Origin of the sequence: Aeromonas sp. s13 (genome assembly GCF_040907905.1) — a bacterium.
Lineage (GTDB): Bacteria > Pseudomonadota > Gammaproteobacteria > Enterobacterales > Aeromonadaceae > Aeromonas > Aeromonas veronii.
This window is the reverse complement of sequence record NZ_JBFOCS010000040.1, coordinates 1-55,460: the sequence shown is the minus strand read 5'-3', so window position 1 is coordinate 55,460 and position 55,460 is coordinate 1. Positions and strand designations below refer to the sequence as shown.

Genomic DNA, 55,460 nt, shown 5'->3' with positions numbered 1-55,460 from the left:
ACGGAGATCGGCTGTTGTACGACGGGATCAACCTGACCATTCCTCGTGGCAAGGTAACCGCCGTCATGGGCCCGAGCGGCATCGGTAAAACCACCCTGCTGCGGCTGATCGGTGGCCAGCTCAAGCCGGAGTCCGGTCACATTCTGTTTGACGGGGAAGATATCCCCACCCTCTCCCGTTCGCGCCTCTATGAAGTGCGCAAACAGATGAGCATGCTGTTCCAGAGCGGCGCCCTGTTTACCGGCATGACGGTCTACGACAACGTGGCCTTCCCGCTACGGGAACACTCCGGCCTGCCGGAGGAGCTGATCCACACCATCGTCATGATGAAGCTGCAGGCAGTGGGCTTGCGCGGCGCAGCGAAACTGATGCCCTCCGAGCTCTCCGGCGGCATGGCGCGCCGGGCGGCGCTGGCACGGGCAATTGCGCTGGATCCCGACCTCATCATGTATGACGAACCGTTCGTCGGGCAGGACCCCATCACCATGGCGGTGCTGGTCAAACTGATCAAGGAGCTGAACGATGCCCTAGGTATCACCTCCGTCATCGTCACCCACGACGTGAAAGAGGTGCTGAGCATCGCCGATTACGCCTACATCATCGCCAATCGCAAGGTGGTGGCGCACGGTACGCCGGATCAGCTGCGCGAGGAGCACAATCCCGAAGTCGAGCAGTTCCTCAAAGGATTGCCCGATGGTCCTGTTCCGTTTCATTTTCCGGCAGGCGATCTGCTACAGGATCTCTGATGTTGATAAGTCAAATAAGCAAGCTGGGGCGGGTCGGAGTGCGGTTTATCAGCTCCGTCGGTCGCGCCACCATCATGTTGTTCCATGCGCTGGCGGGCAAACCCGAGCCGCGCAAGCACTTCCCGCTGCTTGTCCAGCAGCTCTATGTGGTGGGTGTGCAGTCGGTGGCCATCATACTGGTCTCCGGCCTGTTCATCGGCATGGTGCTCTCGCTGCAGGGTTACAACGTATTGAAGGATTTCGGCGCCGAGCAGAGCCTGGGACCGCTGGTCTCCCTCTCCCTGCTGCGGGAGCTGGGTCCTGTGGTCACGGCACTGCTGTTTGCCGGCCGAGCCGGTTCGGCCCTGACCGCTGAAATTGGCCTGATGAAGGCCACCGAGCAGCTTTCAAGCCTCGAGATGATGGCGGTCGACCCGCTGCGCCGGGTGGTTGCCCCCCGCTTCTGGGCTGGCGTCATCAGCATGCCGCTGCTGGCCTTTATGTTCAGCCTGATCGGCATCTTCGGCGGCAAGCTGGTCGGCGTGGACTGGCTCGGCGTGGACGAAGGGGGCTTCTGGTCTGCCATGCAGGCCTCCGTCGACTGGCATGAAGACATCATGCAGGGCGCCATCAAGAGCCTGATTTTCGCCCTGGTAGTCACCTGGATTGCGCTCTTTAACGGCTATGATGCCAAGCCGACCTCGGCCGGGATCAGTCAGGCCACGACCCGTACCGTGGTCCACTCATCCCTCGCCGTGCTCGGCCTGGATTTTATACTCACTGCAGTCATGTTTGGATAAGGTAAAGATGAAGTTCAGCAAAGTAGAATTCCTGGTCGGCACCTTCATGCTGGCTGGCATCGGTGCCATTCTGGCACTGGCCCTGCAAGTGGCCGGTTTGAGCTTCAAACCGGAAGGAGAAACCTATACCCTGCGCGCGCATTTCGATAATATCGGCGGCCTGAAAGTCCGTTCGCCGATCAAGGTCGGTGGCGTGGTGGTTGGTCGGGTCAGCGACATCGTACTGGACCCGAAAACCCAGGTGCCCGAAGTGACCCTGATGATGCAAAAGAGCGCTGGCGAGTTTGCCGATACCAGTTCCCTCTCCATCCTCACCTCCGGTCTGCTCGGCGAGCAGTACATCGGTCTGGCCCCCGGCTTCAGCGATGAGGAGATGGGCACCGAGATGCTCAAGGATGGCGACCTGATTGAAGACACTAAATCCGCCATCGTGCTGGAAGATCTGATTGGCAAGTTCCTCTACAGCCAATCCTCCGACAGCAAATCAGACAGCAAGAAGGAGTAACCATGTTCAAGAAAATCGCCCTGCTGCTGGGCCTGATGACCAGCATGCTCTTTTCCCTGTCTGCCCAGGCCGCAGTCGATGCCACCGACCCCAACGCGCTGGTGGATCAGGCTGCCAAGCAGACCTTTGCCCGCCTGAAAGCCGATCAAGCACAGGTGAAAAGCAATCCGGATCACCTGCGGGTGATCATCCGCGAAGAGCTGCTGCCCTATGTGGACAACCGCTTCGCCGCCTACAAGGTGCTTGGCAACCAGATTAAAGAGACCACCGAAGCGCAGCGCAATGCCTTCGTCGAGGTGTTCACCGAGTACATGGTGAGCTCCTACGCCGATGCGCTGGCCCATTTTGACAAGCAGACCGTCAAGGTCGAGCCGGGCAAAGCTCCCAGCGGTAACATCACCGCCGTCAACGTCAGCGTGAAAGAGGCCGGCAAGCCGGACATCTTCCTCGAGTTCAAGCTGCGCAAGAACAACAAGACCGGCGAATGGAAAGCCTTCGACATGGTGGCAGAGGGGATCAGCCTGCTCTCCGCCAAACAGAGCGAGCTCGGCGGTTTGATCCGCCAGAACGGCATCGATGCGGTGATCGCCCAGTTGCGCGAACACAACGCCAAGCCGCTGGTACTCAAACCATGACCCTCAGCGGTGAGCTGCAGGCGCCACAGGTCAATGACCTGTGGCAACGCCGCGCCGAATGGTGGCAGGACGACCAGCTCGAGCTCGGCGGCGTCACCACTCTCGACTCCGCCGGACTGGCCCTGCTGGTCAAATGGGCCAAAGCCGTATTAGCGCGAGGCGCCACACCGCAACTGGTGGGCGCCTCCAGTGATTTCTATACCCTGGCCAACCTCTACGGGGTGGCCGGGCTGTTTCAGTCAACCCCGCTCACAACTGAGGACGCATAATGCAAGTCTCTGAAATTGAAGCGATACTCCTTGAGGCTCTGCCATTGTCCGAAGTCCATGTCAAAGGGGACGGTAGTCACTACCAAGTGATCGCCGTCGGTGACATGTTTGACGGCATGAGCCGGGTCAAGAAGCAGCAGGCCATCTATGCCCCGCTGATGGACAAGATCGCCAGCAACGCCATTCACGCCCTCTCCATCAAGGCGTTCACCGACGCCGAGTGGAAACGCGAACGTAAATTCCTATTGCCCTCCTGATTTGGTAACGAAGTAAAAATGGACAAATTCAAAATCGATGGTCGTTGTACTCTCAACGGCGAAGTGACCATCTCCGGCGCCAAAAACGCCGCGCTGCCGATCCTGTTCGCGACCCTGCTCTGTGATGAAGAGGTACACCTCTCCAACGTGCCGCGCCTGAAAGATGTGGGCACCACCATCAAGCTGCTGGAGATGCTGGGCGCCACCACCAAGGTCAACGGCAACGTCACCGTGCTGACAGGTGCGGTGAACAACCATGTCGCCCCCTACGAGCTGGTGAAAACCATGCGCGCCTCCATTCTGGCGCTGGGCCCGCTGGCTGCCCGTTTCGGCGCCGCTGATGTCTCCCTGCCAGGCGGTTGCGCCATCGGTGCCCGTCCGGTCAACCTGCACGTCCACGGCCTGGAGCTGATGGGTGCCAAGATCACCATCGAAGATGGTTACATCAAGGCCCGTGTCGATGGCCGCCTGAAAGGCGCTCACATCCTGATGGATATGGTCTCCGTGACTGGTACCGAAAACCTGATGATGGCTGCGACCCTGGCTGATGGCCGCACCGTGATCGAAAACGCCGCGCGCGAGCCGGAAGTGGTCGATCTGGCCAACTTCCTCAATACTCTGGGCGCCAAGATCCAGGGCGCGGGCACCGATACCCTGACCATCGACGGTGTCGAGCGTCTGCACGGCGGCAACTACAGCGTGCAGCCTGACCGCATCGAAACCGGGACCTTCCTGGTGGGCGCAGCGGTCACTGGCGGCAAGATCACCTGCCGCAAGACCGACCCGACCCTGCTGGAAGCGGTACTGGTCAAGCTGGAAGAGGCTGGCGCCCTGATTGAGAAGGGTCAAGACTGGATCACCCTCGACATGACTGGCCGCACCCTCAAGCCGGTCACCATCAAGACTGCCCCCTACCCGGCCTTCCCGACCGACATGCAGGCACAGTTCACCGTGCTGAACGCCGTCGCCAAAGGCACCGGCATGGTCACCGAGACCATCTTCGAGAACCGCTTCATGCACGTTCCCGAGCTGGTACGGATGGGCGCAGACATCGAACTGCAGGGCAACGTAGCCATCTGCCGTGACACCGAGCAACTCAAGGGTGCTCAGGTGATGGCGACCGATCTGCGCGCCTCCGCCAGTCTGGTACTGGCCGGCTTCGTGGCCGAAGGCTCCACCATCGTCGACCGTATCTATCACATCGACCGTGGCTACGAAGACATCGAGCAGAAGCTGCAGGGTCTGGGTGGCCGCATCGAACGCATCAAGGGCTGATAGCCCCCTGATCGCTGGCCGATAAAAAGGCCCCCTCGCGTTGGCGAGGGGGCCTTTTTCATGGTTTCGGTTCTGTTGAAACCGGGATCAGTGGCCCGCCAGCTTCATATTCTCTACCAGCACCGAGCCGGTCTTGAGACTGGAGCGCTCATCCTCGTCACGACCCACCGCCACGATATGGCTGAACATCTCGGCCAGATTGCCGGCGATGGTGATCTCTTCGACCGGATAGGCTATTTCGCCATTCTCGACCCAGAAACCGGCAGCGCCGCGGGAGTAGTCTCCATTGACGATATTGACCCCCTGCCCCATCAGCTCGGTCACCAGCAGACCGGTGCCCATCTCTTTAAGCATGCCCTGAAAATCCTGGCCAGTATTGGAGACCTGCCAGTTGTGGATGCCACCGGCATGACCCGTAGTAGTCAGCCCCAGCTTGCGAGCGGAGTAGGAAGTCAGCAGCCAGCTCATCAGCTCGCCGTTACGGATGATATCCATGTCGCGGGTACGCACCCCTTCGCCATCGAACGGGGTACTGGCAAGCCCGCCCAGCAGGTGGGGGAACTCCTGAATGGTGAGCCACTCTGGCAGGATCTGCTTGCCCAATTTGTCGAGCAGGAAGCTCGACTTGCGATAGAGGTTGCCACCGCTGATGGCCATCACCAGATGGCCCCACAGACCGGAGGCTGTGTCCGGGTGGAACAGCACAGGCGCGTGACGGGTAGAGATCTTGCGGGCGCCGAGGCGGGAGACGGTACGCTCAACGGCTTCGTCGGCAATGCGCTGCGGACTCCAGAGCCCGTCGAGGGTACGGCTGGAGGAGTAGCCGTAATCCCGCTGCATATCGCCATCCTGCTCGCCGATCAGCACGCAGCTCAGGGAGTTGCGCGACGCCGCGTAGCCTTTGACGAAGCCATGGCTGTTGCCGTAGACCTTGATGCCAAGATGGCTGGAGAAACCGGCACCGTCGGAGTGTTTGATGCGGGCATCGCGGCCCAGAGCGAATCGCTCGCACTCGATGGCCAGTTCGATCCCGCGCTGGGGATCCAGTTCGATTTGGTGGCACAGTTGCAGATCAGGGGCATCCCAGGCCAGCAGCTCGGCGTCCGCCAGACCGGCGCAATCATCGGCCGAGGTATGGCGAGCAATCTCGATGGCCGCTTCAACGGCGGCACGAATGGCGGGTTTGCTCAGATCGGTGGTCGAGGAGGATCCCTTGCAACCATCGCGATAGACGGCGATACCGAGGGCGCCATCCTTATTGAATTCAATGCTTTCCAGTTCACAACCCCGGGTGTTCACCGACAACCCGGTCTGCTTGCTGATGGAGACTTCGGCCAGCGAGGCGCCCAGTCCTTTGGCTATCTCCAGGGCTTCGGCAACCACGGCCTCGAGATGGGCTTGATCCTGGCGGATTTGGTCTTGCTGATCCATAACTCACATCTGTATGAAAGAAGGAAAGGGGGGTAAGCATATCAGACCCCTGCGCCCAGCGGGAGAAGCTGGTAACATATCCGCCAAACGTGAATGACAGGAATCAAGAGACCGATGAGTCAATATCAAGACGACAACGAGTTCGAAGACTGGGGCCCCAGCAAGAGCCAGCTCAAGCGCGATGCCGAAGCATTGCAGAAAATGGGGGAAGAGATCGTCTCCCTCAGCCACAGCGAGCTGGAAAAAATCCCGTTGGATGAAGAGCTTGCAGAAGCTGTCGAGCTGGGTCGCAAACTCAAGCCGAAGAAGGATGAGTCCTTCCGTCGCCATCTGCAGTTCATCGGCCGCCTGATGCGCAGCCGCGATATCGAGCCGATTGCCGAAGCGCTCTCCATCATCAAGAACCGTCACTCCACCGTGAATGCACGCCTGCATCGCCTGGAGCAGTGGCGCGAGCGCCTGATCACCGAAGGTGACAGCGCCCTCAATGAGCTGATGTCCCAGTTCCACGAGCTGGATCGCCAGAAGCTGCGCCAGCTGATCCGCTCCGCCAACAAGGAGCGGGAGCTGAACAAGCCGCCGGTCGCCTACCGCGAGATGTATCAGTATCTGCGCGGCGAGATCGAAGACCTGCTGTGATCCCCGAAACACGCCTCCCCTCGGGGAGGCGTGCTTCTATTGATGCCTTTTCCTCTCCCCATACCCCGCCATCCCTGCACGTTTAATATATCCACCATTTTGCTACCCCAGCCATAACGGCCCATCTCAACAACCCCGTTAAATCGCCGCTTCAGAGCAGTTCAAGACAAATCCGTTAACAACTTGGTATCATTTTGTTTGACATATTGAACGGCCTTGGCAGACTGAAGAGAGGATCCATGCCGTCGCTGCCCAGACTGACCAACGATTCTGCCACCAGGCCCGACGCGGGATCCCATGACCATGCCTTGAGGCATGCCCTTGCCCTGTCGGTTTGCAAGGGCCTGCCCAAGGCGCAGGATGAGACTTCAACGCCAAGGATAATCAAGGTGCCCTATGCCAAATCCCCAGCCTCCCGCCACCCGTAAACCTGTCGTGCTGATGACCATGGGCGCCCAGCCCCGCAACGGCCACGCCTATCAGGTGATGACCCACAAATACATCATGCCGCTGGTGGAGATAAGCGACTGCGTCCCGCTGCTGGTTCCCACCTGCTGCGGCACCGCCGATCTGGAGCAGTATCTGGATCTGGCTGACGGCATCTATCTGAGCGGCGCCGGCTCCAATATCGATCCAGCCCTTTACGGCCAGGAGAACCTCACGCCGGAAAAACAGCAAGACAGGGATCGCGACCTGTTCGATCTGCCCCTCATCAAGGGGGCGCTCGCCCGTGGCTTGCCGATCCTCGGGATCTGCCGCGGCATGCAGGAGATCAACGTAGCGCTGGGGGGAGACATCCATCAGAAGGTCTACAGCGAGCCGGGTTATGACGATCACCGGGAGGATGCCGACGATCCGGTCGACGAGCAGTATGGGCCGAGCCATCAGATCAAACTGCTGCCAGGCAGCTGGTTTGCCAAGCTGATGGGGGAAGAACAGATTCAGGTCAACTCCCTGCATGGACAGGGTATCAACCGGTTGGGGAAGGGTCTGGAGCCGTTGGCCCACGCCGAAGATGGGCTGATCGAGGCGCTTCATGCTCCCGCACTGTCACCCTTTTTGCTGGCAGTGCAGTGGCATCCGGAGTGGAAGGCCAATGAAAACCCCCACTCCATCAAGATCTTTCAAGCCTTTGGCGATGCCTGCCGCCAACGCAGTGCATTGATGGCGGCTAGTTAATCCCTCATCGATTCAGTCGCCAAACCCGCGCGCCTTGAGCTTGGGCAGTCCGCCCCGCTCGGGGCGCAGGGTACGGCAGATATCCATCCCCTTGAGCCCACGCTGGATATGGTCAGGCGAATGGCCAAACACCATGCCGTTGCTACGGTAGAGGTTGTTGTCATCCAGCTCGAACTTCTCGCCACCGATCAGCAACTGCTCGCGGCCATTGACCGTGTCACCCCGCTTGATGGGCACCTTCATGTCACTCAGCACCTCGCCGGTGGCACACCCCTCACGCCAGCGCGCCTCGCTGGAGAAGGGGGTAATGGCTATTTCACGCCAGGAGCCATCCCGGAATTCGACCCGATACTTCTCGGTCAGCAGGTCGCAGCCAGCTAATGGAAACAGGGCCATCAAACAGATGATTTTCTTTGAAAATTTCACTCAATCGCACTCCTTTGCCCGGTTCTGTACAGGATAAATAAATTGCCGCCCCAACGCACCATTTCCCCGCGCCGCAGCAGCTATGCTGGAAATAAAACCACAATAAGGTGCTGCTATGGCTGGCGAAAACCTCACCGCGCTACCGACGCTGATCTGGATTGGCGAACACCCGTTCTGGACCCTGCTCACCCTCTCCCTGATGCTGATCCACTTCTGGCGCCGTCCGGGACAGCGACGGGAGCTGCTCTCCGAGCTCAGTTTCGTGATGATTAGCGCGGTGGTGATCCTGCTGATCCAGCTGGAAGGGGGCTGGTTCAAACTGCCGCTGCCCCATCAATTGCTGATCGAGATCTCCACCCTCTTGGCCGGCCTGATACTGGTCAAGATATGGGGGATCCTGCTGTTCGAGTTTCTGCTCCCCCTCTGCCATGTGCGGATCCCGCGGATCATCGCCGATATCGTCATCACCATCGGCTATATCGGCTGGGGTCTGTTTCGCCTCTACGCCTCCGGCATGGCGCTCGGGGAGATAGTCACCACCTCGGCGGTGATCACTGCAGTCATCGCCTTCGCCATGCAGGACACCCTGGGCAACCTGCTGGCCGGGGTCTCCATTCAGCTCGACAACTCCATCGCCATCGGTGACTGGCTGCAAGTGGATACCACCCAGGGCCGGGTGGTGGAGATCAACTGGCGTGCCACCACCATCGAAACCCGCAACTGGGAGACTGTGGTCATCCCCAACAGCCACCTGCTTAAACAGCGCTTCACCGTGCTCGGGCGTCGCCGTGGCGAACCCTTGCAGTGGCGGCGCTGGGTCTGGTTCGATCTGACGCTGGATACCCTGCCGACCCAGATCATCGCGCTGATCGAGAAATCCCTGCGGGAGACCAAGCTCCCCTGTGTCGCCAAGCACCCGCAACCGGACTGCCTGTTGATGAACGTCGAAGGAGGGATTGCCCGCTATGCGGTGCGCTACTGGCTGACCGATCTGGCTCGCGACGATCCGACCGACTCCATGGTGCGCAGCCTGATCGATGCCGCCCTGCGCCGCAACGATCGCCGCCTCACCCCGCCGATCTTCAACGTCTTTATGGCCAAGGAGAAGCAGCATCTGGATGCTCGCCACAAGCGCCACACTGCCGAACGAACCGATACCCTGCGCAAGCTGCCGCTGTTTGCCATGTTGCAGGAGAACGAGCTGCTCCAGCTGGCCGATCAGGTGAAGTTCGCCCCCTTCGTCAGCGGCGACATCATGCTGGAGCAGGGAGATGTCTCCAGCTGGCTGTTCGTGCTGGTCAAAGGGGAAGCCGAGATGGTGGTCAATGTCGAGGGACGAGAGCTGAAGCTTGGTACGCTCAACGCGGGAGACTTTTTTGGCGAACTGAGCCTGCTCACCGGCGAGCCCAGCTCCTTCACGGTACGGGCGGTGGCCACCGTCGAAACCTATCGCATCAATCAGGGAATGTTTCAGGAGCTGGTGATGCAGCGCGAGGCGCTGGTCGAGCCCCTCTACCGGGTGCTGAGCGACCGCCAGCAGGAGCAGCGGGCGCTGCTGGAGCGGGAGGCGGAAGCCATGAAACAGCCACCACAACCGCTTGATCTGCTTGATAAACTGATGAAGCTGTTCGGCGGAAGATGACGTAGCATGACATCGTATTGAGGACATGAAGAGAGAACCGCAGCCATGTTACTGACCACCCTGGCCCTTGCCGCCAGCCTGCAATTTGATTGTCCCGCCACCATCGAGACTCGACAGCAGCTGCTGACCCCGCAGCAGGGCTGGCAGGCGTTCACCCGCAATGACGATGGCAAACCGAACGAAACCCTCAGCCACCGGCTCGATAATCTGGCCCTGTTCGATGGAGATCCTGCCGAACTGGCCCAACTCAAACCGGATAATGGCGACAGCGACGAGATCCACTACTGGAGCCAGCTCGATAGCAGCCTGCGCCCGCTCTATCTGGTCTGCCGCTATCAGAACAGCGCCATCACCCTGCAGCAGGCGCTGCCCGTCGGCATCAGTTACTGCCGCGTCAACCAGCGCGACCGCTACACCCTGCTCGGGCTGGTTTGTCGCAAATAGCGGGCGTAGCCCCTTGCCATATATCGCTATTCGATGACAGCCATTACCGCCTGAGCCGGGCCACCCGCCAGCGCCATCAGAGCAGCAGCTCGGCCAGCTCCTCCAGTGCCGTCAGCTCCACGTCCGGCAACAGTTGCAGCTGTTGCCACGGTTGCTGCCGCTCGTTGAGCCAGGCGGCGCGAAAGCCGTGCAAACGGGCACCCAGCACATCGGTCTCGGGATTATCCCCCACATGGAGGATCCGCTCCGCTGGCAGCTTGAGGGCGCTGCGGGTCTGCTCAAACATATCCGGTGCCGGTTTCATCCTGGCGCCCGCCCCCGCCTTGCAGACCAGCGAGAAGTAGCGATCCAGCCCAGCCTGAACCAGATCCAGATTACCGTTGGTGATCACCACCAGCGGATAGCGTTCAGCCAGTCTGGCCAGCAGCTGATGAGTGGACTCGCTCACCTCGATCTTCGAGCGCTCTGCCAGAAACGCAGCAAACACCTGCTCCGCCTCGCGACTGGCCTGCTGGTCGGCCATCCCCCCCTCGACCATCGCGGTACGGATGGTCTGCTGGCGCGCCAGGCTGACATCGTGGCGCAGCTCGGGGTTGGCCAGCAACACGGCGCGTTTTAACTCCAGCCAGCGTGGCTTGTCGAGCATGGCGGTGGCCAGATATTCGCTGCGTAGATGGCTCAGCATCCACTGCTCGGCACGCACGATGGCAGGGCCGTTGTCATAGAGGGTGTCATCGAGGTCAAACGAGATGGCAGCAACCGGCTGCCAGCGGCGATAGAAGTGCATGGACTCTCCTCTGCAACGGGGGCTCATGGCCCGTTATTCATCGTCCTGCGCATCCGGGTCACGCTTGGCCCTGGGGTGGGCGCTGTCGTAAACCTTGGCCAGATGCTGGAAGTCGAGGTGGGTATAGATCTGGGTGGTAGAGAGGTCGGCATGACCCAGCAGCTCCTGCACTGCCCGCAGATCGCCGGAGGACTCCAGCATATGGGTGGCGAAGCTGTGGCGCAGCTTGTGGGGATGGACGTGGGCGTTGAGCGCCTGCTTGTTGCCCCAGCCATCAAGGCGGGCCTGCACCGAGCGGGCCGACAGCCGCTGCTTGCGGCTGGAGACAAACAGCGCCTCGCTCTCATCACCGGCCAGCAGCGGGCGCACCTTGAGCCACTTCTGCAGCCACTCGACCGCCATCCGGCCGATGGGCAGCACCCGCTCCCGCGAGCCCTTGCCAGTCACCTTGAGCTGGCGGTCGTCGAGCTTCAGATCCACCAGATTGATCCCCACCAGCTCGGCCAGACGCAGCCCTGAAGAGTACATCAGCTCCATGATGGCGCGATCCCGCACCGCCAGCGGATCCTGCTCGTCGGTGATGTTGAGCAGCTGGTGCATCTCGTCCACATCGAGGTTTTTCGGCAGCGGCCGCCCCTGTTTGGGGGTGACGATGCCGCGGGCCGGATTGGCGGTCAGCCGCCCCTGCCGCACCTGCCAGTCGCAAAAGCTGCGCAGGGCCGAGACCTTGGTGGAAAGGGAACGAGGAGCAAGGCCCGCCTTGTGCATCCGGGTCACCAGAGTGCGCACCTGACTCGCCTCGAGCCGACCCCAATCAGTGAGCCCCAGGGCCACCAGCTCGGCGGTCATCGCCTCCAGATGGGCTTGATAGTTATTGCGAGTATGAGGGCTGAGCTGACGCTCGACCCTCAGGTATTCGATAAAGGCCGCCAGCTCGTCCGCCAGTGCCGCAGGCAGTGGCGGTGCGACGACGGGAGCTTTGGCGGGCGCCCTGGCCGGTGTTCTAGCCATGAGTCAACTCGGGCAGACGCAGTTGCAGCAGGCGCCCCAGTTGGCCCAGCAGCAGGGTGTCGTTGTGGGGAGTAAAGTGGCCGGGATCCGAGCTGGCGAAGGCCAGCACACCGAGATCGCCGAGCCGCATCAGGGCCACCGAGTTGACCAGCACATCGTGGCCAAACAGCGCCTGCTTCTCGCTCTGGCTCAGGCGGCCAAAGTAGTAATCCTGCCCCGGCAAACGCTGACCCAGCAGGGATTCGAGCTGCTTGCCCTGTGCCAAAAAACGCTGCTCGGGCCCGCTCAGGGTAAACTTCTTGGGATTGAGCCAGAGTCGCAACCCGGTCAGGCGCAGTCGCTGGACAAAGGCCTTGCCCATCACGGCACTCACCTCGAACAGGGTCTGGCAGCCGTACAGCTCGCCGTAGAGATCGGCATAGACCCGAAAGATCCGCTCGTTCTCGCTGGCGATCCCCATCAATTCGGTGATCTCCTGCTCCAGCTGTTCGATCCGCTCGCGCTGGCGCTCCAGCTGGCGCTCGACCAGCGAGACCGACCCTTTGCGTTCATGGGGAATGCGGATCCGGTCCAGCACGGCGGCATGGCGTTGGAAAAACTCGGGATAACGGGCCAGGTACTCCAGCACAGTGGCTTCATCCACCGATTGCTCCTGCCGTTTGAGTTCGCTCATAAATTGGTTGATCCATCAGAGAAATGGGGCTCGCTGCCCCGACATCATGGGCAAAGGGGGCCAACGCCCCCCGTACCTGAACCTTTATCGGCTAAACCTCTATCTGGCCGTCAAACACATGCTCGGCGGGACCTGTCATATAGACCGGCTGGCCCGGCCCCTTCCAGGCGATGGTCAGCTTGCCGCCCGGCAGACTGACGGTGACCCGCTCCTTGAGCTTGCCCTGACTGATGCCAATCACCGCCGCAGCACAGGCACCGGTGCCGCAGGCCAGGGTCTCGCCACAGCCCCGCTCGAACACCCGCAGCTTGATCTCGGTGGCATTGACCATCTCCATGAAACCGACGTTGACCCGCTCGGGAAAACGCTCGTGGCGCTCCATGATGGCACCGAGCGTCTCGACCGGCGCATCGGCGACCGAAGGCACCTCGATGACGCAGTGGGGATTGCCCATGGAGACCACGCCACACATCACGGTATGCTCCTGCGCCCGCAACAGATAGGTTTTCTCTGCCTTCTGGGCCCGGAACGGGATCTTGCCCGGCTCAAACTGGGGAACACCCATGTTGACCGTGACCTGATTCTCCCCCTCCAGCTGCAACACGATGCGACCCCGGGCGGTACTGACCGCGATGCGATCCCGGTTGATCAGCCCCTTGAGACGCACGAAACGGGCAAAACAGCGGGCACCATTGCCACACTGCTCCACTTCGCTGCCATCGGCATTGAAAATGCGATAGTGAAAGTCGAGTTCAGGGTCATAGGGCGGCTCCACCAGCAGCAGCTGGTCAAAGCCGATCCCGAAGTGGCGATCTGCCAGCTTCTTGATGACGTCATTGCTGAAAAATACCTTCTGGGTGACGCCATCCACCACCATGAAGTCGTTGCCCAAGCCATGCATCTTGGAAAAATCTATCAACATCGTGCATTCCTGTGCTGTTAGGGCTGTAAAATTCTGTCATCTCTATCTACTGCATCAGGGCAGCAGGTGCTCACCGCGCCAGAGATCGGCCAACTGCTCACGCTCGCGGATCAGGTGCGCCTCGGCACCATCCACCAGCACTTCGGCTGCGCGCGGACGGGTGTTGTAGTTGGATGACATGGTAAAGCCGTAGGCTCCGGCCGAACGCACTGCCAGCAGGGAGCCCTCGGCAATGGCCAGGGTGCGCTCCTTGCCGAGGAAGTCGCCGGTCTCGCACACCGGGCCCACCACGTCATAGATCGCGGGAGCATGGCCGGCACGACTATCCACTTCGATGATGTTCATCCAGGCGCCGTAGAGCGAGGGGCGCAGCATGTCGTTCATGCCGGCATCGATCAGCGCGAAGTTGCGGGTCTCGCCCGGCTTGAGGTACTCGACCCGGGTCAGCAGCACGCCGGCATTGGCGACGATGGCACGGCCCGGCTCGAACAGCAGGGTCAGATCCCGGCCCGCCAGCTTCTGCTTGAGCGCTTCGGCATACTCGGTCGGATGGGGGGGCTGCTCGGAACCGTAGTTGACCCCAAGGCCGCCACCCACGTCCAGATGATGGATATGAATGCCTTCCGCCGCTAGACCATCGATCAGCCGCAGCAACTTGTCAGCCGCTTCCATAAAGGGATTCAATTCAGTGAGTTGCGAGCCGATATGGCAATCCACCCCGACAATCTCGATGTTCGCCATCGCAGCCGCCTTGCGATAGATGGCGGGCGCCAGCTCGATGGGAATGCCGAACTTGTTCTGCTTGAGGCCAGTGGAGATATAGGGGTGAGTACCGGCATCGATATCCGGATTGACCCGCACCGAGACGCGAGCCTTCTTGCCCATGCTGCCCGCCACCCGATTGAGGCGCTCCAGCTCTGCTTCCGACTCCAGATTGAAACAGAGGATCTCTTTATCCAACGCGAGGCGCATCTCCGCTTCGCTCTTTGCTACACCGGAGAAGACCACCTTGGCCGGATCACCGCCCGCCGCCAGCACCCGCGACAGCTCGCCACCGGAGACGATGTCAAACCCCGAGCCCAGACGGGCCAGCAGGTTGAGCAGCGCCAGATTGGAGTTGGCCTTCACCGCGTAGCAGATCAGATGGGGAATATCGCCAGCGGCCTTGTCGAAGGCGTGCCAGTGGCGCTCGAGGGTCGCACGGGAGTAGACGTAAAGCGGGGTACCGTACTGCTCGGCAAGCTGTTGCAGCGAGGTTTGCTCGGCCTGAAGCTGGCCGTCGGCGTCGTAGTTAAAGTGATCCAAGGGGGCGGTTCCTTCCTAGAATGGGTGCGGCATTAGTGCGGCGCGGCCTCGGTGGCAGCCTCGGAGGTCGCAGGCGGTACTGCTTGCAGTGTACTCTGGCTCTGTGGCTGCTCGGGGGGCGGCATATAGAGCGGCCCCTTCAGACCGCACGCGGCCAACCCGAGGGACAGAAGAGTGGCAAGCAGACACTTGGTGAACTGGGTGATCATAATGGTTCGCTGCGAAAAATTTTTTGGCCCTCTATAATCGCACTCACATTGTTAAAAGCAACAGGATAAACCGATGAAGGATCACGAGTATCACGCCCTGACCGACGCCTTTTTCCAATATGTGGAAGACACGCTCGACGAGGGGTATCCGGATATCGACTGCGAACGCAACGGCGGCGTATTGACCCTCTCTTTCGAGAACAAGACCAAGGTCATCATCAACAAGCAGGAGCCGCTGCACCAGATTTGGGTCGCCACCCGCGAGAACGGCTTCCACTTCGAACTGCAGGGTGACACCTGGATCGACAACCGCTTCGGCCACGAGCTCAAGGCGCTGCTGAGCCAATCCTGCACCGCCCAAGCGGGCGAAGAGGTGGTGTTCCCATGATCGACCTGCACCCGCAGGGCGCCCGTCACGCGGTGATCTGGCTGCACGGGCTGGGTGATTCCGGCGCCGGCCTCGCCCCGTTGGTGGACGCGCTGGATCTGCCTGCTGACTTACCGGTGCGTCACCTGCTGCCGGATGCCCCCGAGCGCCCCATCACCATCAACATGGGCTACAAGATGCGCGGCTGGTACGACATCAGGAGCTTCGAGGATCCTGCCGAGCGGGCCGTGGAGTCCCATGTCCGTGAATCGGCCGACCAGATTGCCGCCCTGCTAGATCAGCTGGTGGCCGACGGGTTTGCCCCCGAGCATATTGTACTGGCAGGTTTCTCACAGGGCGGGGTAATTGCCTCCTTCACCGCGCTGCGCTATCAGGCAACGCTGGCGGGCCTGCTCTGCATGTCCACCTATCTGGCCGCCCCCGACAAGCTGCTCGGCGAGATGAGCGAGGCTGCTCGCACCCTGCCCATCTGCTACATGCACGGCATCTATGACGATGTGGTGAGCCTGTCGCTCGGTTGGGATGCCAAGAACCGGCTGGAAAATGCCGGGCTCGCCCCCGAGTGGCACGAGTACCCGATGCGTCACGAGATCTGCCGTCCGCAGCTCGGCGACATTCGCAGCTGGCTGCTGGCTCGTCTCGGCGCCTGAACAACCGCAAAAGCAAACGGCCTGCATCTGCAGGCCGTTTTTTATGGCGATTCCAACTGACGGGTCAACCCACTTCCCGAGCGGGCGGCACCTGTTCGCGCAGAGTGCCCTGACTGCGATAGGGGATCACATCCAGCTCGCCATTCACTTGTACTATCTCGTAGTACTGCGGCAGGTTGAAGTTGATGAACTGCCCATCATCGCTGAACCGCTCGTGATTGGAGGTGTAGAAGCGGTTGACCCCCGCCACCAGCTCATCCTTGTTGCCGGCAAAGTGTTGGTAGATCTCCACCCGGTTTGCCTCATCGAGGATATAGATGTTGGTGCCCGCATCCCGGGTATCGAAGAAGAACTGCACCAAGCCTTCGCTGGCGTAGGCATCGACGATGCTCGGCAGATGCTGGCTATGGGTCTTGTCGAGCCGCAGCGGCAGGTGATCCAGCTTGTTGTGGGAGATGTGACGGTAAAAATCGATGGCGTTTTCCAGCTTCTTCACCGACACCCCGCGCCGCTCGAAGAAGATGCCGTACTTCTCGCGGCCAAGGGCCATGGTCTTGACCAGCTGCTGCTTGTCGCGGGCAAGGCGCAAATCGATACACTCCGCCACCAGCGTCTGGAAGCGGGAGCGCACCAGAGAGCGGAAGTGCTGGCTGTAGCAGAACACCTCGATCATCTCGGGGGCGGCGGCATCCTGATGCATCTTGCCGAGGATGGTGGTGAGGGCATCGACCACGGCTTCATCCCCCTGGAAGTGCAGGGTACGGATCTCGCTCCAGGAGTTGCGATAGACCAGATCCACCGAGCCGACCAGACACTCCTGATTGCGGCCGAACGAGAAGACATCCACGGTGTTGGCGTCAAATTCGATCACCTGACCTACCCAGTGACTGGTCGGGTCCATCTCTAGGTTGAGGAAGATGGAGAGCTGACGGATCTCGCACGGCCGGCTGAGGGCCAGGTTGGTGGCCAGCGGGTACTTCTCGGGGAAGCAGCCGGAGAGATCGCGGCAGAACTGGTGCAGATTGTCGATGTGCAGATCCGAGCCCTGATTGAACAGGTGCACCCGCGACTGGGAGGTCAGCAGATCGTTGAAGTAGGCCCAGGAGACCAGCTTGCTGATGTAGCCGTTGAACTCCAGCGGCGCGCGGCCAATGATGTCCACCGGCTCCAGCGAATGTTTGTAGAGATACCAGCCAGCGCGGTTGAGGCGACCGTGAGGCACCTGCACGAAGCTGAGATCCGGCTCGCTGAGATCCGGCGCGATCTTGAGGTTGATGCGCTGCACCTTGCCCGGCAGGCTCTCGAACGCGGCGTAGAGTTTGCGCGACAGAATGCCGATATCTTCCGGGTTGATCGACTCGCTGATGTTGTTGCGGCGAGCGAACTGGATCAGGTTGCGGTAGCTCTGCATCAGGGCTTCCAGCAGCTCGGCGTGAGCGATCTTCACCTCTTCGATCTTCCACTCGTGGCGATGATCGAGTTGATAGAGCTTTTCCTGACTCCAGCCCCAGTAGGAAACCAGCTGGCTCATCTGCTCACGGCGCCACTCGGGGGAGTGATCATCCTTGGGATGGCTGAGACCGTCGCACACCTTGAGGTAGAAGCAGCGGCGCACCAGATCGAGCCGCGCCATGTCGCCGATAGACTTGAGGTAGTTGGTCACCTTGTCCAGCATCAGACAGTAGTTGTCGAGCCGGTAGTGCATCCCCTCGTTGTGCTGGAACCAGTCGCGACCAATCATCGACAGCAGGCGGGTGTTGGGATACTCGTGGGAGTAGGCTTCCATCAGCACCGACTTGAGCACCGCCTTGTAGGGAGAGTCGATCCCCTTGTAGAGCTGCCACAGGGCGGAGCCGAAATACTCTTCGGCCGGAATACGGTCAAAACTGCCGAGATCGAGCCAGTCGTCCTGCTTGAGCTTGCCGCTCTCGAACAGCTCGTTCACATACGCATCGTAGTGATCATCACATTCGGTGGGCACCAGATACCAGATCAAGCGTTTGCCCGCGATACGCATGGCACTGCGGTAGAACTCGTCGAGCAACAGCAGGTGCTGGGCACTGCCGCAGCTCTCCCCCTGCATCTGGGCATCGTTGGTCTGGCGGAACTTGTCTTCCGGGATCAGGAAGAAGTTGAGATCGACCCCGCGCTGTTCGGCCCACTTGGAGAGTTGCTGGCATTTCAGCTCCAGCAGATCGAGCCGCTCCTGCGACAAACCGGCCACGTGGCAGACCCAGATATCGAGATCAGAGTGACAGCATTGACCGATGGAGGAGGTGCTGCCCATGGAGTAGAGCCCCTGAATGGCTCGATCATGGGTTGCCAGACCGCTCTGACAGTTGGCGTTGCGGCAGAGGTCATCGATAAAGGCTTGCTGCTCTGCGGTGGCGCTGAAGCTCCAGATGCCATGAGGGACATCACCGGAGACATAACCGGGCAGCAGGGGATGATTGAAGTGCAGCATGACAGGCAGCAGTTGGAATACCTGCTGCCCATAGCGACTCATGAGGCCTAACGCCCGTTGCGTCTTGAGACGGGTAATGTCGTCATAACGCGCAACCAGCGTATCGATGTGTTCCTGCAATGCCCTGCCTATCACCTAAGTGAAAATGACGCACCAAAAGGGGGATACGTCAAAAAAGTGTGATCATGTTAACAATGCAAACAGCGGTGGTAAACAAGCCTTCAGCTAAACGCCAGATTATTTCTGGTATGACCACATCAAGTATCAGGGGAAATCATTAAATTCCAATACATTCAATGAATTAATCAACACCTCTTGCTTAATGAAAATCATTTTCAGCATGCATTTTTGAGCTTGGCCCCGCTTTTGCCGGCTCCGCCATGAAAGCCCGGGCAAAGGATGGTAATATCGATTTCCTTCTAAAAATGAAACAACTGATTGATATGGCAGCCCGAACCCTGAAAATTGCCACTCGCAAGAGCCCGCTGGCCCTGTGGCAGGCCAACTTTGTCAAAGACCGGCTCGAAGCCCTGCACCCGCAGTTGCAGGTCGAACTGGTGCCCATGAGCACTCAGGGTGACAAGATCCTCGATACCCCGCTGGCAAAGGTCGGTGGCAAGGGGTTGTTCGTCAAGGAGCTGGAGACCGCCATGCTGGAAGGACGGGCCGATATCGCCGTTCACTCCATGAAAGACGTTCCGGTGGAGTTCCCCGAGGGGCTCGGTCTGCACACCATCTGCGAGCGGGAAGATCCCCGCGACGCTTTCGTCTCCAACCGCGTCAAGGCCATTGCCGAACTGCCGCAAGGGGCCGTCGTCGGCACCTCCAGCCTGCGTCGCCAGTGCCAGCTGCGCGCTGCGCGCCCGGATCTGGTGATCCGCGACCTGCGTGGCAACGTCAACACCCGCCTCGCCAAGCTGGATGCCGGTGAGTATGACGCCATCATCCTCGCCGCCGCCGGTCTGAAACGACTGGAGATGGCGCACCGCATCACCGCCTTTATCGAACCGGAGCAGAGTCTGCCCGCCAACGGTCAGGGGGCTGTCGGCATCGAATGCCGCCTCGACGACGTTGAGCTGCACGCTCTGCTGGCGCCGCTGGAGCACGCCGAGACCCGCGCCAGGGTGTTGACCGAGCGAGCCATGAACCGCGCTCTGCAAGGGGGATGTCAGGTGCCTATCGGTGCCTACGCACTGGTCGAAGGCGAGCAGATCTGGCTGCGCGGTCTGGTGGGCAGCCCGGATGGCAGCCAGGTAATCCGTGACGAGATCCGCGGCCCGCTGGCCGATGGTGAGGCCCTCGGCGAGCAGTTGGCCCAGCGCCTGCTGGCCGCCGGTGCCGACGAGATCCTGGCCGAGGTCTACCGCGCATGACCCCGCTGGTGGTGCGTCCGGCCATTCAGGCCGCCGATCTGGTGCAGTTGTTGCGCCAGCACGGCCATGCACCACTCTGCTGCCCGCTGCTGGAAACCGTGGCGGGCAGCGAACTCCCTCTCCTGCCCGACCTGCTGCGCAGTGCTGACGCGGTTATTGCTGTCAGCATTCATGCCGTTCATTTTGCACACGATTTTCTGTTGCAAACTGGTCAGACCTGGCCACATATTGAGTTCTTTGCGGTGGGTCAGGCCAGCGCAGATGCGTTTGCAGCCATAGGCATCACGGCAAGCTGCCCGGATGACCCGCGCAGCGAAGGGCTGCTGGCCCTGCCCGCCCTGCAGCAGGTAGCAGGCAAACGGGTGCTGATCCTGCGCGGCAATGGCGGGCGGGATCTCATCGCCAGCACACTGGCCTCACGCGGTGCTCTGGTGCACTATTGTGCGGCCTATGAGCGCCACTACCCCGAGCTGGACGGGGAGACATTAACCCGCCACTGGCAGGCAGCCGGGCTGGACAGCCTGCTCATTACCAGTGGTGAACTGCTGCAACGGCTGCTGGAGCTGGTTCCCGACCACCAGCGGCCCTGGCTTTTTGACCGCCTGCTGGTGGTCCCCAGCCCGCGCGTGGCCGAGATGGCCAGCGCAGCGGGCTTTATCCATATCACGATTGCCCAAGGTGCATCCAACCAGGCCCTGACGGCCGCACTGGAACTGAGGAAGATGGAATGACAGAACAACAAGAATCCCAGGTAAAGCCCCAGCCGACCGCTGCGGTCAATGGCAACAAGAGCCGCTCCGGTGCCGTACTGGGAGGGGTCGCCATCCTGCTGGCCCTTGGCCTGACCGGCGGTCTCTATCTGCACGGTCACAAGAATGCCGTTGCCCAGCAGGCCGAACTGGCCCAGCTCAAGCAACAGCTGGCGAGCGCCCTGAGCAAGATCGACCAGACCAGCAGCAAGGATGCCGAGCAGCTGGCCGCGCTGGATCAAACCCAGCAGCGGCTGCAGGGGGAGATGCAGGGTCTGCAGAACCGGGTACTGGACCTGAATGACAAGCGCCCCAACGACTGGATGCTGGCCGAATCCGAGTATCTGGTACGGATGGCGGGCCGCAAACTGTGGCTGGAGCATGACCTCGTCTCCGCCATCACCCTGCTCGGCAATGCCGACGAGCGGATCGCCGCCCTCAACGACCCCAGCCTGATGCCGATCCGCAAGGCGCTGGCCGAGGATATCGCCAAGCTCAAGGGGATGCCGCGCATCGACCGCGAGGGGCTGACCCTCAAGCTGGCCGCGCTGTCCGACCAGATCGAGCTGCTGCCCCTCTCCACCGTCAGCATGCCGGAAGCCAAGGCCGAGCCGGATCAGGCGGTCAGCACCAATCCCGACGAGTGGGAGAGCAACCTGAAGAAAAACTGGGTCAAGTTCACCGAGAACTTCGTCACCATCCGTCGCCGCGATGGCGCGGTCGAGGCGCTGCTCTCGCCGCAGCAGGAGATCTTCCTGCGTGAAAACCTCAAAACCAAGCTGTTGCAGGCCCAGCTCTCCGTCTATCGCGAGCAGCAGGCGCTCTACGAAGACAGCCTGGACAAGGCCCAACGCTGGCTGACCCAGTATTTCGACACCGACAACAGCGCCACCCGCTACATGCAGGGCGAGATCGACAAGCTCAAGGGTGAGCAGATCCAGATCGACTATCCGGCCCAGTTCAAGACCCAGGCCATGCTGGAGCAGGTACTGACCGAACGCCTGCAACGCATTCTGGCCAGCAGCTGAGGAGGGCACCATGATCCGTATAATCATTCTGGTCGCCGTGATGGTCGCAGGGCTGATCTTTGGCCCGCAAGCCTCCGGTAACAAGGGCTATGTGCTGATTGCCCTTGGCAATTACACCATCGAATCTTCCGTAACCAGCGCGGTGATCCTGGCCGTGCTGTTCTACGGCGCCCTGCTGATCGTCGAGTGGCTGCTGGGTCGGGTATTCGGCCTGCGCCGCAAGACCCTCGGCTGGTACGGCTCGCGCCGCCGCCGCAAGGCCAATCAACAGACCGTCGCCGCCACCTTGGCAATGGCCGAAGGGCACTACAGTCAGGCTGAAAAGCTGATGATCAAGGGGGCCAGCAACAGCGACACCCCGCTGCTCAACTACCTGAGCGCCGCCAAGGCGGCACAGGCCCGTGGTGACGACGCCCGCCGGGATCAATACCTGCAAAAAGCGCAGGAGGAGAATCCCAAAGCCGAGCTGGCGCTCACCCTGACCCAGACCCAGTTGCAGATCGAGCAGGGCCAGTACGATACCGCGCTGGCGATGCTGGAGTCGGTCTACGCCCTCAACCCGCGTCACCCCATGGTGCTGGATCAGCTGCGTCAGGTGCATCTGGCCCGTCAGGACTGGAGCGCCCTGTGCGACCTGATCCCGACACTGCACAAGGTGGGCAAGCTGACCCCGAAACAGGAAGAAGATCTGCTGCAACAGGCTTGGTGTGGTCGTCTGCAACAGGCTGCTGGCAGCCTCGAGCCCCTCAAGGCGGTGTGGCAGGAGCTGCCGCGCAAGCTGCGCCTCGAGCCTGAACTGCTGGCCAGCTACGGCGATCTGCTGCGCCAGCTGGGCGCCGATGGCGAGGCCGCCACCCTGTGGCAGGAGGCGTTGCGCAAACAGCCGATGCCGCAGTTGCTGGCTCGCCTGCCCAAGCTGAAACTCGACAGCTACCAGTCGCTGCTGGCGCTGCTGCAAAAGCAGCAGGGGCAACCGGAAGTGGACACCGCACTGGCCCAGCTCTATCTGCTGGCAGGCCAACTGGATGATGCCCAGAAGCTGCTGGAACAGGAGGTGGAGCGGGCGCCGAGCGCCGCCGCCTACCACGCCCTCGGCCAGCTGATGGACAAGCGCCGCCTTACCAACAAGGCCAACGAGTACTATCGTCAGGCACTGGAACTGGCGGGAGTCTGATCCCCGGCAAACAGAAACGCGAGAGGCCGCATGATGCGGCCTCTTTTTTTATCTCTTCGCCCTGCCCTCGTCAGGTAGTGAGCCGCTCCAGCTCGCCGATCAGCCAGATAGCCTCGGCACGGTGGCTGCCGCACACATCCATCATGGGGCGAAAACCACCGCACACCGCCGGCCGTTCCGGTTGACCGAAGATCTTGCAGCCAAGGGCGCTATCGAGCTGGATACAGGGGACGCCAGCCGGTTTGCCATCTGGCATACCGGGAATGGCACTGCTGATACTGGGGGCGATGCAACAGGCAGCGCAGCCGCTACGACACTCCATAGACTCCACTCCTTTGGGACGGTCTGAGCCACCATAGCCGAAGCGGCGGCACAAACGTAGCTGGCGCACAAGAAAAAGCCCGACCGCACGGGCGATCGGGCTTCAGACAACACTGCCGGTTCAGCGAGCCATCATCACAGGATGATATCGCGTACCACGCTGTCTTTGCGCTCCAGGTAATGGATCGACTTGATACGGCGAATGGTACGGGATTTACCACGGATCAACAGAGTCTCGGTGGTCGCCATCACGCCATCGCTGGTGATGCCATCCAGCAGATCACCCTTGGTGATGCCGGTAGCGGAGAAGATGACGTTGTCATTCTTCGCCATGTCTTCCAGCTTGAGCACCTTGTTGACGTCGATGCCCAGCGCTTCGCAGCGGGCAATTTCCTGCTCGCCCAGCGCACGCACTTCCGGGCTGTCGCCCTTGACGCGATGACGCGGCACCAGACGGGCCTGCATGTCGCCATCCAGCGCACGGATTACCGCCGCGGAGATCACCCCTTCCGGTGCGCCGCCGATGCCATACAGCATGTCGACTTCGCTATCCGGCAGACAGGTGAGGATGGAGGCGGCAACGTCACCATCAGGAATGGCGAACACCCGCACGCCCAAACCCTGCATCTCCTTGATTGCCTTGTCATGACGCGGCTTGGCCAGGGTAATGACGGTCAGACGGGAGAGCGGCTTGCCCAACGCCTTGGCCACGGCCTTGAGGTTCAGCTCGAGCGCCTGATCCAGGTCGATAGCGCCTTTGGCCTTGGGCCCAACGATCAGCTTTTCCATGTACATGTCAGGCGCTTTCAGGAAAGAACCCTTGTCGCCCACCGCCAGCACCGCCAGCGCGTTGGCCTGCCCCATGGCGGTCATGCGGGTACCCTCGATGGGATCGACCGCGATATCCACCGCGTCGCCGTGTCCGGTACCGACCTTCTCGCCGATATAGAGCATCGGTGCTTCATCAATTTCACCTTCGCCGATCACAATCTCACCATCGATCTCGATCTGGTTGAGAATGTGGCGCATGGCCGCTACGGCCGCCCCATCAGCGATATTCTTGTCACCACGTCCGAGCCACTTGTAGCCAGCCAGTGCAGCCGCTTCCGTCACTCGGGAAAACTCGATTGCCAGTTCACGTCTCATCGCATATCCAACCTATGGAGCTCGAAAACGGGCGGCATTCTACCACAAGGGCAAACCTTTGCGCACAAAAGTAGCCGCTCCGAGCAAGAATGTAGCCAATTCATCCAATTGCAAACCAATTGCCATCGACTCTTCATCCAACTGTCACCCCGCTGTCATCCCCGCTGCCTAGCATGACCCCGTTTTCAAAACAAAAGCTTGCAACACCACAAGGGATTAAGATGAAAAAGCTGACTGTAGTGGCACTGGCTCTCACCGCAGCCTTCCAGGCTCAAGCCGTTGAAGTGTACAAAAATGACACCTCCATGCTGGATCTCTATGGCCGTATCTACGCTGGCCACTTCTTTGGTGACAAGAAGGAACTGGATGCCAGCGGCAAACCGAAAAGCGAATACAGCGACAAACAGGGAGCCAACCAGTTTGTCCGTTTCGGCGCCAAGGCCGAGACCCAGATCCAGAGCGGCCTGAAGGCTCTGGCTCAGTACGAAGTACAGATGTATATCAATGACAGCGAGAAGACCATCAGCGAGAACTCCGACAACCTGCGCACCCGTCTGGCGTTCGCCGGTGTCGGCGCTGACTGGGGCACCGTGACCTTCGGTCGCCAGAAGGGGGCCCCGGGTTTCCTGGCCGACTGGACTGATGTCTCCCTCTCCGACGGCTACGGCAACGACGCGCTGGGCGCCAAGACCGACACCTTCGCCACCAACCGCGCCGGTTCCGTGCTGAAATACTCCGGCCTGTTCAATGGCTTCCAGCTCGACACCAGCTACAAGTTCGACGGTGGTGACACCGAAGAGACCACCAGCAAGGATAGCGACGCCGCCTACGGTGCTGCCGTGGCCTACACCTTCCCGTTCAACCTGTCTCTGGGTACCGCTTACAACGTCGGTATCCGTGACAAGAGCGGTGAAGAAGATGCCAAGCTGTGGCTGATCTCCGCCAAGTTCGACAACAAGGCCGCCTACGCTGCCCTGAGCTATGCCGATGGCAGCGACTTCCTGGCGACCGGCACCGATCACACCGGTTGGGAAGCCGCGCTGGGCTACAACTTCGAGAACGGCTTCGGTCTGATGGCCCTGTGGAACAAACAGGAGCAGGACAAGGCTGGTATCAAGAAAGACAACGTGGATTACTACACCCTGGGTGCCCAGTACAAATTCAACAAGAACCTGCGGGTGATTGGCGAGTACCGTATCAACAATCTGGACAGCAAGGAGAGCGGCAAGCTCAACGTCAAGGATGACTTCCAGCTGGCTGCCCGCTACGACTTCTAATCGAGGTTTTGCGGATCCCCAAAGCGCGATGGCTTGCCATCGCGCTTTTTGCTGGGCATCGCTCACGACCGGAGAAAGTGGCCTAGGCTCAACAGTAGATGTATCGCCGGAGAGATGATCATGGTCAGGCTGCCTTTCGTCCTGCTGTTGCTGCTGGCTCTTCCCGCTCACGCCCTCTCTATCGCCATGGTGCTGTGGCGCGGTGAAACCGCAGCCGAAGCGGGCTTTCGGGCAGAGCTGACCCGTCTTGGCTATCAGGCCACCATCACCACCTATAACGCCGATCAGGATCGTACGGCGCTGGCAACCATGCTGCGCCAGCAGATGCTGCCGAAACTGGCCGAATACGACTACATCTACACCTTTGGCACCACCGCCACCACCATGACCAAGAGTCTGGTGGCCAACCGCAAACCTCTGATTTTCAATGTGGTCTCCGATCCGGTCGGGGCAGACATCCTCTCGGAAGACAAAGCCCAGAACAGCATGGTGGCCGGGGTAAGCAACATGGTGCCGATGGCACTGCAACTGGCCAACGCCAGCGAGCATCTGGCCACCGGCAAACGGCTGCTGCTACCCTTCAACCCCCGTGAGCAGAACACCCTGCTGGTGGCCGATATGCTGCTCAATGAAGCGAAACGCTATCAGTGGCAGATGGTCACCTGGCGAATGGCCCCTGACCCACGGCGGCTGGACAACGAACTGAAGCGGCTGCAACAGGATGCCAAAAACGACATCGTCTTTCTGGCCGCAGACAGCTATCTGCTCTCCATCGCCCCCCGCCTGCTGAATGCGCTCAACGCAGCTGCCATCCCTACCATCTGCAGTGCCGAGCTGTTCGTCGAACACGGCTGCAGCGTTGGCACCATCAGCAGCTACGAGGCGCTGGGCAAGATGGCCGCCGGGATCATCCATCGCCATCAGCAGGGAACAGAGTTGCAGGATATTCCGCTGCAGACCGACCCCCATCCCAAACTGGTGCTGGGGCAGCTGGGTAACGCCACCACGCAGGAGGCTAGCCCCGAAAAGCCGAAGCCTTGATAAAGATCTCGGCCAATCAGGCTCCGGGCGGGTATGCTGTTGACCCCCATCGCCCGAGAGCCCTTTCCCATGAGCACCACCGTCTTTTTTGCCGTTCTGCTGGCAGCCCTGCTTCACGCCAGCTGGAATGCGCTGGTCAAAATTGGCGAAGAGCGGCTGGTGGGGGTGTCACTGGTGGCGATCTTCTCAGGGCTTATCGCCGCCGTGGCGCTGCTGCCCATGGGGCTTCCCTCTGCTGCCGAGCTGCCCTGGCTCGGCCTCTCAGTCCTGCTCCATATCGGTTACTGCCTGTTTCTCAGTCATGCCTACAATCAGGGCGATTTTGGCCAGATCTATCCGTTGGCCCGTGGCAGTGCCCCGCTGCTCGCCATGGCGTTAAGTGCCATATTGCTGGGGGACTACCCCGGTTACGGCGGCCTCATCGGCGCCTGCATGCTGATCATGGGGGTCTTGCTGATGGCCTGGCGAGGTGGGCAGCAGCGCCTTGACAGCAAAGCGGTTCGGGCAGCACTGATCACGGCCATGTTCACGGCGACCTATACCCTCTCGGATGGAGCCGGCGCCCGCGCAGGGGGTGAACCGGTACGCTACACCCTCTGGCTCTTTGCCTGTACCGGGCTGTCGATGCTGCTGGTGCTGCTCGTCCACCAGAGACGTAACGCCTGGCGCCAGATCCGTCGCCATGCGATGGCGGGAATGGCAGGAGGAGCCATGTCACTGCTCGCCTACGGGATTGTTATCTGGGCCATGACCCAAGCCCCCATTGGCGTGGTCGCGGCTCTGCGCGAAAGCAGTGTGCTGTTTGCCATGCTGCTCTCGGTCTGGCTGCTGAAAGAGCCGCTCGGGCGCATACGGCTGACGGCGGCGGCCATTATTACCGGCGGCGTGCTGCTGACCCGGCTGGGAGGATAAGCGCTGTCGCCATTGGGGCGCATTTATCAGGCAGGATGGCGTAATTCACTCCGCCAAATATGCCGAATACCAATAATGGAAATAAGTGTCGGCCCGGGCGTAAATGTTTACATCCGCAACGTATCAATTAACTGGCAGGTCTGTTTATTTCAACCACAGCTTCATTCGGGAAACTTACCTGCCCAGCAGCATTAATGATAAAATCATTCACAGTTAATTTTCGGCAACGCTGACCAATACCGCGCATGGCATAGACCATGCCGCTCCGCCCATACATTCATTGACCGCCTGACGGGTAAGCCAGCCCGGTCAGAGATGACCCGATCGCGCCCGCCACAACAAGATGGCATGGCGCTACCGCGTTATTAATGGGTCCGGTTTCGTCCGTTTAATTTTTGATTATTTTAAATCCAGCACTATCAGGGAGTTTTTAATATGTCAGCAAAAAAGCTGAAGTTAGGCGCCTTTATATTGATGATATTAACATCGGTATTTGGCGTCACTAATATCGGGATCGGTTTTTACCGAATGGGATATGCCGCCATTCCGATGTTCGTGATCGGCGGTCTGTTTTTCTTCATCCCGTTCATTTTGATGATGATCGAATTCGGCACCGGCTTTCGCAAAGAGGCGGGCGGTATCTTTACCTGGATGCGCCACTCGGTCTCGACCCGATTCGCCTTTATCGGTCTGACCATGTGGTTCGCCTCCTACGTCATCTGGATGTTTGGCAAGGCGCTCTCCATGTGGGTGCCCCTCTCCTTCATGCTGTTTGGCCGCGACATCACCGTCATCCCGGTCACCCTGGGCACCGGCATCGACTTCGGCCCCTTTATTCTGGGCGTGGTCGCCATCGGGCTGGTTGCCACCGTCACCAAGCTCATCACCCTGGGTAGCGCCCGCTTCGCCAAAGTGGCGGCTATCGGCGGCCTCTCCGTGGTGGCACTCAACGTGTTGCTGCTGGTCGGCGGCGTCTTCACCTTCGCGGTGAGCGGCATGACTCTGCAGGAGCCCTTCACCCAGGCATCGCTGACGGCGTCTCCCAATGCCGCTTTCAACGACATCATCCCCTTCCTCGGCTTTATGGTGTTCGCCATCTTCGCCTACGGCGGGGTCGAGGCGATGGCCGGGGTGGCTGACGAGCTGGAAGATCCCGAGCGCGACCTCAAGCGCGGCATCTTCCTCTCCGGCGCCTTCATCGTGCTCTGCTACATCATCGGCTTTCTGGCGGTTGGCTCCATCATGCGCTGGAGCGACTTCCCGGCCGAGGGAATCACCTCTCTCTCCGCCCTTTTCATCATCATGCTGGAGCTGGGGCGCCATCTCGGTGGCGAGTGGTTGGGACAGGTGTTCATGCGCTTTGCCGGATTGGGCATGTTCCTGAGCTATCTGGGTGCCTTTATCGCCCTCTCCTACGCACCGCTGCGCCAGTTCATCACCGGCACCCCGAGCTACTTCTGGCCGGAGCGTTTCCAGCGCGAAAACGAGAATGGCGTGCGGATTGAAGCCCTCAAAGTGCAAGCTTGGGTGGTCTGTCTGTTCATTGCCGCCAAGTCCATCTTTACCCTGATCAACCCGGAAGGGGCCGCCGCCCTCTATGAGCTGATCATCACCATGACCAACGTCGGCATGACCCTGCCCTACATGTTCCTCATCTACGCCTGGTATCGCTATCGCAACAACCCGGCGCTGGACAAGGATCTGATCTTCTTCAAGAGCGCGGACTCGGTACTGCTGGCTACCATCATCAGCCTGATCCTGGTCGCCTTCGGCAACGTCTTTACCGTGGTCGCCCCCTTTATCTCCGGCGATATATCCACCGGCGTCTGGACCATCATTGGCCCGCTGCTGTTCGTGGTGATCGCCATGCGCTTCAAGATCAAGCAGGAAGATGCCCACTAAACGGTAAGCAATGCTCCATGCCAATCGGGACCGTTCTGGTCCCGATTTTTTTAGCGCCGGCTTCCGCTCGCCATCACGGCCAGCCCATAGTTTCAATGCAAAAAAAGACTCCATGGAGACCTCTTTTACGCTCTCCTTGCCGTCAGAGCGCGCTCAACGCCGTAAATTATCAATATCAAGGTGAGAATGATTGTGAAGCGCCAGTTCACGACATATAACTTAGCGAGATATCCCTGTATTTCGTCCGGTAGAGCTGATCATGATGATGCGTTCCCTCCTTCCCCTGTTGCTTGGCGCAGTAATGCTGCCGGCCACTATGGACAGTGCCCATGCCAACCCCTTTTCCGCCAGCAGCAAGAGCAGCAGTGGCTTTCTCGAGCGACGGGATGTGCCCAACCTCAGCTCGGCTGCCTTCGTGGTGGCCAACCACAGAACCGGCGAGGTGATCTCCGAGCGCAACGGCAACCGGGTAATGCCCATCGCCTCCCTCACCAAGCTGATGACGGCGCTGGTGGTGCTGGATGCCAACCTGCGCCTCAACGAAATGCTCACCGTGACCAATGCCGACATCGACCGCATCAAGGGAACCGGTTCACGACTGGCCATCGGCTCCAGGCTCAGCCGCGCCGAAATGCTCCATATCGCCCTGATGTCCTCTGAAAACCGCGCCGCCTCGGCGCTGGCCCGCCACTATCCCGGCGGCCAGCGTGCCTTTGTCGAGGCGATGAACGCCAAAGCCCGCATGCTGGGGATGTGGAATACCCGCTACGCCGATAGCACAGGGCTCAACCCGCGCAATGTCTCCACCGCGCAGGATCTCGCCAAACTCGCCGCCGCAGCGGCCTCCTATCCGCTGATCCGCCAGTACTCCACCGACGAGCAGAGTTATGTGCGCACCAACAAGCGTCAGCTGCACTACCTCAACTCCAACCGGTTGATCCGCGAAGGGCAATGGGAGTTCACTCTCTCCAAGACCGGCTATATCCGCGAAGCGGGCCGCTGTCTGGTGCTGGGCACCAAGGTCAATCGTGAGCCGGTGATCATGGTGTTGCTCAATGCCGAGACCACCAACGATCGGGTCGCCGATGCCAAGCGGATCAAAACATGGCTGGAGAGCTCGGGCAGAACCACCCTGGCCGCCAACCAGAGCAGCATGCTGACTCACCAGTAAGCTCGAGCTCCCCAACCAAGCGAGGCGCCAGCCTCGCTTTTTTTATCTGGATGAGCGCGCCCAAAAAACGGGAGCTTGCTCCCGTTACAGGTAACACCTTCCGCCACCCCGTTACAAAACGTAACTACTCAACAGCGCGAATCACACTAATAGAATCAATTGGTTGTAAGTTTTCGGCAAGAATTTTAGCGTGCCATCACAACCCCTGTAACGACGAGCCACCATGCGTATTTCCAGTATCGAGTGCGGGCGGGTGCTGGCCATTCTGGCCGTGATGACCATTCACGTATCCCCCTTCGCCAATCCGTTCAATCCCGCCCTGTGGGGAAGTGGATCCTGGCTCTGGCTGAGCGGCACCATCAACCAGTTATGCCGCTTTGCCGTGCCGCTGTTTTTCCTCTGTGCCGGTTACTTTCTGCAGCCGAGACTGAGCCGCGAAGCGCCGCTGACCGTTGCCTGGCGCTACTGCCACCCCTTGCTGCTGCTCTGGCTGGTTTGGAGTCTGGTCTACCTGCTGGTGCCGTTCAATCCGCTGGATGCCGTGCAACAGGGCTATCTGGCCTCCCTGCGCGGGCAGTGGCAATTCCAGCTCGGCGACCCCCTCAACGGCTGGCTGGTGGGCGGCATGATCCACCTCTGGTTTCTGCCAGCCCTGGTCATGGCGGTGGCCCTGCTGGCACTCTGCTACCGGCTTGGCAGACCAGAGCTCGCCCTCTGGCTGGGTCTTGGCCTCTACCTGCTGGCGCTGCTGGGGGGCTCCTATGCCAAGCCGCTGCTGGGCGCCGAGTGGCCACTGCTCACCCGTAACGGCCCCTTCTTCTCCCTGCTGTTTGTGGCGCTAGGGGCCCTGCTGCGCCAGCGTCAGTGGCAGCCGGATACCCGCACCGGCTGGCAACTGCTGCTGGCGGGCGTGGCGCTCTATGGCTGTGAAGCCTGGGCGCTGCAGCACTTTGCCGCAGTGCCGCTCACCCGCCACGACTTTCTGCTCGGCTCCCTTCCCTGGGCTCTCGGCCTGTTTGGCCTGCTGCTGGCCAACCCCGAGTGGGGCAAGGGCAGCTGGCTTGAGCGCCAGGCCCCCAAAGTGCTCGGGATCTACTGCCTGCACATGATGCTGGTGGTCTGGCTCTTCGTATTCGGCCCGCAGGGCGCATCCATCCTGTGGGAGATCGCCAAAGTGCCGCTGCTGCTGGGATCGTCTCTGCTGGCCTATCGCCTGCTGGCGGCCCAGCCCCTCACCCGCCGGCTGCTGCGTACCCACTGAACCCTCCATCCGGCCCGACATATCGGGCCGGATATCGCTTCACATTTCGCACCTTTTTCTTCCGCTACGCCCTTTTCCCCTTGCGTCGTTCGCGCGGTTTGCGGCAATGGCTCTGCTTTTCAGCCGAGCTCCCCCCGACCGCACAACCCGCCCCCAATGCCCCCCTCCATTTTCACCTTGCCAGACAAATGAAAATCAATATCATTGGCATCCCGTTTAATCGGGTCAGGCTAATTATAATTAAATCAATATGTTCGAGCCGTCAGGTCGACATCCAAAGAGTCAATATTGAATATGCAGCACCCTCACTTTCGCAGAACGCTGGTCTCGCTGGCACTGCTGGGCACCGGCTTCACTGCCCAGGCCGCCGATGAAACCATGACTGTGGTTGGTAAACGTTCCCAGCATCAGGAAGTTGCCACCGCTACCCGTACCAATACGCCAGCCAAGCTGGTTCCCCAGACCATCGACAGCGTCAAGGTCAGCGAGCTGACCGCCTTCGGCCAACCGACGCTGAGTGAAGCCCTGAGCGGCATTCCCGGGGTCAACGCCAGCGGTGATACCCGCTTCGATGGAGTCAATATCCGCGGCTTCAGCGCCAGCAACGACTTCTATCTCGACGGGTTCCGCGACGACATGCAGTACACCCGGGATCTCGGCAACATCGAGCGTGTGGAAGTGCTCAAGGGCCCGGCTGCCGTGCTCTACGGCCGTGGCAGCACGGGGGGCATCGTCAACCGAGTCAGCAAGAAGCCGCAAAAAGGGCAGGAGTCCAGCGTCACCGCCCGGGTCGGCAGCTTTGACAGCCAGCGGCTGGCCGCCGACCTCAATGGCGAGGCGAGTGAGCAGGTGCAACTGCGCCTCAACATGGCGCAAGAGGACAAAGATAGCTTCCGCAACGGCGTGAAGAGCAAGCGCACTCTGCTGGCCCCTTCCGCCAACTGGGAGATCAGCGACAACCTCAACTGGCTGGTGCAGTACGAGCGCAACGAACATGACCGCACCCCGGATCGCGGCATTCCCGGGGTCAATGGCCGTCCGGCCGATGTGCCGCGAGAGTATGTTTACAGCGATACCAGCCGCGACTTCATTGATGACGTGGCGCAATCCACCCGCTCCCGCCTCTCCTGGGATATCAACGATCAGTGGCAGTTGCGCCAGCAGCTCGGTTACTCCACCCTCGACAGCCAGTTTGACAACACCTATGTCACCAGCGTCAAAGGGGATCAGGTGACCCGCTCCCGCTGGCAGCAGGATCTGAAAGCGAAGAACCTGATCAGCAACACCGAGGCCGAAGGTCTGTTCCAGACCGGCCCGGTGGAACATCGCCTGCTGGTCGGCTTCGAGCAGAACTGGCAGGAGCGCACACCCAAGCTCTACCAGAACGCCACCGCCATCCCGTCCGGCAACCTCTACGATCCGGGCTCGCTGCCTACTTACAATGGGGCCATGAAGCTCTCCAGCGACGCCAAACACAAGGTGCGCGGCAATGGCCTCTATCTGCAGGATCAGCTCAGCCTGGGTGACTGGCATCTGGTTGGCGGGCTGCGCCGTGACGACTTCACCGTCACCAGTCGCCGCTACGACCTCAACAAGGAGGAGAGCGTCTCGGTCAACAGCCTGAGCCCGCGCCTCGGTCTGGTGTGGAATCCCCTCGAGGATCACGCCTTCTACACCTCCTACAGCAAGACCTTCACTCCGGTGGGCGGCGAGCTGATCGGCATCACCCCGGGTGACAAGAACAACGGGCTGGAACCCCAGCACACCCGCCTCTACGAGGGTGGAGTGAAGAGTGACTGGCTCAACGGCAAGCTGGCGACCACCCTCTCCCTCTATCGACTGGAGATGTACAACAAGCGCACCAAGGATCCGCTGGATCCCACCAAGGTGATCCTCACCGGCCTGCAACGCACCGAGGGTGTCGAGCTGAGCGCCCGCGCCGAACTGACCGACGAGATCTACCTACGCGGCGGCTTCGCCATTCAGGATGCGGAGCAGGTCAAGGCGGATGCGGATCTGCAGGGCAAGCGCCCGATGAACGTCTCCCGCCAGAATGGCCAGTTCTATCTCGGCTACAAGAGTGGTGAGCAGGGCTGGTTCGGTGAAACCGGCGTGACGGCGGTGGGCGATCGCTTTGCCGACAACGCCAACACCACCACACTGCCCGGTTACGCCCGCTTCGATGCGCGCGCCGGTTATCGCTGGCAACAGTGGGAAGCCGAGCTGAGCGCCGAGAACCTGACTGACCACGAGTACTTCGTCAGCGCCACCAGTGCCACCCAGATCATGCCGGGCACACCCCGTCAGCTGAGCCTGACCGGTACCTACCGTTTCTGATCTCTGTGACAACCACCCCGACTGGCCAGCCCTTGCTGGCCAGTTTTTTATGAAGCAACCACGATGAAACGCAGAAGAGTTCCCCTTCACAACAACAAATGGGTACGCCGCCTCCATGCCTGGGCCGGTTTTTTTACCCTCGCCCTGATGCTGATGTACGGCATCACCGGCCTCTGGCTGCAACACCGTGCCGTGTTGCCCATTCCCGGCCCCCACACCGACAAATCGAGTGAAGAGATAGTGCTGGAGGCGCCACTCGCCAGCCCGGAGCAGCTGAACAGCCTGCTGCAACAGCGCTATCCCGATACCTTTGCCGACGGGCGAACCATGATCACCCCGGCCCAGACCCTGCCCACCCCGAACGGCCCGCTCACCCTGCCCGCCAAGTGGGAGATGCGCGGCGTCACCCTCAGCCAGAGCGTGACCGCCAGCTATGTTGAGGGTACCCTGCTGGTACGTACCGACCTGCAACTGGCCAACTTTGCCGCCAGCCTCAACCGGCTGCACCGCGGAATGGGCACCGGCCTCGGCTGGCAGCTGTTTGGCGATATCGCCGCCCTGGCCCTGCTGCTGCTCGCCCTTACCAGCCTGTTTATGTGGACCAAGCTGCACGGCACCCCCAGAGCCATCATAGCGCTGACGCTCGCTGGCAGCCTCGGTACCCTGCTGTTTGCCCTGCTGGGATAGCACGGCAACCATGTTCTGATGCAGCAAGGTTTGGAAAAAAACGCAATAGATACAGACCGCTGGCGGTGATGCCGGCGGCCACATCAAGAAAAGGAAATAACGGAGAGCGGCAAAAGAGAAGGGATACCAAGAGGTAACGGGAAGTACTGCCTGCTCAGCAGCAACGCACCAATGCGCAGGAACGCCAAAAAACAAAAGGCCATCATTGCTGATGGCCTTTTGTCATGAATTTTATGGTGCCCGGGGTCGGACTCGAACCGACACGGTTATTCACCGGCGGATTTTGAATCCGCTGCGTCTACCGATTTCGCCACCCGGGCAACTGCGAGGGATTATACGAATGGCGCGATGCCATGCAAGGTGTTTTTCGATTGAACACTCCCGTTTGTTCATTTATTCAACGCCTTGCCGATGCGGGGCCAGTTACATAGAATGCCGCCATCATCTTAATGGAATAAAAACGATGGCCAAGCCTAAAAAAGTCCAACAAAAATCCCCCTCTCCCGCCACTCAGCCATACCCGTCAGCGGGTCTGATGCGTCGCCTCGGCGCCCTCATCTATGATGCGCTGGTGGTGACTTCGCTGCTGATCATCGCCGGCTTTATCGGCATGGGTGTCGCCAAGCTGTTGCTGGTCACCGGCATGGCCAGCGTACCGGCGGGTGAAGATACCGTCTGGTTGCTGACCCGCCACCACCTGAGCCTGATCTACACCCTGTGGCTCGCCTTCGTCATCTGCGGTTTCTACACTTGGTTCTGGACCCGCGCTGGCCAGACCGTCGGCATGCGCGCTTGGCGGCTGCGCATTCAGAACGAGGATGGCAGCCACATCCGCGTTACCCAGGCGCTGATCCGTCTCGCTACCGCCGCCTTTGGTCTGGGCAACCTGATGTGCCTGTTCAACCGCCAGCGTCCGCGGGCGTTTCAGGATATCTGGGCCGAGTGCGAAGTGATCGTGCTGAGCAAGCAGGAAAATCTGGAATTGCTTAACAAGTAATACCGGAGCAATGCAGCAACGAAAGAGGGCACCAACAGGTGCCCTCTTTGCATTTCCTCATAACCTCGTGCGGATTACTGCTTGCGGCTGAGGATGTAGAAGGAGATGCCGCCAAACAGCAGGCTGGGCGCAATAGCCGCCAGAATAGGCGGTACCGCATAGACCAGACTGATGGGGCCAAACACCCGATCACTCACATAGACGGCGAAGCCGGTCATGATCCCCATCAGCATCCGTGCCCCCATGCTCACCGAGCGTAGCGGGCCGAAGATGAAGGAGGAGGCCAGCAGGATCATCGCCACCACCGAGAGCGGTGACAGCAGTTTGCGCCACATCTCCAGCTTGTAGCGACCGGCATCCTGTTTGTTGGCATCGAGATAGCCGATGTAGTCGAGCAGACCGGAGACCGATAGGTTCTCGGGGTCGATACTCACCACCCCCAGCTGCTTGGGCGTCAGCTCCGAGCTCCACTCCATCTTGTCATGCTGCTCGCTGCGGATCTGCGCGGGATCGTCGAAGCGGGTAACCTGGGTCTGCTTGAGCAGCCAGTGGTGACGCTCGAACACCCCCTCCTGCGCCTGCACCACGTCGATCAGCTTGCGCTCGGGGGTGAAGCGATAGAGGGTGATGCCGGTGAGGGCGCCATCATTACGCACCCCGTTAATATTGACAAAGTTGTTGCCATCGCGAGCCCACACCCCGTAGGCGGAAACCGTCAGACGACCTTCGGAGAGCGCGCCCGCCTTGATGTCATCGGCCATCCGCTTGGCGATGGGGGCCACATATTCCCCCATCAACCCCACCATGATCATCAGCGGGATCGCCGTCTTGAGCGCCGCCATTACAATACTGATCTTGGAGCGACCCGCCGCCTGCATCACCACCAGCTCGGAGCTGGTCGCCAGCTGACCCAGACCAATCAGGCCACCCAGCAGCGCCGCCAGCGGGAAGAAGAGCACTGCCTCTTTCGGCATCGAAAGCAGCACATAGTAGAGGGCGTTGATCATGTCGTAGTTGCCGTCACCGACCGACTTGAGCTGCTCCACATACTTGATGAGCGCCGCCAGACCAACCAGCGTGATTTCACACAGCAGGATCGACATAAAGATGACCCGACCGATATATCTATCGAGAATGCCAAACATCAGCAGAAGTTCCTATGTTGCAGCATCATGCTGATTTTCTGTTGAAATAGCGCCCTTTCACCCCGTTCCACCAGCTGGTGCCCTGCAGATTGAGGGGCAGGCCGATAAACAGCAGGTAACCGAGCGGCACCAGGAACATCCCCGGCCAGTAGGGCAGCCGACCGCTGTCGATGGCCGAACGGGCGGCGCTGAGCAGCAGGAAGTAGGAGAGATAGAGCATGATGGCCGGCAGCAGCTTGGCGTAGCGCCCCTGACGGGGATTGACCCGCGCCAGCGGTACCACCAGCAGGGTGAGCACCGGAATGGATAGGGGCAGCGAGATACGCCACTGCAATTCCGCCATCATGGCGTTGTCCTGGGTACCGAACAGTTCCATGGTCGGCTTGGCCGCCGCCTTGCGGTTGGAACGCTCCATCTCCTGCTGACGGATCACCAGACCATATTCGCGAAAATCGGAGATCTGGAACTGCTTGCCGGAGAAGTTCCCCTCGTAGCGGGAGCCATCCATCAGGGTCAGCCACTGCAGACCGTTCTCATCGACCGTCACCACCCCTTCGCTCGCCACCACCACCGAAGGAGGATTGTTCCCCTCCGCCCGCTGCAGCACGAAGATCTTTTGCAGTTTTGAGCCGTTGTCGTTCAAATCCTGGATATAGGCAACCAGACGCCCCTTGTCGAGCTCCATAAAGCGGCCCGCCTGCAGGAAGGAGATACCCGGATCCGACTTGAACTCGTCGATCACCTGATACTCGCGCTCCTTGGCCTGCGGGGCGATCCAGCCAGTGTTGAACGCCGCAACCACCGCCGTCAGCAAGGCCAGCAACATGGCGCTGCGCATCACAAAACGGTGGCTGAAGCCGACCGCATGCATCACCGTCATCTCGCTTTCGGCGTAGAGGCGACCATGGGCAAACAAAATGGCTAAAAAGAGACTGATAGGCAGCATCAACAACGCCATATTGGGCAAGTTGAGCAGCAGCAGGGTGGAGACCAGACGTGTCGGCACCTCGCCATCGGCGGCGTCACCGATGATCTTGATAAATTGTTGGCTGACAAAGATAAGCAGCAATACGAATAACACTGCCAGCTGGGTTTTCAGGGTTTCCCTGAACAAATATCGGAAAACGATCACAGTCATTCCCAAGTAAACTTGTGTTTTTAGTCGAATGCCTGAAAAATAGGGCCGTATATTGGATTTTTACCAGTTTGAACTGCGGAGCCTGTGGCTGTTCGCTCCGCCTCTGATACCCCAACAAGCACCGCATTATTCAATAAAAGGTGCCTTTTGTCTTTAGGATGTAGGAGATTCCATGGAGTTCAGTGTAAAGAGTGGCAGTCCAGAGAAGCAACGGAGCGCCTGCGTCGTAGTCGGCGTATTTGAGCCTCGTCGCCTCTCTCCGGTTGCCGAACAACTGGACAAGATCAGCGATGGCTATATCAGTTCGCTGCTGCGCCGTGGCGACCTGGAAGGGAAACCAGGCCAGATGCTGCTGCTGCATCAAGTACCGGGCGTGCTCAGCGAGCGCGTACTGCTGGTCGGATGCGGCAAGGAGCGGGAACTCGACGAACGCCAGTACAAGCAGATCATCAACAAGACCATCACCACCCTGAACGAAACCGGCTCCATGGAAGCGGTCTGCTTCCTCACCGAGCTGCACGTCAAGGGGCGGGATACCTATTGGAAGGTGCGCCAGGCGGTAGAAACCACCAAGGCGGGCCTCTACAGCTTTGATCAGTTCAAGACCAACAAGGCCGAGCCACGTCGCCCGCTGCGCAAGCTGGTATTCAACGTGCCGACGCGTCGGGAACTGACCATTGGTGAAAAAGCCATCGCTCACGGTCTGGCCGTGGCCAAGGGTGTGCGGGTCTGCCGCGACGTGGCGAACATGCCGCCCAACGTCTGCAACCCGGCCTATCTGGCCTCCCAGGCCCGTCGTCTGGCCGATGCCTACGACAACATCACCACCAAGGTGGTGGGCGAGCAGGAGATGGCCGAGCTCGGCATGAACTCCTACCTGGCGGTGGCCCGCGGCTCCGACAACGAAGCCATGATGGCCATCATCGAATACAAGGGTCATCCGGATGCCAAGCCCATCGTGCTGGTCGGCAAGGGTCTGACCTTTGACTCCGGCGGCATCTCCATCAAACCGGCCGACGGCATGGACGAGATGAAGTACGACATGGGTGGCGCCGCCTCCGTGCTCGGTACCATGCATGCGCTGGCCCAGCTGCAACTGCCGATCAACGTCATCGGCGTACTGGCTGGCTGCGAGAACATGCCGGGTGGCAACGCCTATCGTCCGGGTGACATCCTCACCTCCATGTCCGGCCAAACCATCGAAGTGCTCAACACCGATGCGGAAGGTCGTCTGGTACTGTGTGATGCGCTGACCTATGTGGACCGCTTCGATCCGGAAACCGTGATCGACGTGGCGACCCTGACCGGTGCCTGCGTCATCGCGCTGGGCCACCACACCTCGGGTCTGCTGGCCAACCACAACCCGCTGGCCCACGAGCTGCTCAACGCCTCCGAGCAGGCGGGTGATCGCGCCTGGCGTCTGCCGCTGTTCGACGAGTATCAGGAGCAGATCGACAGCCCGTTCGCCGACATGGCCAACATCGGCGGTCGTCCGGCCGGCACCATCACCGCGGCCGCCTTCCTGTCACGCTTCACCAAGAAGTACAACTGGGCCCACCTGGATATCGCCGGGACTGCCTGGAAGAGTGGCAAGGATAAAGGCTCCACCGGTCGTCCGGTGCCCCTGCTGACCCAGTTCCTGCTGAACCGGGCTGGCGTGGATATCGAAGAGAAAGAGTAACTCTCCGGCCCCTGCCGATGGCTGCATCGGAAGGGTTGGCGTTACCCTGAACCACAAGGAAGAGGCCCGCCTCTTCCTTGTTTCATTCTTGAATCAGTGAGCTGCGGACGGGAAACGCTCCGTCAGCCTCATGAGGCGGTCAACACTCCGTCACCGCAAAACGGGATCAACCTGATGAGCCAAGTGACCTTTTACCTGATGAGCGAACAGGATGACGCGCAGGCCTCTGCGGTCGAGCGACTGGCCTGCACTCTTGCGGCCGAGTCGTGGGGCGCGGGCCATATCTACCTGTTCTGCGACGATGAGGCTCAGGCTCTGCGCCTGGACGAGCTGCTGTGGCAGCTGCCGCCGGAGCGCTTCGTACCGCACCAGCTGCAGGGCGAAAGCGGCATGGCCCCGGTGGAGATCGGCTATCAGCCACCGAAACGGCGCTACGCCCGCCTCATCAATCTGGCCACTGCGACACCTTTGTTTGCAGGACACTTCGCTCAAGTGGTAGATTTTGTCCCCACTGACGAAACACAAAAGCAGCAAGCCCGCGAGCGCTACAAGCACTATCGCCAGGCAGGCCATACCCTCGAAATGAGGGACCAGCCCGTCCTTGCCGCACCGGATCCGGCGCAGCCCTGACTGCAACCAATTGATCCATAAAGAATCAACACCAGACTCCATCCATCCAGATTACGGCGAGACCATGGAAAAGACTTTTAATCACAACGCCATCGAACAGGCGCTCTATCAGCACTGGGAAGCCCAGGGTTACTTCAAGCCCCACGGCGACACCAGCAAAGACTCCTTCTGCATCATGATCCCGCCGCCGAACGTCACCGGCAGCCTGCACATGGGTCACGCCTTCCAGCAAACCCTGATGGATACCCTGATCCGCTACAACCGCATGCAGGGCAAAAACACCCTGTGGCAGGCAGGTACCGACCACGCCGGTATCGCCACCCAGATGGTGGTTGAGCGCAAGATCGCCGCAGAAGAGGGCAAAACTCGCCACGATTACGGCCGTGATGCCTTCATCGACAAGATTTGGCAGTGGAAGGAAGAGTCCGGTGGCACCATCACCCGCCAGATGCGCCGTCTGGGCGACTCCGTGGATTGGGAGCGCGAGCGCTTCACCATGGATGAGGGTCTCTCCGCCGCCGTGCAGGAAGTATTTGTCCGTCTCTACGAAGATGGCCTGATGTACCGCGGCAAGCGTCTGGTGAACTGGGATCCGAAACTCAACACCGCCATCTCCGATCTGGAAGTGGAAAACCGCGAGATCAAGGGCCACATGTGGCACCTGCGCTATCCGCTGGCCAACGGCGCCAAGACCGCCGAAGGCAAGGATTACCTGATCGTCGCCACCACCCGTCCGGAGACCATGCTGGGCGATACCGCCGTGGCCGTGAACCCGGAAGACCCGCGCTACAAGGCGCTGATCGGCCAGCACATCCTGCTGCCGCTGGTGAACCGTCTGATCCCCATCGTTGCCGACGAACACGCCGACATGGAGAAGGGCACAGGTTGCGTGAAGATCACCCCTGCCCACGACTTCAACGATAACGAAGTGGGCAAGCGCCACAGCCTGCCGATGATCAACATCTTCACTCTGGACGCCCACGTGCGTGCCGAAGCCGAAGTGGTCGACACCAACGGCAACCCGAGCACTGCCTACGACGCTGCCCTCCCGGCCGAGTTCGCCGGTCTGGAGCGCTTCGCTGCCCGCAAGGCGATTCTGGCCAAGCTGGAAGAGCTGGGTCTGCTGGACGAGATCAAGGATCACGTGCTGCAACAGCCGTACGGAGATCGCGGTGGCGTGCCCATCGAGCCGATGCTGACCGACCAGTGGTACGTGCGCGTGGCACCGATGGCCAAGACCGCCATCGAGGCGGTGGAAGATGGCCGCATCCAGTTCGTACCGAAGCAGTACGAAAACATGTACTTCTCCTGGATGCGCGACATTCAGGACTGGTGCGTCTCCCGTCAGCTGTGGTGGGGTCACCGCATCCCGGCATGGTATGACGACGCCGGCAATGTCTACGTGGGCCGCAGCGAAGATGAAGTGCGCGCCAAGCACAGCATCCCGGCCGTAACCGTACTGCGTCAGGACGAAGACGTGCTCGATACCTGGTTCAGCTCCGCCCTGTGGACCTTCTCCACTCTGGGCTGGCCGAACAACACCGAGGCACTCAAGACCTTCCACCCGACCGACGTACTGATGAGCGGCTTCGACATCATCTTCTTCTGGATTGCCCGGATGATCATGATGACCATGCACTTCATCAAGGACGAAAACGGCCAGCCGCAAGTCCCGTTCAAGACCGTCTACATCACTGGTCTGATCCGTGACGAAGAGGGCCAGAAGATGTCCAAGTCCAAGGGCAACGTGCTGGACCCGCTCGACATGATCGACGGCATCTCGCTGGAAGACCTGCTGGAGAAGCGCACCGGCAACATGATGCAGCCGCAGATGGCCGAGAAGATCGCCAAACGTACCGCCAAGCAGTTCCCGGAAGGGATCGATGCCCACGGTACAGACGCCCTGCGCTTCACGCTGGCAGCGCTGGCCTCTACCGGTCGTGACATCAACTGGGACATGAAGCGCCTGGACGGCTACAACAACTTCTGCAACAAATTGTGGAACGCCTCCCGCTATGTGCTGATGAACACCGAAGATCAGGATTGCGGCTTCAACGGCGGCGAGATGCAGTTCAGTCTGGCGGATCGCTGGATCCAGTCCCAGCTGCAAGTGGCCATCCGTGACTTCCGTACCGCCCTCGATACCTACCGCTTCGACATCGCGGCTGGCGTGCTGTACGAATTTATCTGGAACCAGTTCTGTGACTGGTATCTGGAGCTGACCAAGCCGGTACTGACCAAGGGTTCCGAGGCCGAGCAGCGTGCTGCCCGCCATACCCTGGTGACCGTGCTGGAAACCCTGCTGCGTCTGGCGCACCCGATCATCCCGTTCATCACCGAGACCATCTGGAAATCGGTCGCCCCGCTGGCTGGCGTACACGCCGACACCATCATGATTCAGGCCTTCCCGGAGTTCGACGCCGCCAAGGTGGACGAAGCAGCGATGGCGGATCAGGAGTGGGTGAAGGAGTTCATCGTCAGCATCCGCAACATCCGCGCCGAGATGAACGTGGCACCGAGCGTGCCCCTCAACGTGCTGCTCCAGTGCGATGCCAAGGATGCCCAGCGCGCCGCCGACAACGAGGCCTTCCTCAAGTCGCTGGCCCGTCTGGAGTCTATCCGCGTACTGGCGGACGGTGAAACCGCCCCGCTGTCAGTGAAGAAGCTGATCGGTGCCACCGAGCTGATGATCCCGATGGCCGGCCTCATCGACAAGGATGCCGAACTGGCCCGTCTGGCCAAAGAGGTTGCCCGTCTGGTGGGCGAGTGCGGCCGTATCGAAGGCAAACTCGGCAACGAAGCCTTCGTCGCCAAGGCGCCGGAAGCGGTCATCGCCAAAGAGCGCGAGAAGCTGGAAGATTACCGTCTCCAGCTGACCAAGCTGGAAGCCCAGCAGGCCGAGATCGCCGCGCTGTAAGCACCGCCTCTACCGATACAACAAAGCCCCCTGCCAAGGGGGCTTTTCATATCCGCGCTTCCCGCTTCAGCTCACCAGCAACCAGCCGCAGAAGCCGAGATAGAGCAGACCGACCAGCGCCAACCGCCCGGCGGTCATCACTCCCTTTCTGAACCCCCACCAGAGTAACCCCACCGCCAGCAGCGTCACCAGCGAGGAGACCATCATGGCGCCATCCAGCAGCCAGGGGGTAAAGAGCAGACAGAACGCCTTGGGGATAGTGCCCTGGATCATCATGGCCCCGGAGATATTGGCCAGCGCCAGCCGGTTCTTGCCCTGTCGCACCCAGATCAGCACGTTCATCAGCTCCGGCATCTCGGTCGCGACCGGGCTCAGCAGCAGGGCCGCCAGCACCGGCGAGAGGCCAAACAGCTCGCCCATGCTCTCCAGCTGATGGACAAACAGCTGGGCCGCCAGCGCCACCACCACCAGCGCCGCCAGCGTCTGCAACAGCACCTTGCCAAGGGGCGGGATCCCGGCATCGGGTGCCAATTTGAGGAGCTCCGGCAATTCGACTTCGTGGCTGTCACTCTGTTTCAGCTCGCGCCTTACATAGACGAGGTAGACCAGCAGGAAGAGCGGGGCCAGCCAGCTCTTGCCGGTAAAGGCGACCAGCCCCAGCGCGGTCGCCACCAGAAAGATGCCGATAAACCAGCGCTGATCCCGGCCAATCTCGCGCTGCACCTCGCCATCGATGGCCCGTTCGGTACGCCCCATGCAAAGCAGCAGGGTGAGGCCGACTGCCGCATAGCCGATGGTCGCCAACACCAGCGGCCCGCCAAGGGCGGCGCCAATGCCGATCTCCTGCTGGGCGGTTGTGTTGCCCATCAGCAGAGCGGTCAGGGTCACGATACACTCGGGTAGCGCCGTACCCAGTGCCGCCAGCAGCGAACCGGTGGCGCTTTGGGAGAGTTTGAAGTGGTGGCCGGTCCAATCGATGCCGTTGACGAAGTATTCGCAGGCAAGGTAGATGGTGACCGCAGAGACGAGAAATAACAGCAGGGTAATCAACATAATAGATACCGCCAGGCGAGCAGCATAACCGATGGACCCGACATGGCTCGCCCGGCTGGCGTGCATATCGAGGCCAAAGGTCTTGCAGAGCGATAGTGCCTATCGCCGCCCATGCCATGGATGCGAGGATCCAAGAGTGTTGACATGGGCCCGGCCCGGAATGCGGGCGGGTTGCTACTCCCCAATGACTGAGGAGACGTTTTAGCAACTCGACCACCGCCTCACAAGGCAAATTAATGACAACTCATTCAATAAGTTGTAAGGGAATGTAACCTCGCCAGTCCCTCCTCCCCACCGCTATTGCGCTGTTGGCACACCGATTGCTGTAGGTAGTTCACTATCCACAACAGTTTGGGAAGGATGAACAATGAAACGGTGGATCCAACATTTCTATCAACTGAACCGCCTCAATTGGCTGATGGTCTGGTTGTTGCTCTGCTGCAGCATCATTCTGCTGTTTCCGGCCGGGCTGATGAAAGGGGCCGTCAGCCAGTGGGCTGCGGATCATGCGGCCTGGCTGGGGGTCGGCATGCTGATCGCCATCTCCTACTTCTGCAGTCAGGGCTTCCTGATCGCCTGGGAGTGGGCATGCGAAGAGTGGCAGGCGCGCCGTCAGCAGGACCAGCTGGCCCAGATGATCGGCTTCCTCGACTTCAACGAGAAGGCGGTGCTGCGCGAGTTCGTGCTGCAGCGTAAAAGCGTCATAAACTTGCCGATCACCGAGCCCGCCGTCAAAAACCTGATGGATGCCGGTGTCCTCACCTACGCCTACGGCAAGCCGACCCGGGAGAAGGATGACGAGAACCAGATCCGCGCCCTGATGATCGCCCTACCCGCCCGACCACTGCTCACCTACAAGGTGCTGGGGCTGTCGCGCGGCAAGATGAGCGACGAGCAGGTGGAGCAGATCATGAATGCCAGACCCAAGTTCGCCCAGAAGGGGTTCCAGCGCTAACCGCCGCCCCATCCGCCAGATGCAAAAGAGCCGGACATTGTCCGGCTCTCTCGTTGCTGCATGATCCCGCTGGTTTTTGGCTAGCCCTTCAGACTGGAGCAGAAGCTCACATCGGCCACCTTGGTCACCGGATCGAAGCTGTGATAGAGCTCGAAGCAGGGGCGATCGTCAAATTCCCAACCGGCCGCCACCACCTCGCCAATATGTTGCTGCCAGAGTGCGGGGTACTGGGCCGGATCGGTTACCGTCATGCGTGACAGGCCATAGCGGCCACCCGCCAGCTGCTGGATCTCCACATTGCCACTTCCCCTGGTACCCGCCGGCACGGTGACGCAGATATCGGTGCGACACTGCTGGGGAGCCGTCACTTCGGGGTTGTCGTGGTAGATGAAGATCCACTCCCCTTCGGCCAAACCCAACCCGGCAGCCCACTGATAGAGCTGGTCACACACCGGCTCATAGCCTGCGCCGTAAGGGCCGGTGACCCGGATATAGGCCAGAGTGCGTGCAGCCATCTGTTCGGTTTTCATCTGTAGCCTCCTTTCACTGGAACGGCCTTCAGCATAATCAGAGACCCGGGCAGCCGCGTGTCCATTCTTGCTCAGTTGCAAGAGTGACGGCTGGCGGCGCAACATCCCCGGCGCCATGGCAAACTGCTTGCGAAACGCCTTGGCAAAGGCCTGTGAGCTGGCAAAACCGGCCGAGAAGGCAATCTCGGTGATCGGGTCGCGACTGTAGCAGAGAGAGCGAGCAGCCCGCTCCAACCGCAAGCGACGCTGCATCTCGGCCGGGGTTTCACCGGTGACGGCGGTAAAAACCCGATGAAAGTGATAGCTGGAGAGTGAGGCGAGGCTGGCCGCCTCGCTGAGACAGAGCTCGGGATTATGCTCCAGCGCCCGGATCACCGGGCGCAATCTGGCCTGATAATCGACCATACCGTTAGCGACTGGCGCCCCCCGCGACTCTGGCCATATAGAACACATCCACATAGCGCCCCTGGCGGAAGGCATAATCGCGGGCCCGCCCCTCCTCCACAAAGCCGAACTTGCGATAGAGCGCCTGTGCGGCCTCATTGTCGGTATAGACGGTCAGCTCAATCCGATGCAGGTTGAGCCAGTTATCGGCCAGATCCAGCGCCGCGGCCATCAGGGCAGAGCCAACCCCCTTGCCAGCCCAGTCATCCCGCACTCCCATGCCGATACCGGCCACATGCTTGCGTCTCGGATTGGGCTCAACCAGCAGCGATAGCTGGCCTACCAGCAGGCCGTCAACGTCGGCGACCAGTGCCACCACGCTGTCGCTCTCCAACCGCTTCTGCCACTGGCTAAGGGGAGGTGTGGGCAGGTGCAAAGTGCCCGCCTGAGCATTGGGCATGGAATAGAGATCCCGCAAGGCGGGGGCATCAGCGGGTTCGGCATGACGGATAGTAATCTGCATATGAGGCTCCTTCTCGAAACCACCATCATGCAATATCCGGCGCGGTTACACATCCCCCAGCAACACCCATTTGTCTTGCCTATCAAAGGGCGAGGAAAGGCCCATTGGCCGAGCACGGCGCAGATCCGTAGGCTGACCCCATATCAACAAGGAGAGAAGCCATGACTGACAAGACCCTGCACAGCGCCAACGGCGCCCCCGTCGTCGACAACAACAACAGCCTCACCGCCGGCCCGCGCGGCCCCATCCTGATGCAAGACATCTGGTTGATGGAGAAACTCGCCCACTTCGACCGCGAGCGCATTCCCGAGCGGGTGGTTCACGCTAAGGGCTCGGGCGCCTACGGCACCTTTACCGTGACCCACGACATCAGCCAGTTCAGCAAGGCCGATCTGTTCAGCGCCATCGGCAAGCAGACCCCGGTCTTCCTACGCTTCTCCACCGTGGCCGGTGAGAAAGGCGCCGCCGATGCCGAACGCGATGTGCGCGGCTTCGCCCTCAAGTTCTATACCGAGCAGGGCAACTGGGATCTGGTGGGTAACAACACCCCGGTCTTTTTCATCCGCGATCCGCTGAAATTCCCTGACTTCATCCACACCCAGAAGCGGGATCCGCGCACCAACCTGCGCAGCGCCACCGCCGCCTGGGACTTCTGGTCACGCCATCCGGAATCCCTGCATCAGGTCACCATACTGTTCAGCGATCGCGGCATCCCCAAGAGCCTGCGGGAGATGAACGGCTACGGCAGCCACACCTTCAGCTTTATCAACGATGCCAACGAGCGCTTCTGGGTCAAGTTCCACTTCAAGACCGAGCAGGGCCACAGCTTCTACACAGATGAAGAGGCCGCCACCGCCGTCGGGCAGGATCGGGAGACCAGCCAGGCGGATCTGTTCAATGCCATCGAGCGGGGCGACTTCCCGCGCTGGAAGGTCTATGTGCAGGTGATGCCGGAGGCCGAAGCCCAGACTTACAACATCCACCCGTTCGACCTGACCAAGGTGTGGCCGCACAGCGACTACCCGCTGATCCCGGTGGGCATGCTGGAGCTTAACCAGAACCCGGACAACTACTTCGCCCATGTGGAGCAGGCCGCCTTTACCCCGGCCAACGTGGTGCCCGGTATCGGCTTCTCGCCGGATCGCATGTTGCAAGGGCGGCTCTTCTCCTACGGTGACACCCAGCGCTATCGCCTTGGCGTCAACCACGGTCTGCTGCCGGTCAACGCCCCGCGCTGCCCGTTCCATCACGGTGCCCATCGTGACGGTGCCATGCGAGCAGACAGCAATGGCGGCGCCAGCCCCAACTATCAGCCGAACCGTTTCGGCACCCAGCAGCCGAGCGAGCAGCACGAACCGGCGCTGAGTCTGGAAGGGGCCGCCCTGCACTACGACTTCCGTGACTACGACAGCGACTACTACAGCCAGCCGGGTAACCTGTTCCGCATCATGGACGAGGGGCAGCGCTCGCGGCTCGCCGCCAACCTGGCCCGCTCCCTCATCAATGTGGAGGATGACGCCATCATCGCGGCCCAGCTCAAACACTTCGAGCAGGCCGACCCCGAATACGCCAAGCGGGTCGAACTGGCACTGGCCGCCTTGCAGCGCTAAGCCGCAAGCAGGAAAAATCTGCAAAAACAAAACGGGGGCCTGATGGCCCCCGTTGTTATTCTGCTAAGAGTAATAAACGCAAAAACGGAGCCCGAGGCTCCGTTTTTCAATGCAGTATCAATCCCGGACGGAACGCGCTTCGCGCTCTTCCCGCTCCCTTGCCAACAAGCGTTTGTACCACCAGCTACTGCGACGACGTTGTGCATTGGAAGAGCGACGAGCCATTTCTTAGGTTCCAGCCAAGAGAAGAAAGGAGCTGCATTATGCGACAGGGATCACGTCCATGTCTTTAGCTGGATCAAGAAAAGCCTCACTGACCCACGGAAATCGTCTTCTGATCTTTCGCACCACGGGTGGCAGGCAACACCACCGCAGGAGAGCGCCAGGCCAGCGGGCCATTGCTCTCGAGGTCGTTCAGCGGGCCGCACTCCAGCCAGATATCTCCCTGCAGAATGCGGGCCCCTTCGGAATATTTCTGATCCGCAAACCAGCAGACCCGCTCGGGCAATGAGCCCAGCGGCAACACCAGTTCGGGACTGGCAGACTCGCCCACCACAGTGGTTTTGGACGCGGCTAGAGCGGGGGCGAGCCAGAGGGAGACCAGCAGGCAGAGCAGTACATTTTTCATGAGGGGGATCCTGTTGCGATGGGGGGCACTCTCGAAGAATCGACCAGCCCCGGGGTTTACTTGACTGACAATCATACTGCCTGCTGGCATTGTGGAACCAATATGGTAGCCTGCCAGCGCCTGCGGGCAGTATCTCGCTGCCACGCGCAAACTTCCGGTGAATTTGTCACGTCCTGACAAAATATAACCTTATTTATCAAATCGTTATTTGGATATTATCCCAATGCGTATCATGCCGTTGCTTCAGGCGGCCTGCCTGAGCCTGATGTTGTCCGCCTGCGTTGCCCCATTGCTGATGATGAGCCCCACCAGCCAGCTGATGTGGGCCCTGCTCAAGCCGCTGGTCGGCTTTGACCCGAACGAGGTCAATCTGTTCGAACAACCCCTGATCAAGGATCGGATGACCGCCATCCTTGGCCCCAACTACGACAGCACCATGCAATTGCTCAAGACTGCCGACAAGTTACAGCAGGAGGGGCCGCTTTTCTATGTGGTCTCCGAGTATGCGCCCGTGCCGGATATCGCCAAGCAGGCGGGGATGGTGTGGAACTCGCAAACCAACCAGATGTCTGTATTGCTGCAAAAAGGGGATGGCACCACCCTGACCTTCGGCGAAAATCTGGCGGGCACGGCACCGACCTGGCCAACCGCCATGCAGGGCTGGCAGACCCCCGCCAGCCAGCTCACCCCGGCGACCAATGCCCTGACTGGCGCAGCGACCAGTCAGAGTGGCGCCTCCCCCTTCTCCCTTGGCAGCGCGCTGGGCACAGTGACCCGCGGCGTCACCGGCTCGCTGACCAACAGCGCCAGCCAGGCCATCAGCGGCGTAGCCTCCCACGCCACCGGACAGGCCACCCAAGCGGTGAGCCAAAGCACGACCGATCTGACCCGTAGTGCAACCACCGCGGTCACTGCGCCAGCCAAGCAAGCGGTGAGCAGCACTGCTGCCACCGTGACGCAAGAAGCCACCAAGGCCGTTGTCACACCTGCCAAACAGGCTGTCAGCAGCGCAACTGCGACCGCGGCGCAAGAAGCTACCAAGGCCGTTGCCGCTCCTGCCAAGCAAGCCGTCAGCAGCGCTGCTGCGACCGCGACCCAAGAAGCTACCAAGGCCGTTGCCGCTCCTGCCAAACAAGCTGTCAGCAGTGCCGCTGCCACCGCGACCCAAGAAGCAACCAAGGCCGTTGCCGATCCAGCCAAGCAAGCCGTCAGCAGCACTGCTGCCACCGTGACGCAAGAAGCCACCAAGGCCGTTGCCGTTCCTGCCAAACAGGCCGTCAGCAGCGCCGCGGCGACCGCGACCCAAGAAGCCACCAAGGCTGTTGCCGTTCCTGCCAAGCAAGCCGTCAGCAGTGCCGCCGCTAGCGTGACACAAGAAGCGACCAAAGCCGTTGCAGAACCAGCTCGGCAGGCCGTCAGTGCCGCATCCCATACGGCCGGAGAGAGCGTCGCCGATGCCGCCAGAGCGGCGGAGGCCAAGGCGCGCGCCAAGGCAGAGGCGGAGATGGAAGCCCTGCTCAAATAAACAGACAGGCCACCGAAAGGTGGCCTGTTTTTTATCCCGCTACCGGATCATGACGTTATGGAAAAGGCCACATAGACTGTTAGGTAACTACCCGCACAAGGAGTGCATCATGCGTCGTCTGCTCCCTGCTCTCGCTTCTCTCGCCCTGTTTATCGCGCTCCCAGCTCCGGCACTTATCTACTATTCGGAGCAGAACATGCCACTCAATGGCCTGGATAAAAATGGTCAGCCTGTGGGGTTGGCGGTCGAGTTGCTGCGCCTGATGTGGCGCGAAATGGGAGAGCCGGAGCAACCCATCCACTTTCTGCCCTGGGCCCGCGGCTGGTATCTGCTGACCCAGCAGCAAGAAGCCGTGCTCTTTACCACGGCGCACACCAAGGAGCGGGATCCCCACTTCCTCTGGGTCTGCCCCATCAGCCACTCCAGGGTCGCTCTGGTCGGCCGCAAGCAGGATGCCCCCAAAGTGGCCAGCAAAGCGGATCTCGCCAAGCTGCAGATTGGTGTGATGCAGGCAGATGTCGGGGAGCAGTTGCTGCTCAACCGCGGGATCAGCCCGGGCAATATGATGTCGGTGGAGCGCATGGATCAGGTGGTGCGCCAGCTCATCATGGCACGCACCGATCTGGTGGCGGGCAACGAGGTGATGTTGCGCCATCAGGCCAAAGAGCTGGGTTTCCCCAGCGAGGATTTTGTCACCGTCGCGATCATTGAAGAGCAGGACAACTGCTTCGCCTTCAACCTGAGGGCAGACAAGCAACAGGTTGCCCGCCTGCAACAGGCGCTGGACAAGGTCAGACAGGGGGATGAATACAAGCAGCTGATGAAGCGCTACCAGTTGCTCAGTATCCTGCCCGAAACCACTCCCACCATCCCGCGCCTCGAGTAACCCCGGCCCACCCTATGGCGGGCTCTCTCTATCTCCCGCCGATGACGCCTGCGATGCCTCCACCGGCGCCGTAATGAGGTGGTTCAGAAAGAGATTGAACAGCTCGGCCCGCGAGCCGAGCCGCAGCTTGCCATAGAGATGCTTGCGGTGATTCTTCACCGTGCCGCTGCCAATCCCGAGCGCTGCGGCAATCGCCTCCGTATCCAGTCCCTGCAGCAGCAACTCCGCCACCTGCCGCTCGCGCCGGGTGAGCAGATCCCCCCCGACACTCGCCATCGCCAGCTCCACCGCGCTCTTGAGGCTGGCGCTATCTGGCAGCGCCGTGCTCTGGGCCAGCAGCGGCTGGCTCTGCCGCCACTGCTGACGACAGAGCGAATGCACCAGCGGGAACAGCTGCTCCAGCCTCGCCAGCTCGTCACGGCTGAGAGTACTGCGCTTGTCGAGTCGCCCCAGAAACAGCATCAGCGTCAGCCCGTCCCGCACCGGCAGGATCAGCCCCACCTCCTCCTGCCAGCCGGTGGCCTGATAGAAGTGGTGGCGATATTCGGGATCGAGCCGCCCTTGGGAGACCTGCGCCAGCGTCCAGACGCCGGCAGGCAAGCCCTGCTCCAGCGCCTGCATAAAGGGATCCTGACTGAAGTGGCTGGTGAGGTAGCGGTCAAACAACAGAGCCCGCTGATGATTGAGGTTGTCGTAGAGGTAGACGGGGCGCTGCCCCACCCCGAGCAGCAGGGCGCAATCAAACGCCACCTGTTGCTGGATCAGCCGCACCAGCGCCGCCGGAAAGGCGCTGCTGTGCAGGGCATCGACCACCTCGGTCATGCTGCGGGTCAAGGCATCTGTGGTGAATGGCTGGGTCATGGTGGCACGTTTCCGGTGACGGGGAGCGATTCCCCGCTATGGCTGAATGCTAGCACGAGAGTGGCAAAACTGTCCCTCAGGGGACATATCCGCCACCGGCCAGAACGGCGAGGATGACGGCTTTTCCCCTGTTGTTGGAGCACCCATGATCAACCCCCACCTGCTCGATGAGCTGACCGAGCGCGGCCTTGTGGCCCAGAATTCCGACCCGGCGGCCCTGGCCGATCATCTTGCCACCCCGCGCACCGTCTATTGCGGGTTCGATCCCACCGCCGGCAGCCTGCATATCGGTCATCTGGTGCCGCTCTTGATGCTGCGCCGCTTCCAGCTGGCGGGCCACACCCCGGTGGCACTGGTGGGCGGGGCAACCGGCCTTATTGGCGATCCCAGCTTCAAGGCGACCGAGCGCAGCCTCAACAGTGCCGATACCGTGCAGGGTTGGGTCGCCAGCCTGTCGGCCCAAATCAGGGCGCTGCTGCCCGCCGATGAGGGCCTGTCGGCCCCGCAACTGGTCAACAATGGCGACTGGATGGGGCAGATGTCCGCCCTCGATTTTCTGCGGGAAATCGGCAAGCACTTCTCGGTCAATGCCATGCTGGCGCGGGAATCGGTGCGCCAGCGGCTGGCCCGTCCGGATCAGGGCATCTCGTTCACCGAGTTCTCCTACGCTCTGCTGCAATCCTACGACTTTGCGGTGCTGCACCAGCGGCTCGGTTGCACCCTGCAGATTGGCGGCAACGACCAGTGGGGCAATATCACCAGCGGCATGGATCTCACCCGTCGTCTCCATCAGGCACAGGTGCACGGCATGACCCTGCCCCTTATCACCAAGGCGAACGGCACCAAGTTTGGCAAGACCGAGGGTGGTGCAGTCTGGCTCGATCCGGCGCTCACATCCCCTTACGCCTTCTACCAATTCTGGCTCGGCACCGCGGATGAGGACGTTTACCGCTTCCTGCGCTACTACAGCTTTATGTCGCTGAGCGAGATTGATGCACTGGAGGCGGAAGATGCCAAGCGGCAGGGGCGCAAGCAGGCCCCGCAGGTGCTGGCCGACGAGCTGACCGAGCTGGTACACGGCAAGGCGGCGCTGGCGGCAGTGCAGCGCATCAGCGAACTGCTGTTTAGCGGCGATGTAGCTCGCCTCGGCGAGAGCGATCTGGCCCAGCTGGCGCAGGATGGCATGCCATGCAGCACCGTCAGCGGCGAGACGGATCTGGTCAGCCTGCTGGTCAGCTGCGGTCTGGCGAACTCCAAACGCATCGCCCGCGAGCTGCTGGCGACGGGCGCCATCAGCCTCAATGGTGTGATCAAGCAGGATGAACAGCTGAGCGCTACTGATCGGCTGTTTGGTCGCTACCTGCTGCTGCGCCGGGGCAAGAAGCAGTATCACCTGGTGGAGTGGCAATAAGCCGCAGGGCGGGGAGTTCAGCCTCCCCGCCCGCACCCTGAATCCCTTTTGAATCCCGAGTTGCGATCCCCCTCACAGCCTCTCCCGTCAGCAGCCACCATACTGGCACCGGCGAACATGGAGTACGTCACACAATCTGTTCCTCACGAATCAACAAGGATGCTGATGATGAAGAGATGGCTTCTGGTGCTGCTCTGCACCCTGCCCATGCTGGCACACGCCAGCGGATACACCCAGACCCGCTACCCCATAGTGCTGGTGCACGGCCTGTTCGGCTTCGACAAGCTGCTCGGGGTCGATTACTTCTACGGCATTCCCCAGGCCCTGAGCCGGGATGGTGCCAAAGTCTACGTTGCTCAGGTATCGGCCACCGCCAGTTCAGAACAACGGGGGGAGCAACTGCTCGCCCAGGTTGAGCTGCTGCTGGCAGCCACCGGCGCCGAGAAGGTCAACCTGATCGGCCACTCCCATGGCGGCCCTACCATCCGCTATGTCGCCTCGGTCGCCCCCGAGCTGGTCGCCTCCGCCACCAGCGTCGGCGGGGTCAACTACGGCTCCGAGATTGCCGATCTGGTGCGGGCCAATGCCGCCCCCGGCAGCGCCGCCGAGAAGCTGGCGGCCGCCGCAGCCCACGCCCTCTCCGGCATGATTTCACTGCTCTCGGGCGGGAGCCAACTGCCGCAAGATCCGGTCGCCGCCCTCGATGCCCTCACCAGCAAGGGGGCCAGCCAGTTCAACCAGCGCTACCCGGAGGGGCTGCCCAGCCGCTATTGCGGCGAGGGGCCGATGCAGGCCAGCAACGGCGTCTACTACTTCTCCTGGAGCGGACGCGGCAACCTGACCAATCTGCTGGATCCGGTGGATCCTGCGCTGGCGCTGACCGGTGCCTTCTTCAAGGAGCCCAATGACGGGCTGGTCGGGGTCTGCAGCAGCCACCTCGGCAAGGTGATCAGCACCGACTACCGGATGAACCATCTGGACGAAGTGAACCAGTCCTTCGGCATTCACCATCTGTTCGAGACCGATCCGGTCACCCTCTATCGCCAGCATGCCAACCGTCTCAAGGAGCTGGGACTATGAAGATAGCCACCCTGCTCGTCGTACCCTGCGCCATCACCCTGCTGCTTGGCGGGGTGTTGCTCTGGCCCACGGCACCGACGGCAGACTCATCACAGGCTCAAACCAATCAGCATGCACAGAGCCACCCGCACGATCCCGAGCAGGAGGCCGCCGATGCCCTGCAGGCGCGCTATCGCACCTTTGTCTCCGCCCAGAGCAGCCTGACGGTGCCCACCGAGATCTCCCTCGCCAGCCTGCAGATCCTGTTTGACGAGCGGGAGCAACTGCGCCAGCAGAGCTTTACCCCGGCCGAGCAGGCCCAGCTGTTTGCCGAGGATCGACTGATGGAACAGCTGACCCTGCGCCGCAGGGCGCTGGCGGAAGCAAGAGACAGCGACAAGTCGCAGTTGGCCAGCGAGCTGGATCTCTGGCTGGCGGAGCAACCGGGCTGGTTTCGCGAGGCGGAGGCCAACAGTCGTCTGCTTGAGGAGTTGCAAGAGCTGGCGCAGATG

54 protein-coding genes, 1 tRNA gene and 1 riboswitch (1 of these 56 running past the window's edge) are annotated in these 55,460 nt (G+C 60.8%); of the genes, 36 read left to right on the top strand and 19 right to left on the bottom strand.

Features of this window, described 5'->3' with window-relative positions; all coding sequences use genetic code 11:
• The 7 genes in view from mlaF to murA are tightly spaced (at most 18 nt apart) and all read left to right on the top strand, a layout consistent with a single transcriptional unit that may run on beyond the window.
• Window positions 1-746, top strand: the 3' portion of a protein-coding gene (gene mlaF / locus AB5Y82_RS06835; protein ID WP_111899808.1) for a phospholipid ABC transporter ATP-binding protein MlaF. 55 nt of this gene lie to the left of the window's left edge; 746 of the gene's 801 nt are visible here — the last part of the coding sequence; its start codon lies off the left edge, out of view; the stop codon is at window positions 744-746.
• Window positions 746-1,525, top strand: a complete 780-nt coding sequence (gene mlaE, locus AB5Y82_RS06830) for a lipid asymmetry maintenance ABC transporter permease subunit MlaE (RefSeq protein WP_005336345.1) — start codon at window positions 746-748, stop codon at window positions 1,523-1,525. Before mlaF ends, mlaE begins: the two co-directional genes overlap by 1 nt.
• Before the next feature lie 7 nt (window positions 1,526-1,532).
• Window positions 1,533-2,030, top strand: coding sequence for an outer membrane lipid asymmetry maintenance protein MlaD (gene mlaD, locus AB5Y82_RS06825; protein ID WP_111899807.1), 498 nt, complete (start codon window positions 1,533-1,535; stop codon window positions 2,028-2,030).
• Between the two features lie 2 nt (window positions 2,031-2,032).
• Window positions 2,033-2,665: a phospholipid-binding protein MlaC gene (locus tag AB5Y82_RS06820; protein ID WP_005336350.1), complete on the top strand. Its 633-nt coding sequence runs from the start codon at window positions 2,033-2,035 to the stop codon at window positions 2,663-2,665.
• Window positions 2,662-2,934 carry a lipid asymmetry maintenance protein MlaB gene (locus tag AB5Y82_RS06815; RefSeq protein ID WP_005336352.1) on the top strand — a complete coding sequence of 91 codons (273 nt, stop codon included), beginning with the start codon at window positions 2,662-2,664 and terminating at the stop codon, window positions 2,932-2,934. Before AB5Y82_RS06820 ends, AB5Y82_RS06815 begins: the two co-directional genes overlap by 4 nt.
• Window positions 2,934-3,191, top strand: coding sequence for a BolA family iron metabolism protein IbaG (gene ibaG / locus AB5Y82_RS06810; protein ID WP_005306001.1), 258 nt, complete (start codon window positions 2,934-2,936; stop codon window positions 3,189-3,191). Before AB5Y82_RS06815 ends, ibaG begins: the two co-directional genes overlap by 1 nt.
• An 18-nt stretch (window positions 3,192-3,209) precedes the next feature.
• The gene (murA, locus tag AB5Y82_RS06805; protein ID WP_111899806.1) at window positions 3,210-4,466 is read left to right on the top strand and encodes a UDP-N-acetylglucosamine 1-carboxyvinyltransferase; all 1,257 of its coding nucleotides are present in this window, start codon (window positions 3,210-3,212) and stop codon (window positions 4,464-4,466) included.
• Window positions 4,467-4,553: 87 nt separating this feature from the next.
• On the opposite strand, the gene pmbA is transcribed toward murA, so the two are convergent.
• Window positions 4,554-5,897: a metalloprotease PmbA gene (pmbA, locus tag AB5Y82_RS06800; protein WP_005356675.1), complete on the bottom strand. Its 1,344-nt coding sequence runs from the start codon at window positions 5,895-5,897 to the stop codon at window positions 4,554-4,556.
• A 114-nt stretch (window positions 5,898-6,011) separates the two neighbouring features.
• On the opposite strand from pmbA, the gene yjgA reads away from it, so the two are divergent.
• Both yjgA and AB5Y82_RS06790 read left to right on the top strand, forming a co-directional pair.
• A complete protein-coding gene (yjgA, locus tag AB5Y82_RS06795; RefSeq protein WP_005336359.1) occupies window positions 6,012-6,536 on the top strand; it encodes a ribosome biogenesis factor YjgA in 525 nt (174 codons plus the stop codon).
• 396 nt (window positions 6,537-6,932) lie between these two features.
• Window positions 6,933-7,715 carry a gamma-glutamyl-gamma-aminobutyrate hydrolase family protein gene (locus AB5Y82_RS06790; RefSeq protein WP_005356679.1) on the top strand — a complete coding sequence of 261 codons (783 nt, stop codon included), beginning with the start codon at window positions 6,933-6,935 and terminating at the stop codon, window positions 7,713-7,715.
• Between the two features lie 12 nt (window positions 7,716-7,727).
• Here AB5Y82_RS06790 and AB5Y82_RS06785 read toward each other — a convergent pair whose 3' ends face one another.
• Entirely contained in the window at window positions 7,728-8,111 is a 384-nt protein-coding gene (locus AB5Y82_RS06785; protein ID WP_064337607.1) for a hypothetical protein, read from the bottom strand.
• A 145-nt stretch (window positions 8,112-8,256) separates the two neighbouring features.
• Here AB5Y82_RS06785 and AB5Y82_RS06780 point away from each other — a divergent pair, with 145 nt between their 5' ends.
• The gene (locus tag AB5Y82_RS06780; RefSeq protein WP_368173794.1) at window positions 8,257-9,783 is read left to right on the top strand and encodes a mechanosensitive ion channel domain-containing protein; all 1,527 of its coding nucleotides are present in this window, start codon (window positions 8,257-8,259) and stop codon (window positions 9,781-9,783) included.
• A gap of 45 nt (window positions 9,784-9,828) precedes the next feature.
• Window positions 9,829-10,227, top strand: coding sequence for an STY0301 family protein (locus tag AB5Y82_RS06775; protein WP_368173793.1), 399 nt, complete (start codon window positions 9,829-9,831; stop codon window positions 10,225-10,227).
• Window positions 10,228-10,303: 76 nt separating this feature from the next.
• Here AB5Y82_RS06775 and AB5Y82_RS06770 read toward each other — a convergent pair whose 3' ends face one another.
• The 6 genes from AB5Y82_RS06770 to AB5Y82_RS06745 all read right to left on the bottom strand — a co-directional run bounded on the left by AB5Y82_RS06770 (window position 10,304) and on the right by AB5Y82_RS06745 (window position 15,134).
• Window positions 10,304-11,014 (bottom strand): HAD-IA family hydrolase, encoded by a 711-nt coding sequence (locus tag AB5Y82_RS06770; RefSeq protein WP_368173792.1) that lies wholly within the window; start codon window positions 11,012-11,014, stop codon window positions 10,304-10,306.
• A 33-nt stretch (window positions 11,015-11,047) separates the two neighbouring features.
• Window positions 11,048-12,025, bottom strand: coding sequence for a tyrosine recombinase XerC (xerC, locus tag AB5Y82_RS06765; RefSeq protein ID WP_005336369.1), 978 nt, complete (start codon window positions 12,023-12,025; stop codon window positions 11,048-11,050).
• Entirely contained in the window at window positions 12,018-12,698 is a 681-nt protein-coding gene (locus AB5Y82_RS06760; protein ID WP_043821859.1) for a DUF484 family protein, read from the bottom strand. The genes xerC and AB5Y82_RS06760 overlap by 8 nt, the downstream gene beginning before the upstream one ends.
• 91 nt (window positions 12,699-12,789) lie before the next feature.
• Window positions 12,790-13,620: a diaminopimelate epimerase gene (dapF, locus tag AB5Y82_RS06755; RefSeq protein ID WP_005336371.1), complete on the bottom strand. Its 831-nt coding sequence runs from the start codon at window positions 13,618-13,620 to the stop codon at window positions 12,790-12,792.
• Window positions 13,621-13,674: 54 nt separating this feature from the next.
• The gene (gene lysA / locus AB5Y82_RS06750; RefSeq protein WP_088868282.1) at window positions 13,675-14,925 is read right to left on the bottom strand and encodes a diaminopimelate decarboxylase; all 1,251 of its coding nucleotides are present in this window, start codon (window positions 14,923-14,925) and stop codon (window positions 13,675-13,677) included.
• A gap of 32 nt (window positions 14,926-14,957) precedes the next feature.
• Window positions 14,958-15,134, bottom strand: a complete 177-nt coding sequence (locus AB5Y82_RS06745) for a lipoprotein (protein WP_201958457.1) — start codon at window positions 15,132-15,134, stop codon at window positions 14,958-14,960.
• Window positions 15,135-15,207: 73 nt separating this feature from the next.
• Between AB5Y82_RS06745 and cyaY the strand changes: the two genes are divergently transcribed.
• Window positions 15,208-15,522 (top strand): iron donor protein CyaY, encoded by a 315-nt coding sequence (gene cyaY / locus AB5Y82_RS06740; protein WP_069554181.1) that lies wholly within the window; start codon window positions 15,208-15,210, stop codon window positions 15,520-15,522.
• Complete coding sequence (locus tag AB5Y82_RS06735; protein WP_368173791.1) at window positions 15,519-16,172, top strand: alpha/beta hydrolase; 654 nt, start codon at window positions 15,519-15,521, stop codon at window positions 16,170-16,172. The genes cyaY and AB5Y82_RS06735 overlap by 4 nt, the downstream gene beginning before the upstream one ends.
• 64 nt (window positions 16,173-16,236) lie before the next feature.
• On the opposite strand, the gene AB5Y82_RS06730 is transcribed toward AB5Y82_RS06735, so the two are convergent.
• Window positions 16,237-18,756, bottom strand: coding sequence for a class I adenylate cyclase (locus AB5Y82_RS06730; protein WP_111899800.1), 2,520 nt, complete (start codon window positions 18,754-18,756; stop codon window positions 16,237-16,239).
• A 323-nt stretch (window positions 18,757-19,079) separates the two neighbouring features.
• Here AB5Y82_RS06730 and hemC point away from each other — a divergent pair, with 323 nt between their 5' ends.
• The 4 genes from hemC to AB5Y82_RS06710 are packed head-to-tail and all read left to right on the top strand — an operon-like array spanning window position 19,080 to window position 22,960.
• A complete protein-coding gene (hemC, locus tag AB5Y82_RS06725; RefSeq protein WP_236360934.1) occupies window positions 19,080-20,009 on the top strand; it encodes a hydroxymethylbilane synthase in 930 nt (309 codons plus the stop codon).
• Window positions 20,006-20,740 (top strand): uroporphyrinogen-III synthase, encoded by a 735-nt coding sequence (locus tag AB5Y82_RS06720; protein ID WP_236341208.1) that lies wholly within the window; start codon window positions 20,006-20,008, stop codon window positions 20,738-20,740. Before hemC ends, AB5Y82_RS06720 begins: the two co-directional genes overlap by 4 nt.
• Entirely contained in the window at window positions 20,737-21,786 is a 1,050-nt protein-coding gene (locus tag AB5Y82_RS06715) for a uroporphyrinogen-III C-methyltransferase (protein ID WP_064339218.1), read from the top strand. The genes AB5Y82_RS06720 and AB5Y82_RS06715 overlap by 4 nt, the downstream gene beginning before the upstream one ends.
• 10 nt (window positions 21,787-21,796) lie before the next feature.
• Window positions 21,797-22,960 carry a heme biosynthesis HemY N-terminal domain-containing protein gene (locus AB5Y82_RS06710; protein ID WP_368173790.1) on the top strand — a complete coding sequence of 388 codons (1,164 nt, stop codon included), beginning with the start codon at window positions 21,797-21,799 and terminating at the stop codon, window positions 22,958-22,960.
• 70 nt (window positions 22,961-23,030) lie between these two features.
• Here the strand turns inward: AB5Y82_RS06710 and AB5Y82_RS06705 are convergent, their stop codons facing one another.
• Together AB5Y82_RS06705 and glpX are read right to left on the bottom strand one after the other, a co-directional pair.
• Window positions 23,031-23,282, bottom strand: coding sequence for a YkgJ family cysteine cluster protein (locus AB5Y82_RS06705; RefSeq protein ID WP_005336384.1), 252 nt, complete (start codon window positions 23,280-23,282; stop codon window positions 23,031-23,033).
• 134 nt (window positions 23,283-23,416) lie between these two features.
• Window positions 23,417-24,427, bottom strand: a complete 1,011-nt coding sequence (gene glpX, locus AB5Y82_RS06700; RefSeq protein WP_040068786.1) for a class II fructose-bisphosphatase — start codon at window positions 24,425-24,427, stop codon at window positions 23,417-23,419.
• A 221-nt stretch (window positions 24,428-24,648) separates the two neighbouring features.
• Here glpX and AB5Y82_RS06695 point away from each other — a divergent pair, with 221 nt between their 5' ends.
• The 8 genes from AB5Y82_RS06695 to AB5Y82_RS06660 all read left to right on the top strand — a co-directional run bounded on the left by AB5Y82_RS06695 (window position 24,649) and on the right by AB5Y82_RS06660 (window position 35,015).
• Complete coding sequence (locus tag AB5Y82_RS06695) at window positions 24,649-25,704, top strand: porin (protein ID WP_021231817.1); 1,056 nt, start codon at window positions 24,649-24,651, stop codon at window positions 25,702-25,704.
• A gap of 120 nt (window positions 25,705-25,824) precedes the next feature.
• Window positions 25,825-26,745: an ABC transporter substrate-binding protein gene (locus tag AB5Y82_RS06690; protein WP_100654741.1), complete on the top strand. Its 921-nt coding sequence runs from the start codon at window positions 25,825-25,827 to the stop codon at window positions 26,743-26,745.
• 33 nt (window positions 26,746-26,778) lie between these two features.
• Complete coding sequence (locus AB5Y82_RS06685) at window positions 26,779-27,657, top strand: DMT family transporter (RefSeq protein WP_111899796.1); 879 nt, start codon at window positions 26,779-26,781, stop codon at window positions 27,655-27,657.
• Window positions 27,658-28,092: 435 nt separating this feature from the next.
• Window positions 28,093-29,559, top strand: a complete 1,467-nt coding sequence (yjeM, locus tag AB5Y82_RS06680) for a glutamate/gamma-aminobutyrate family transporter YjeM (protein WP_159144476.1) — start codon at window positions 28,093-28,095, stop codon at window positions 29,557-29,559.
• A 259-nt stretch (window positions 29,560-29,818) separates the two neighbouring features.
• Entirely contained in the window at window positions 29,819-30,730 is a 912-nt protein-coding gene (pbpG, locus tag AB5Y82_RS06675) for a D-alanyl-D-alanine endopeptidase (RefSeq protein ID WP_005336410.1), read from the top strand.
• Window positions 30,731-30,953: 223 nt separating this feature from the next.
• Complete coding sequence (locus AB5Y82_RS06670; RefSeq protein WP_111899794.1) at window positions 30,954-31,991, top strand: acyltransferase; 1,038 nt, start codon at window positions 30,954-30,956, stop codon at window positions 31,989-31,991.
• 294 nt (window positions 31,992-32,285) lie between these two features.
• Complete coding sequence (locus tag AB5Y82_RS06665; RefSeq protein ID WP_111899793.1) at window positions 32,286-34,328, top strand: TonB-dependent siderophore receptor; 2,043 nt, start codon at window positions 32,286-32,288, stop codon at window positions 34,326-34,328.
• A 21-nt stretch (window positions 34,329-34,349) separates the two neighbouring features.
• Window positions 34,350-35,015, top strand: a complete 666-nt coding sequence (locus AB5Y82_RS06660; RefSeq protein WP_336375889.1) for a PepSY-associated TM helix domain-containing protein — start codon at window positions 34,350-34,352, stop codon at window positions 35,013-35,015.
• Window positions 35,016-35,249: 234 nt separating this feature from the next.
• Here AB5Y82_RS06660 and AB5Y82_RS06655 read toward each other — a convergent pair.
• A tRNA-Leu gene (locus AB5Y82_RS06655) sits at window positions 35,250-35,335 on the bottom strand.
• Between the two features lie 143 nt (window positions 35,336-35,478).
• Here AB5Y82_RS06655 and AB5Y82_RS06650 point away from each other — a divergent pair.
• Entirely contained in the window at window positions 35,479-36,012 is a 534-nt protein-coding gene (locus tag AB5Y82_RS06650; RefSeq protein WP_042053459.1) for an RDD family protein, read from the top strand.
• A gap of 74 nt (window positions 36,013-36,086) precedes the next feature.
• Here the strand turns inward: AB5Y82_RS06650 and lptG are convergent, their stop codons facing one another.
• Window positions 36,087-37,157, bottom strand: coding sequence for an LPS export ABC transporter permease LptG (gene lptG / locus AB5Y82_RS06645; protein ID WP_021231808.1), 1,071 nt, complete (start codon window positions 37,155-37,157; stop codon window positions 36,087-36,089).
• Between the two features lie 25 nt (window positions 37,158-37,182).
• Window positions 37,183-38,295, bottom strand: coding sequence for an LPS export ABC transporter permease LptF (gene lptF, locus AB5Y82_RS06640; RefSeq protein ID WP_075115806.1), 1,113 nt, complete (start codon window positions 38,293-38,295; stop codon window positions 37,183-37,185).
• 172 nt (window positions 38,296-38,467) lie between these two features.
• On the opposite strand from lptF, the gene pepA reads away from it, so the two are divergent.
• From pepA to AB5Y82_RS06625, 3 genes are all read left to right on the top strand, one after another.
• Window positions 38,468-39,976, top strand: coding sequence for a leucyl aminopeptidase (pepA, locus tag AB5Y82_RS06635; protein WP_005336423.1), 1,509 nt, complete (start codon window positions 38,468-38,470; stop codon window positions 39,974-39,976).
• Window positions 39,977-40,150: 174 nt separating this feature from the next.
• On the top strand, window positions 40,151-40,606 hold the full coding sequence (locus tag AB5Y82_RS06630) for a DNA polymerase III subunit chi (protein WP_005336425.1): 456 nt from the start codon (window positions 40,151-40,153) through the stop codon (window positions 40,604-40,606).
• A 64-nt stretch (window positions 40,607-40,670) separates the two neighbouring features.
• Entirely contained in the window at window positions 40,671-43,523 is a 2,853-nt protein-coding gene (locus AB5Y82_RS06625; RefSeq protein ID WP_047437342.1) for a valine--tRNA ligase, read from the top strand.
• 66 nt (window positions 43,524-43,589) lie between these two features.
• Here the strand turns inward: AB5Y82_RS06625 and AB5Y82_RS06620 are convergent, their stop codons facing one another.
• On the bottom strand, window positions 43,590-44,576 hold the full coding sequence (locus AB5Y82_RS06620; protein ID WP_368173789.1) for a sodium:calcium antiporter: 987 nt from the start codon (window positions 44,574-44,576) through the stop codon (window positions 43,590-43,592).
• 88 nt (window positions 44,577-44,664) lie between these two features.
• A riboswitch (yybP-ykoY riboswitch) is annotated at window positions 44,665-44,771 on the bottom strand.
• A 172-nt stretch (window positions 44,772-44,943) separates the two neighbouring features.
• Between AB5Y82_RS06620 and AB5Y82_RS06615 the strand changes: the two genes are divergently transcribed.
• Window positions 44,944-45,531, top strand: coding sequence for a superinfection exclusion B family protein (locus AB5Y82_RS06615; protein WP_005336432.1), 588 nt, complete (start codon window positions 44,944-44,946; stop codon window positions 45,529-45,531).
• A gap of 80 nt (window positions 45,532-45,611) precedes the next feature.
• Here AB5Y82_RS06615 and AB5Y82_RS06610 read toward each other — a convergent pair whose 3' ends face one another.
• Window positions 45,612-46,466: a GyrI-like domain-containing protein gene (locus tag AB5Y82_RS06610; RefSeq protein WP_111899789.1), complete on the bottom strand. Its 855-nt coding sequence runs from the start codon at window positions 46,464-46,466 to the stop codon at window positions 45,612-45,614.
• A gap of 4 nt (window positions 46,467-46,470) precedes the next feature.
• Window positions 46,471-46,968 carry a GNAT family N-acetyltransferase gene (locus AB5Y82_RS06605; RefSeq protein WP_111899788.1) on the bottom strand — a complete coding sequence of 166 codons (498 nt, stop codon included), beginning with the start codon at window positions 46,966-46,968 and terminating at the stop codon, window positions 46,471-46,473.
• A gap of 161 nt (window positions 46,969-47,129) precedes the next feature.
• On the opposite strand from AB5Y82_RS06605, the gene AB5Y82_RS06600 reads away from it, so the two are divergent.
• The gene (locus AB5Y82_RS06600) at window positions 47,130-48,578 is read left to right on the top strand and encodes a catalase (protein ID WP_368173788.1); all 1,449 of its coding nucleotides are present in this window, start codon (window positions 47,130-47,132) and stop codon (window positions 48,576-48,578) included.
• A gap of 310 nt (window positions 48,579-48,888) precedes the next feature.
• On the opposite strand, the gene AB5Y82_RS06595 is transcribed toward AB5Y82_RS06600, so the two are convergent.
• Window positions 48,889-49,206: a DUF1496 domain-containing protein gene (locus AB5Y82_RS06595; protein ID WP_159142681.1), complete on the bottom strand. Its 318-nt coding sequence runs from the start codon at window positions 49,204-49,206 to the stop codon at window positions 48,889-48,891.
• Window positions 49,207-49,429: 223 nt separating this feature from the next.
• Between AB5Y82_RS06595 and AB5Y82_RS06590 the strand changes: the two genes are divergently transcribed.
• Complete coding sequence (locus tag AB5Y82_RS06590) at window positions 49,430-50,731, top strand: hypothetical protein (protein WP_159142682.1); 1,302 nt, start codon at window positions 49,430-49,432, stop codon at window positions 50,729-50,731.
• A gap of 109 nt (window positions 50,732-50,840) precedes the next feature.
• Window positions 50,841-51,617, top strand: coding sequence for an ABC transporter substrate-binding protein (locus AB5Y82_RS06585; RefSeq protein ID WP_058058128.1), 777 nt, complete (start codon window positions 50,841-50,843; stop codon window positions 51,615-51,617).
• Window positions 51,618-51,629: 12 nt separating this feature from the next.
• Here the strand turns inward: AB5Y82_RS06585 and AB5Y82_RS06580 are convergent, their stop codons facing one another.
• Window positions 51,630-52,478, bottom strand: a complete 849-nt coding sequence (locus tag AB5Y82_RS06580; protein ID WP_159142683.1) for a helix-turn-helix transcriptional regulator — start codon at window positions 52,476-52,478, stop codon at window positions 51,630-51,632.
• Window positions 52,479-52,623: 145 nt separating this feature from the next.
• On the opposite strand from AB5Y82_RS06580, the gene tyrS reads away from it, so the two are divergent.
• From tyrS to AB5Y82_RS06565, 3 genes are all read left to right on the top strand, one after another.
• The gene (tyrS, locus tag AB5Y82_RS06575; RefSeq protein WP_111901598.1) at window positions 52,624-53,889 is read left to right on the top strand and encodes a tyrosine--tRNA ligase; all 1,266 of its coding nucleotides are present in this window, start codon (window positions 52,624-52,626) and stop codon (window positions 53,887-53,889) included.
• A 168-nt stretch (window positions 53,890-54,057) separates the two neighbouring features.
• Window positions 54,058-54,969, top strand: a complete 912-nt coding sequence (locus tag AB5Y82_RS06570; RefSeq protein ID WP_111901597.1) for a triacylglycerol lipase — start codon at window positions 54,058-54,060, stop codon at window positions 54,967-54,969.
• Window positions 54,966-55,460: lipase secretion chaperone (locus AB5Y82_RS06565; protein WP_368173787.1), on the top strand; the 495-nt coding region annotated here is incomplete at its 3' end. The genes AB5Y82_RS06570 and AB5Y82_RS06565, both read left to right, overlap by 4 nt.

Coding starts and splice junctions, on each gene's coding strand:
- dapF (WP_005336371.1), bottom strand. CDS start 13,620: ATGTTGATAGATTTTTCCAAGATGCATGGCTTGGGCAACGACTTCATG.
- AB5Y82_RS06585 (WP_058058128.1), top strand. CDS start 50,841: ATGCGTCGTCTGCTCCCTGCTCTCGCTTCTCTCGCCCTGTTTATCGCG.
- AB5Y82_RS06665 (WP_111899793.1), top strand. CDS start 32,286: ATGCAGCACCCTCACTTTCGCAGAACGCTGGTCTCGCTGGCACTGCTG.
- pbpG (WP_005336410.1), top strand. CDS start 29,819: ATGATGATGCGTTCCCTCCTTCCCCTGTTGCTTGGCGCAGTAATGCTG.
- AB5Y82_RS06570 (WP_111901597.1), top strand. CDS start 54,058: ATGAAGAGATGGCTTCTGGTGCTGCTCTGCACCCTGCCCATGCTGGCA.
- AB5Y82_RS06770 (WP_368173792.1), bottom strand. CDS start 11,014: ATGCACTTCTATCGCCGCTGGCAGCCGGTTGCTGCCATCTCGTTTGAC.
- mlaD (WP_111899807.1), top strand. CDS start 1,533: ATGAAGTTCAGCAAAGTAGAATTCCTGGTCGGCACCTTCATGCTGGCT.
- AB5Y82_RS06815 (WP_005336352.1), top strand. CDS start 2,662: ATGACCCTCAGCGGTGAGCTGCAGGCGCCACAGGTCAATGACCTGTGG.
- AB5Y82_RS06760 (WP_043821859.1), bottom strand. CDS start 12,698: ATGAGCGAACTCAAACGGCAGGAGCAATCGGTGGATGAAGCCACTGTG.
- AB5Y82_RS06600 (WP_368173788.1), top strand. CDS start 47,130: ATGACTGACAAGACCCTGCACAGCGCCAACGGCGCCCCCGTCGTCGAC.
- pepA (WP_005336423.1), top strand. CDS start 38,468: ATGGAGTTCAGTGTAAAGAGTGGCAGTCCAGAGAAGCAACGGAGCGCC.
- AB5Y82_RS06590 (WP_159142682.1), top strand. CDS start 49,430: ATGCGTATCATGCCGTTGCTTCAGGCGGCCTGCCTGAGCCTGATGTTG.
- AB5Y82_RS06775 (WP_368173793.1), top strand. CDS start 9,829: ATGTTACTGACCACCCTGGCCCTTGCCGCCAGCCTGCAATTTGATTGT.
- AB5Y82_RS06720 (WP_236341208.1), top strand. CDS start 20,006: ATGACCCCGCTGGTGGTGCGTCCGGCCATTCAGGCCGCCGATCTGGTG.
- AB5Y82_RS06605 (WP_111899788.1), bottom strand. CDS start 46,968: ATGCAGATTACTATCCGTCATGCCGAACCCGCTGATGCCCCCGCCTTG.
- AB5Y82_RS06715 (WP_064339218.1), top strand. CDS start 20,737: ATGACAGAACAACAAGAATCCCAGGTAAAGCCCCAGCCGACCGCTGCG.
- AB5Y82_RS06735 (WP_368173791.1), top strand. CDS start 15,519: ATGATCGACCTGCACCCGCAGGGCGCCCGTCACGCGGTGATCTGGCTG.
- AB5Y82_RS06705 (WP_005336384.1), bottom strand. CDS start 23,282: ATGGAGTGTCGTAGCGGCTGCGCTGCCTGTTGCATCGCCCCCAGTATC.
- hemC (WP_236360934.1), top strand. CDS start 19,080: ATGGCAGCCCGAACCCTGAAAATTGCCACTCGCAAGAGCCCGCTGGCC.
- AB5Y82_RS06610 (WP_111899789.1), bottom strand. CDS start 46,466: ATGGTCGATTATCAGGCCAGATTGCGCCCGGTGATCCGGGCGCTGGAG.
- AB5Y82_RS06625 (WP_047437342.1), top strand. CDS start 40,671: ATGGAAAAGACTTTTAATCACAACGCCATCGAACAGGCGCTCTATCAG.
- mlaE (WP_005336345.1), top strand. CDS start 746: ATGTTGATAAGTCAAATAAGCAAGCTGGGGCGGGTCGGAGTGCGGTTT.
- yjeM (WP_159144476.1), top strand. CDS start 28,093: ATGTCAGCAAAAAAGCTGAAGTTAGGCGCCTTTATATTGATGATATTA.
- AB5Y82_RS06615 (WP_005336432.1), top strand. CDS start 44,944: ATGAAACGGTGGATCCAACATTTCTATCAACTGAACCGCCTCAATTGG.
- AB5Y82_RS06580 (WP_159142683.1), bottom strand. CDS start 52,478: ATGACCCAGCCATTCACCACAGATGCCTTGACCCGCAGCATGACCGAG.
- tyrS (WP_111901598.1), top strand. CDS start 52,624: ATGATCAACCCCCACCTGCTCGATGAGCTGACCGAGCGCGGCCTTGTG.
- AB5Y82_RS06630 (WP_005336425.1), top strand. CDS start 40,151: ATGAGCCAAGTGACCTTTTACCTGATGAGCGAACAGGATGACGCGCAG.
- AB5Y82_RS06620 (WP_368173789.1), bottom strand. CDS start 44,576: ATGTTGATTACCCTGCTGTTATTTCTCGTCTCTGCGGTCACCATCTAC.
- AB5Y82_RS06710 (WP_368173790.1), top strand. CDS start 21,797: ATGATCCGTATAATCATTCTGGTCGCCGTGATGGTCGCAGGGCTGATC.
- pmbA (WP_005356675.1), bottom strand. CDS start 5,897: ATGGATCAGCAAGACCAAATCCGCCAGGATCAAGCCCATCTCGAGGCC.
- AB5Y82_RS06690 (WP_100654741.1), top strand. CDS start 25,825: ATGGTCAGGCTGCCTTTCGTCCTGCTGTTGCTGCTGGCTCTTCCCGCT.
- AB5Y82_RS06595 (WP_159142681.1), bottom strand. CDS start 49,206: ATGAAAAATGTACTGCTCTGCCTGCTGGTCTCCCTCTGGCTCGCCCCC.
- yjgA (WP_005336359.1), top strand. CDS start 6,012: ATGAGTCAATATCAAGACGACAACGAGTTCGAAGACTGGGGCCCCAGC.
- xerC (WP_005336369.1), bottom strand. CDS start 12,025: ATGGCTAGAACACCGGCCAGGGCGCCCGCCAAAGCTCCCGTCGTCGCA.
- AB5Y82_RS06695 (WP_021231817.1), top strand. CDS start 24,649: ATGAAAAAGCTGACTGTAGTGGCACTGGCTCTCACCGCAGCCTTCCAG.
- glpX (WP_040068786.1), bottom strand. CDS start 24,427: ATGAGACGTGAACTGGCAATCGAGTTTTCCCGAGTGACGGAAGCGGCT.
- AB5Y82_RS06685 (WP_111899796.1), top strand. CDS start 26,779: ATGCTGTTGACCCCCATCGCCCGAGAGCCCTTTCCCATGAGCACCACC.
- lptF (WP_075115806.1), bottom strand. CDS start 38,295: ATGACTGTGATCGTTTTCCGATATTTGTTCAGGGAAACCCTGAAAACC.
- ibaG (WP_005306001.1), top strand. CDS start 2,934: ATGCAAGTCTCTGAAATTGAAGCGATACTCCTTGAGGCTCTGCCATTG.
- murA (WP_111899806.1), top strand. CDS start 3,210: ATGGACAAATTCAAAATCGATGGTCGTTGTACTCTCAACGGCGAAGTG.
- AB5Y82_RS06790 (WP_005356679.1), top strand. CDS start 6,933: ATGCCAAATCCCCAGCCTCCCGCCACCCGTAAACCTGTCGTGCTGATG.
- AB5Y82_RS06820 (WP_005336350.1), top strand. CDS start 2,033: ATGTTCAAGAAAATCGCCCTGCTGCTGGGCCTGATGACCAGCATGCTC.
- AB5Y82_RS06745 (WP_201958457.1), bottom strand. CDS start 15,134: ATGATCACCCAGTTCACCAAGTGTCTGCTTGCCACTCTTCTGTCCCTC.
- AB5Y82_RS06785 (WP_064337607.1), bottom strand. CDS start 8,111: ATGGCCCTGTTTCCATTAGCTGGCTGCGACCTGCTGACCGAGAAGTAT.
- AB5Y82_RS06670 (WP_111899794.1), top strand. CDS start 30,954: ATGCGTATTTCCAGTATCGAGTGCGGGCGGGTGCTGGCCATTCTGGCC.
- cyaY (WP_069554181.1), top strand. CDS start 15,208: ATGAAGGATCACGAGTATCACGCCCTGACCGACGCCTTTTTCCAATAT.
- lptG (WP_021231808.1), bottom strand. CDS start 37,157: ATGTTTGGCATTCTCGATAGATATATCGGTCGGGTCATCTTTATGTCG.
- AB5Y82_RS06780 (WP_368173794.1), top strand. CDS start 8,257: ATGGCTGGCGAAAACCTCACCGCGCTACCGACGCTGATCTGGATTGGC.
- AB5Y82_RS06650 (WP_042053459.1), top strand. CDS start 35,479: ATGGCCAAGCCTAAAAAAGTCCAACAAAAATCCCCCTCTCCCGCCACT.